Source organism: Klebsiella sp. Q2 (assembly GCF_009900705.1).
Taxonomy (GTDB): Bacteria; Pseudomonadota; Gammaproteobacteria; order Enterobacterales; family Enterobacteriaceae; genus Klebsiella; species Klebsiella quasipneumoniae.
In genome coordinates, this window is the sequence record NZ_JAAABE010000007.1 from 229,469 (window position 1) to 287,139 (window position 57,671).

The 57,671-nt window shown below is 56.8% G+C and carries 50 protein-coding genes and 1 pseudogene (2 of these 51 running past the window's edge); 16 read left to right on the forward strand and 35 right to left on the reverse strand.

Annotated elements, in window-relative coordinates; all coding sequences use genetic code 11:
- The 3 genes from acs to actP all read left to right on the forward strand — a co-directional run.
- Positions 1-1,901, forward strand: the 3' portion of a protein-coding gene (gene acs / locus GT756_RS23355) for an acetate--CoA ligase (RefSeq protein ID WP_160125099.1). The gene continues 58 nt to the left of window position 1, outside the view; only the last 1,901 of its 1,959 coding nucleotides appear in the window; its start codon lies beyond the left edge, outside the window; the stop codon is at positions 1,899-1,901.
- A gap of 184 nt (positions 1,902-2,085) precedes the next feature.
- Entirely contained in the window at positions 2,086-2,397 is a 312-nt protein-coding gene (locus GT756_RS23360; RefSeq protein WP_004206350.1) for a DUF485 domain-containing protein, read from the forward strand.
- Complete coding sequence (gene actP, locus GT756_RS23365) at positions 2,397-4,049, forward strand: cation/acetate symporter ActP (RefSeq protein WP_032429245.1); 1,653 nt, start codon at positions 2,397-2,399, stop codon at positions 4,047-4,049. The genes GT756_RS23360 and actP overlap by 1 nt, the downstream gene beginning before the upstream one ends.
- Before the next feature lie 52 nt (positions 4,050-4,101).
- On the opposite strand, the gene GT756_RS23370 is transcribed toward actP, so the two are convergent.
- The 7 genes from GT756_RS23370 to GT756_RS23405 all read right to left on the reverse strand — a co-directional run bounded on the left by GT756_RS23370 (position 4,102) and on the right by GT756_RS23405 (position 11,261).
- Positions 4,102-5,199 carry a type 1 fimbrial protein gene (locus GT756_RS23370; protein ID WP_004206347.1) on the reverse strand — a complete coding sequence of 366 codons (1,098 nt, stop codon included), beginning with the start codon at positions 5,197-5,199 and terminating at the stop codon, positions 4,102-4,104.
- Between the two features lie 20 nt (positions 5,200-5,219).
- Positions 5,220-5,771 (reverse strand): fimbrial protein, encoded by a 552-nt coding sequence (locus GT756_RS23375; protein ID WP_004206345.1) that lies wholly within the window; start codon positions 5,769-5,771, stop codon positions 5,220-5,222.
- 35 nt (positions 5,772-5,806) lie between these two features.
- Positions 5,807-8,398, reverse strand: a complete 2,592-nt coding sequence (locus GT756_RS23380) for a fimbria/pilus outer membrane usher protein (RefSeq protein WP_032426187.1) — start codon at positions 8,396-8,398, stop codon at positions 5,807-5,809.
- A complete protein-coding gene (locus GT756_RS23385) occupies positions 8,352-9,041 on the reverse strand; it encodes a fimbrial assembly chaperone (protein ID WP_032426186.1) in 690 nt (229 codons plus the stop codon). Before GT756_RS23385 ends, GT756_RS23380 begins: the two co-directional genes overlap by 47 nt.
- Before the next feature lie 59 nt (positions 9,042-9,100).
- Entirely contained in the window at positions 9,101-9,658 is a 558-nt protein-coding gene (locus tag GT756_RS23390) for a fimbrial protein (RefSeq protein WP_072096590.1), read from the reverse strand.
- A gap of 509 nt (positions 9,659-10,167) precedes the next feature.
- Entirely contained in the window at positions 10,168-10,857 is a 690-nt protein-coding gene (locus tag GT756_RS23400) for an LrgB family protein (RefSeq protein ID WP_004206338.1), read from the reverse strand.
- Positions 10,854-11,261, reverse strand: coding sequence for a CidA/LrgA family protein (locus tag GT756_RS23405; protein WP_032456851.1), 408 nt, complete (start codon positions 11,259-11,261; stop codon positions 10,854-10,856). The genes GT756_RS23400 and GT756_RS23405 overlap by 4 nt, the downstream gene beginning before the upstream one ends.
- A gap of 105 nt (positions 11,262-11,366) precedes the next feature.
- On the opposite strand from GT756_RS23405, the gene GT756_RS23410 reads away from it, so the two are divergent.
- Positions 11,367-12,248, forward strand: coding sequence for a LysR family transcriptional regulator (locus GT756_RS23410; protein WP_004177821.1), 882 nt, complete (start codon positions 11,367-11,369; stop codon positions 12,246-12,248).
- Positions 12,249-12,402: 154 nt separating this feature from the next.
- Here the strand turns inward: GT756_RS23410 and GT756_RS23415 are convergent, their stop codons facing one another.
- The 4 genes from GT756_RS23415 to soxR all read right to left on the reverse strand — a co-directional run bounded on the left by GT756_RS23415 (position 12,403) and on the right by soxR (position 17,323).
- A complete protein-coding gene (locus GT756_RS23415) occupies positions 12,403-14,049 on the reverse strand; it encodes a Na+/H+ antiporter (protein WP_160125100.1) in 1,647 nt (548 codons plus the stop codon).
- Between the two features lie 147 nt (positions 14,050-14,196).
- A complete protein-coding gene (locus GT756_RS23420; RefSeq protein ID WP_122542255.1) occupies positions 14,197-15,546 on the reverse strand; it encodes an NCS2 family permease in 1,350 nt (449 codons plus the stop codon).
- A 390-nt stretch (positions 15,547-15,936) separates the two neighbouring features.
- Positions 15,937-16,605, reverse strand: coding sequence for a glutathione S-transferase family protein (locus GT756_RS23425; RefSeq protein WP_004206332.1), 669 nt, complete (start codon positions 16,603-16,605; stop codon positions 15,937-15,939).
- A gap of 259 nt (positions 16,606-16,864) precedes the next feature.
- Positions 16,865-17,323, reverse strand: coding sequence for a redox-sensitive transcriptional activator SoxR (soxR, locus tag GT756_RS23430; RefSeq protein ID WP_004206331.1), 459 nt, complete (start codon positions 17,321-17,323; stop codon positions 16,865-16,867).
- 84 nt (positions 17,324-17,407) lie between these two features.
- Between soxR and soxS the strand changes: the two genes are divergently transcribed.
- Positions 17,408-17,737, forward strand: coding sequence for a superoxide response transcriptional regulator SoxS (gene soxS, locus GT756_RS23435; RefSeq protein WP_023291646.1), 330 nt, complete (start codon positions 17,408-17,410; stop codon positions 17,735-17,737).
- On the opposite strand, the gene GT756_RS23440 is transcribed toward soxS, so the two are convergent.
- Positions 17,722-19,326 carry an EAL domain-containing protein gene (locus GT756_RS23440; protein ID WP_017900108.1) on the reverse strand — a complete coding sequence of 535 codons (1,605 nt, stop codon included), beginning with the start codon at positions 19,324-19,326 and terminating at the stop codon, positions 17,722-17,724. The genes soxS and GT756_RS23440 overlap by 16 nt on opposite strands.
- 509 nt (positions 19,327-19,835) lie before the next feature.
- Here GT756_RS23440 and GT756_RS23445 point away from each other — a divergent pair.
- Positions 19,836-20,117, forward strand: a complete 282-nt coding sequence (locus GT756_RS23445) for a YjcB family protein (RefSeq protein ID WP_002885064.1) — start codon at positions 19,836-19,838, stop codon at positions 20,115-20,117.
- A 46-nt stretch (positions 20,118-20,163) separates the two neighbouring features.
- On the opposite strand, the gene GT756_RS23450 is transcribed toward GT756_RS23445, so the two are convergent.
- From GT756_RS23450 to GT756_RS23465, 4 genes are read right to left on the reverse strand one after another with little or no spacing between them, the layout of a single operon-like run.
- Entirely contained in the window at positions 20,164-21,021 is an 858-nt protein-coding gene (locus tag GT756_RS23450; RefSeq protein WP_004206327.1) for an ABC transporter permease, read from the reverse strand.
- Positions 21,021-21,851, reverse strand: coding sequence for an ABC transporter permease (locus tag GT756_RS23455; protein ID WP_060656826.1), 831 nt, complete (start codon positions 21,849-21,851; stop codon positions 21,021-21,023). The genes GT756_RS23450 and GT756_RS23455 overlap by 1 nt, the downstream gene beginning before the upstream one ends.
- 60 nt (positions 21,852-21,911) lie before the next feature.
- Complete coding sequence (locus GT756_RS23460) at positions 21,912-23,051, reverse strand: extracellular solute-binding protein (protein ID WP_004206323.1); 1,140 nt, start codon at positions 23,049-23,051, stop codon at positions 21,912-21,914.
- Positions 23,052-23,080: 29 nt separating this feature from the next.
- Positions 23,081-24,112, reverse strand: a complete 1,032-nt coding sequence (locus GT756_RS23465; protein WP_004206321.1) for an ABC transporter ATP-binding protein — start codon at positions 24,110-24,112, stop codon at positions 23,081-23,083.
- A 162-nt stretch (positions 24,113-24,274) separates the two neighbouring features.
- Between GT756_RS23465 and GT756_RS23470 the strand changes: the two genes are divergently transcribed.
- The 3 genes from GT756_RS23470 to GT756_RS23480 are packed head-to-tail and all read left to right on the forward strand — an operon-like array spanning position 24,275 to position 26,833.
- Positions 24,275-25,045: an MBL fold metallo-hydrolase gene (locus tag GT756_RS23470; RefSeq protein WP_160125101.1), complete on the forward strand. Its 771-nt coding sequence runs from the start codon at positions 24,275-24,277 to the stop codon at positions 25,043-25,045.
- Positions 25,042-26,061: a LacI family DNA-binding transcriptional regulator gene (locus GT756_RS23475; protein ID WP_043519228.1), complete on the forward strand. Its 1,020-nt coding sequence runs from the start codon at positions 25,042-25,044 to the stop codon at positions 26,059-26,061. The genes GT756_RS23470 and GT756_RS23475 overlap by 4 nt, the downstream gene beginning before the upstream one ends.
- Before the next feature lie 10 nt (positions 26,062-26,071).
- Positions 26,072-26,833, forward strand: coding sequence for an inositol monophosphatase (locus GT756_RS23480; protein ID WP_049004460.1), 762 nt, complete (start codon positions 26,072-26,074; stop codon positions 26,831-26,833).
- A 38-nt stretch (positions 26,834-26,871) separates the two neighbouring features.
- Here the strand turns inward: GT756_RS23480 and iraM are convergent, their stop codons facing one another.
- Together iraM and bamA are read right to left on the reverse strand one after the other, a co-directional pair.
- On the reverse strand, positions 26,872-27,225 hold the full coding sequence (gene iraM, locus GT756_RS23485) for an anti-adapter protein IraM (protein WP_004206315.1): 354 nt from the start codon (positions 27,223-27,225) through the stop codon (positions 26,872-26,874).
- A 510-nt stretch (positions 27,226-27,735) separates the two neighbouring features.
- Positions 27,736-30,159: an outer membrane protein assembly factor BamA gene (gene bamA / locus GT756_RS23490; RefSeq protein WP_064151097.1), complete on the reverse strand. Its 2,424-nt coding sequence runs from the start codon at positions 30,157-30,159 to the stop codon at positions 27,736-27,738.
- A 624-nt stretch (positions 30,160-30,783) separates the two neighbouring features.
- On the opposite strand from bamA, the gene GT756_RS23500 reads away from it, so the two are divergent.
- The gene (locus tag GT756_RS23500) at positions 30,784-32,544 is read left to right on the forward strand and encodes a tannase/feruloyl esterase family alpha/beta hydrolase (protein ID WP_160125102.1); all 1,761 of its coding nucleotides are present in this window, start codon (positions 30,784-30,786) and stop codon (positions 32,542-32,544) included.
- 33 nt (positions 32,545-32,577) lie between these two features.
- On the forward strand, positions 32,578-32,946 hold the full coding sequence (locus GT756_RS23505) for a helix-turn-helix transcriptional regulator (RefSeq protein ID WP_017900112.1): 369 nt from the start codon (positions 32,578-32,580) through the stop codon (positions 32,944-32,946).
- Positions 32,947-33,210: 264 nt separating this feature from the next.
- On the opposite strand, the pseudogene GT756_RS23510 reads toward GT756_RS23505, so the two are convergent.
- Positions 33,211-35,469, reverse strand: a pseudogene (locus GT756_RS23510) (TonB-dependent siderophore receptor).
- A 588-nt stretch (positions 35,470-36,057) separates the two neighbouring features.
- Here GT756_RS23510 and GT756_RS23515 point away from each other — a divergent pair.
- A complete protein-coding gene (locus tag GT756_RS23515; protein ID WP_064178429.1) occupies positions 36,058-37,638 on the forward strand; it encodes a lytic transglycosylase F in 1,581 nt (526 codons plus the stop codon).
- Between the two features lie 121 nt (positions 37,639-37,759).
- Here GT756_RS23515 and ssb1 read toward each other — a convergent pair whose 3' ends face one another.
- Complete coding sequence (ssb1, locus tag GT756_RS23520) at positions 37,760-38,284, reverse strand: single-stranded DNA-binding protein SSB1 (RefSeq protein ID WP_004151744.1); 525 nt, start codon at positions 38,282-38,284, stop codon at positions 37,760-37,762.
- A 251-nt stretch (positions 38,285-38,535) separates the two neighbouring features.
- Here ssb1 and uvrA point away from each other — a divergent pair, with 251 nt between their 5' ends.
- Positions 38,536-41,361 (forward strand): excinuclease ABC subunit UvrA, encoded by a 2,826-nt coding sequence (uvrA, locus tag GT756_RS23525; RefSeq protein WP_004206306.1) that lies wholly within the window; start codon positions 38,536-38,538, stop codon positions 41,359-41,361.
- Here the strand turns inward: uvrA and GT756_RS23530 are convergent, their stop codons facing one another.
- From GT756_RS23530 to dnaB, 6 genes are all read right to left on the reverse strand, one after another.
- On the reverse strand, positions 41,362-41,718 hold the full coding sequence (locus tag GT756_RS23530) for an MmcQ/YjbR family DNA-binding protein (RefSeq protein ID WP_004206305.1): 357 nt from the start codon (positions 41,716-41,718) through the stop codon (positions 41,362-41,364).
- Between the two features lie 3 nt (positions 41,719-41,721).
- Entirely contained in the window at positions 41,722-42,138 is a 417-nt protein-coding gene (locus tag GT756_RS23535; RefSeq protein WP_004206303.1) for a secondary thiamine-phosphate synthase enzyme YjbQ, read from the reverse strand.
- Between the two features lie 131 nt (positions 42,139-42,269).
- A complete protein-coding gene (gene aphA / locus GT756_RS23540; RefSeq protein ID WP_004206302.1) occupies positions 42,270-42,983 on the reverse strand; it encodes an acid phosphatase AphA in 714 nt (237 codons plus the stop codon).
- Positions 42,984-43,174: 191 nt separating this feature from the next.
- Positions 43,175-44,368: an aromatic amino acid transaminase gene (gene tyrB, locus GT756_RS23545; RefSeq protein ID WP_043519217.1), complete on the reverse strand. Its 1,194-nt coding sequence runs from the start codon at positions 44,366-44,368 to the stop codon at positions 43,175-43,177.
- 177 nt (positions 44,369-44,545) lie between these two features.
- Complete coding sequence (gene alr / locus GT756_RS23550) at positions 44,546-45,625, reverse strand: alanine racemase (RefSeq protein ID WP_064151094.1); 1,080 nt, start codon at positions 45,623-45,625, stop codon at positions 44,546-44,548.
- 31 nt (positions 45,626-45,656) lie between these two features.
- Positions 45,657-47,072: a replicative DNA helicase gene (dnaB, locus tag GT756_RS23555; protein WP_002884942.1), complete on the reverse strand. Its 1,416-nt coding sequence runs from the start codon at positions 47,070-47,072 to the stop codon at positions 45,657-45,659.
- Positions 47,073-47,241: 169 nt separating this feature from the next.
- Here dnaB and GT756_RS23560 point away from each other — a divergent pair, with 169 nt between their 5' ends.
- The gene (locus GT756_RS23560) at positions 47,242-48,225 is read left to right on the forward strand and encodes a quinone oxidoreductase (RefSeq protein WP_004177848.1); all 984 of its coding nucleotides are present in this window, start codon (positions 47,242-47,244) and stop codon (positions 48,223-48,225) included.
- A gap of 181 nt (positions 48,226-48,406) precedes the next feature.
- Here the strand turns inward: GT756_RS23560 and pspG are convergent, their stop codons facing one another.
- The 3 genes from pspG to GT756_RS23575 all read right to left on the reverse strand — a co-directional run bounded on the left by pspG (position 48,407) and on the right by GT756_RS23575 (position 50,377).
- On the reverse strand, positions 48,407-48,649 hold the full coding sequence (pspG, locus tag GT756_RS23565; RefSeq protein WP_064795156.1) for an envelope stress response protein PspG: 243 nt from the start codon (positions 48,647-48,649) through the stop codon (positions 48,407-48,409).
- A gap of 140 nt (positions 48,650-48,789) precedes the next feature.
- A complete protein-coding gene (dusA, locus tag GT756_RS23570; RefSeq protein ID WP_048322675.1) occupies positions 48,790-49,788 on the reverse strand; it encodes a tRNA dihydrouridine(20/20a) synthase DusA in 999 nt (332 codons plus the stop codon).
- Positions 49,789-49,888: 100 nt separating this feature from the next.
- Positions 49,889-50,377 carry a cupin domain-containing protein gene (locus tag GT756_RS23575; RefSeq protein WP_004206295.1) on the reverse strand — a complete coding sequence of 163 codons (489 nt, stop codon included), beginning with the start codon at positions 50,375-50,377 and terminating at the stop codon, positions 49,889-49,891.
- A gap of 248 nt (positions 50,378-50,625) precedes the next feature.
- Between GT756_RS23575 and zur the strand changes: the two genes are divergently transcribed.
- A complete protein-coding gene (zur, locus tag GT756_RS23580; RefSeq protein ID WP_004206294.1) occupies positions 50,626-51,141 on the forward strand; it encodes a zinc uptake transcriptional repressor Zur in 516 nt (171 codons plus the stop codon).
- A gap of 95 nt (positions 51,142-51,236) precedes the next feature.
- On the opposite strand, the gene GT756_RS23585 is transcribed toward zur, so the two are convergent.
- The 4 genes from GT756_RS23585 to GT756_RS23600 all read right to left on the reverse strand — a co-directional run bounded on the left by GT756_RS23585 (position 51,237) and on the right by GT756_RS23600 (position 54,167).
- Entirely contained in the window at positions 51,237-51,446 is a 210-nt protein-coding gene (locus GT756_RS23585; protein WP_004206293.1) for a CsbD family protein, read from the reverse strand.
- 235 nt (positions 51,447-51,681) lie between these two features.
- On the reverse strand, positions 51,682-52,998 hold the full coding sequence (gene dinF, locus GT756_RS23590; RefSeq protein ID WP_043519212.1) for an MATE family efflux transporter DinF: 1,317 nt from the start codon (positions 52,996-52,998) through the stop codon (positions 51,682-51,684).
- Between the two features lie 69 nt (positions 52,999-53,067).
- The gene (gene lexA, locus GT756_RS23595) at positions 53,068-53,676 is read right to left on the reverse strand and encodes a transcriptional repressor LexA (protein ID WP_004206291.1); all 609 of its coding nucleotides are present in this window, start codon (positions 53,674-53,676) and stop codon (positions 53,068-53,070) included.
- A gap of 122 nt (positions 53,677-53,798) precedes the next feature.
- Positions 53,799-54,167 (reverse strand): diacylglycerol kinase, encoded by a 369-nt coding sequence (locus tag GT756_RS23600; protein ID WP_004206290.1) that lies wholly within the window; start codon positions 54,165-54,167, stop codon positions 53,799-53,801.
- A 129-nt stretch (positions 54,168-54,296) separates the two neighbouring features.
- On the opposite strand from GT756_RS23600, the gene plsB reads away from it, so the two are divergent.
- Positions 54,297-56,720, forward strand: coding sequence for a glycerol-3-phosphate 1-O-acyltransferase PlsB (plsB, locus tag GT756_RS23605; protein WP_108450746.1), 2,424 nt, complete (start codon positions 54,297-54,299; stop codon positions 56,718-56,720).
- A gap of 57 nt (positions 56,721-56,777) precedes the next feature.
- Here plsB and ubiA read toward each other — a convergent pair whose 3' ends face one another.
- Both ubiA and ubiC read right to left on the reverse strand, forming a co-directional pair.
- The gene (gene ubiA, locus GT756_RS23610) at positions 56,778-57,644 is read right to left on the reverse strand and encodes a 4-hydroxybenzoate octaprenyltransferase (protein WP_002884808.1); all 867 of its coding nucleotides are present in this window, start codon (positions 57,642-57,644) and stop codon (positions 56,778-56,780) included.
- Between the two features lie 12 nt (positions 57,645-57,656).
- Positions 57,657-57,671 carry the end of a chorismate lyase gene (gene ubiC / locus GT756_RS23615; RefSeq protein WP_017900123.1) on the reverse strand. 483 nt of this gene lie beyond the right edge of the window, so the window shows 15 of its 498 coding nt (coding positions 484-498); the start codon falls outside the window, past its right edge; the stop codon is at positions 57,657-57,659.

Sequence of the window (57,671 nt, forward strand, 5' to 3'; positions counted from 1 at the left end):
ACCCGGATCAGTACAAGGCGCAGTATCAACAATCCATAACCGACCCTGATACATTCTGGGGCGAGCAGGGGAAAATCCTTGACTGGATGCGCCCCTACACCCGCGTGAAGAATACCTCCTTCGCACCAGGTAACATTTCCATCAAATGGTATGAAGACGGCACCCTGAACCTCGCCGCCAACTGCCTCGACCGCCACCTCGCCGAGTGCGGCGATCAAACCGCCATCATCTGGGAAGGCGACGACGCCAGCCAGAGCAAGCACATCACCTACCGTGAACTGCATGCGGACGTGTGCCGCTTCGCCAATGTGCTGCTCGGCCTCGGGATTAAAAAAGGCGACGTGGTCGCCATCTATATGCCGATGGTGCCGGAAGCCGCGGTGGCGATGCTGGCCTGCGCCCGCATCGGCGCCATCCACTCGGTGATTTTCGGTGGCTTCTCGCCGGAGGCAGTGGCCGGACGCATTATCGACTCCAGCTCGCGCCTGGTGATCACCGCGGATGAAGGGCTGCGCGCCGGTCGCGCCATCCCGCTGAAGAAAAACGTCGATGACGCGCTGAAAAACCCGAACGTAAACAGCATTGAACACGTCGTGGTCCTGAAACGTACCGGCGGTAAAATCGACTGGCAGGAAGGCCGCGATCTGTGGTGGAGCGATCTGATGGCGAACGCCAGCGCCGAACACCGCCCCGTCGAGATGAACGCCGAAGATCCGCTGTTCATCCTCTATACCTCTGGCTCCACCGGTAAACCGAAAGGGGTGTTGCACACCACCGGCGGCTATCTGGTCTACGCGGCCACCACCTTTAAATACGTTTTCGATTACCACCCGGGCGATATTTACTGGTGCACCGCCGATGTCGGCTGGGTCACCGGCCACAGCTATCTGCTGTACGGCCCGCTGGCCTGCGGCGCCACCACTCTGATGTTCGAAGGGGTGCCGAACTGGCCAACCCCGGCGCGTATGTGCCAGGTCGTCGATAAGCATAAGGTCAGCATTCTGTATACCGCTCCGACGGCGATCCGTGCCCTGATGGCGGAAGGCGACAAGGCTATCGAAGGCACAGACCGCTCCTCGCTGCGCATTCTCGGCTCGGTCGGCGAACCCATTAACCCGGAAGCCTGGGAGTGGTACTGGAAGAAGATCGGTAACGAGAAGTGCCCGGTGATGGACACCTGGTGGCAGACCGAAACCGGCGGCTTTATGATCACCCCGCTGCCGGGGGCGATTGAGCTGAAGGCTGGCTCCGCTACCCGCCCGTTCTTCGGCGTTCAGCCGGTGCTGGTGGATAACGAAGGGCTGCCGCTGGATGGCGCCACCGAGGGCAATCTTGCCATCGCCGACTCCTGGCCCGGCCAGGCGCGTACCCTGTTCGGGGATCATGAGCGCTTTGAGCAAACCTACTTCTCCACCTTCAAAAATATGTACTTTAGCGGCGACGGCGCGCGCCGAGATGAAGATGGCTATTACTGGATCACCGGCCGCGTGGATGACGTACTGAACGTCTCCGGCCACCGTCTGGGTACTGCCGAGATCGAATCGGCGCTGGTGTCGCACCCGAAAATCGCCGAAGCGGCAGTGGTCGGTATTCCGCACAACATCAAGGGCCAGGCTATCTACGCCTACGTGACGCTCAATCACGGTGAAGAACCGACGCCGGAGCTGTATGCGGAAGTACGTAACTGGGTGCGTAAAGAGATTGGCCCGCTGGCGACGCCGGATGTTCTGCACTGGACCGATTCGTTGCCAAAAACCCGCTCGGGCAAAATCATGCGCCGCATTCTGCGCAAGATCGCCGCGGGCGACACCAGCAACCTCGGCGATACCTCGACTCTCGCCGATCCTGGCGTAGTGGAAAAACTGCTCGAAGAGAAGCAGGCCATTACCATGCCTTCTTAAGTAAGGACCGATTCCCTACACCCTCTCCCCCACCGGGGAGAGGATAAAAATAAGTCCCTCCCCCAGGATTTCACTCGCAGGAACGCCGTCAGCGAACCGTATCCCGGCCTTTAACGCCGGAGGGGCTGCTGTCGCCAGCGTCCGCTGCGTGGATGACGAAAGGGAGACCTCTGGAGACGCTAAGATGAATGAACAACTTTGTCAGCGGATAGAAAATAGTGCGCATTTCAGGGAGCTGGTAGCATCACGGCAACGGTTTGCCGCCATTCTGTCAGTGATTATGTTAGTGATCTATGTGGGCTTTATTCTGCTTATCGCCTTCGCGCCAGGCTGGCTCGGCACGCCGCTGCACGCCGGGACCAGCGTCACCCGCGGGATCCCGCTGGGCATCGGGGTGATCGTCATTTCGTTTGTTCTCACCGGTATTTATGTCTGGCGGGCCAACGGTGAATTTGACCGTTTGACCAAGAGCGTTCTCAACGAGGTAAAAGCATGATCAAGAGAGTCCTGACGGCGCTCGCCGCCACGCTGCTGCCCCTCGGCGTTCAGGCCGCAGACGCCATTACCGGCGCGGTACAGCGCCAGCCGACCAACTGGCAAGCGATTGTCATGTTCCTGATTTTCGTCGCCCTGACCCTGTACATCACTTACTGGGCGTCAAAACGGGTGCGTTCGCGCAGCGATTACTACACCGCCGGCGGCAATATCACCGGTTTCCAGAACGGGCTGGCGATTGCCGGCGACTTTATGTCGGCAGCGTCGTTCCTTGGTATCTCCGCGCTGGTGTATACCTCCGGTTACGACGGTCTGATCTACTCGCTGGGCTTCCTTGTCGGCTGGCCGATTATCCTGTTTCTGATTGCCGAACGTCTGCGCAACCTTGGCCGCTACACCTTTGCCGACGTGGCGTCCTATCGTCTCAAACAGGGACCGATCCGCACCCTCTCCGCCTGCGGCTCGCTGGTGGTGGTGGCCCTCTATCTGATCGCCCAAATGGTTGGCGCCGGCAAGCTGATCCAGCTGCTGTTCGGCCTTAACTATCACGTTGCGGTGGTGCTGGTGGGCGTCCTGATGGTGCTCTATGTCCTGTTCGGCGGCATGCTGGCGACCACCTGGGTGCAGATTATCAAAGCGGTTCTGCTGCTGTTCGGCGCCAGCTTTATGGCCTTTATGGTGATGAAGCACGTCGGCTTCAGCTTCAATAATCTGTTTACCGAAGCGATGGCCGTCCACCCGAAAGGCGCGGCGATTATGAGCCCAGGTGGGCTGGTGAAAGATCCGATATCCGCGCTCTCCCTTGGCCTCGGTCTGATGTTTGGTACCGCCGGCCTGCCGCATATCCTGATGCGTTTCTTTACCGTGAGCGACGCCAAAGAAGCGCGTAAAAGCGTGTTCTACGCCACCGGTTTTATGGGCTACTTCTATATTCTGACCTTTATCATCGGCTTCGGCGCCATCATGCTGGTCGGCGCGAACCCAGTGTTCAAAGACGCGGCCGGGCAGCTTATCGGCGGCAATAATATGGCGGCGGTGCATCTGGCGGATGCGGTGGGCGGCAACCTGTTCCTCGGCTTTATCTCCGCGGTCGCCTTCGCCACTATTCTGGCGGTGGTCGCTGGCTTGACGCTGGCGGGCGCCTCGGCGGTGTCGCACGACCTGTACGCCAACGTCTTCCGTAAAGGGGCGACCGAGCGTCAGGAGCTGAAGGTCTCCAAGATCACCGTGCTGATCCTTGGGGTGGTGGCCATTCTGCTGGGTATTCTGTTTGAAAATCAGAATATTGCTTTCATGGTCGGCCTGGCCTTCTCCATCGCCGCCAGCTGTAACTTCCCGATTATCCTGCTGTCGATGTACTGGTCGAAGCTGACCACCCGCGGGGCGATGATCGGCGGCTGGCTGGGTCTGCTGACGGCGGTGATTCTGATGATCCTCGGCCCGACCATTTGGGTGCAGATCCTCGGTCATGAGAAAGCGCTGTTCCCGTATGAATACCCAGCGCTGTTCTCCATCGCGATCGCCTTTATCGGCATCTGGCTCTTCTCCGCGACCGATAACTCACCGGAAGGGATGCGCGAGCGCGAGCAGTTCCGCGCCCAGTTTATCCGTTCACAAACCGGCATCGGTATCGAACGCGGCCAGGCGCATTAAGCTTCTCCCCCTTCCCCGGCATCGTCCGGGGAAGGGGCTTATTCTGCCCCCGTCAGTTGTAGGTGAAGGTGATCACCCCTGCTGCGTTTGCTGAACCTGCTGTCACTATATTTCCCGTCTTATAATAGTTTGTGGAAAAAGCGAGCGACTGCTGAGCGGCTGCCCCGCCAGGACTGTCGGGATGGGTGAAATAGCTATAGCTGGCATCTGCGCCGTCGTTCGTTACCGTCGTACGGCTCGAGGTATAGAGGCTGATGTCGGTATTCAGCGGCAGCGCTTCGCCATCCAGATTCAACTGGACCCCCACCCCGGTGGCAACATTCTCTTCTGCCGTTAAGGCCATTACGGTGTTATCAGGATTATTCCCACTCGCTTCCGCCGCCACCACCCGCATCGAAACATTGGTTCCCGGCTCGCAAAAGAGATTCATGGACTGCCGCGCTGATCCTACCTTCGTCGCGCTATTAAACTCGCCGGTATTGATGCTGCCCATGGCAAAACTAAGATTATTGCTACTGACATCGCACCCCATCGGGATCATCTGGATGCTGGTGGTTCCGCTGATATGCAGTTGGGAAATCGCTACCGAGCCTGACTTATCCTTTGCCGATACCGTCGCCACCGGGTCGTTAAAGGATAATGTACTATTGCTGGCAATCGCGCCGCCAGTCGCTACCAGCTGCAGCTGATACGCCGGGGTGTAATGTGTGGAAGCGAAGTAATCTAAAAAGCCATTAGGCTCACCGAGTTTAAAGTTGGCATCGCCGATATAATGCACCTGCGAGTCGGGAGTGAAATCATTTGTATCGTTCTCATATTCACCACTGATATTAAGCCACACTTTAACGCGTATCCCGATCCCCTGCACCGAGGTGGTATAGATGTTATCGCCGACCAACGCCCCGGCATTGCTCGAAGACCAGGCAAACACCGCGTAAATTTGCCCCTGGCAATTGAGCATAAACGTTTGCGCGTGATTCATTTTCCCGGAATCGTACAGCACCGTACCCGCGGTATAATTTCCGGCGTTGATCAGTATTTTTTCCGGCAGGTTAGTCATCGAGATATCGCCATAATTTTTCCCCTCACATAACGCCCAGCTGTAGGAGGGGATCAGCACCACAATGAAAAATAAAATAAGCTTTTTCATAAACTTCCCTGTCGAAATCATTATTTATAAGCCACATCAAACGTGGCGGTAAAACCGACAATGCCGGGACTCACCTGGCCATAAGGTGAGTACATCCGTGCCGCCATGGTGAACGTGTGGATGTCCGCTTCGCTATCAAAGGTGAAGAGATACTGGTTATCGGGGCCCAGCGGCTGCTGGTCGGCCATGCTGAGCAGTTGCAAACCAACGCCGGTGGCCCCGCTATTGCCTGTCATATAGTTTTTATAGATCGAAGTATGGGTTTCATCGAAACCAGCCCCACTGAATGTGATCGTCACTGCCGACGCATAGGCGGAACAGTTGGAAAAGAGCAGCTTAACCGGCACGCTGGCGCTGCTCGATCCCGCTTTTCCGGAGAACGTCTGATAGGGAACGGTGCCTAAATCAATACGATTCGACGGCTCCACGGCCACCTCACAGGAGGGCGCTTCGATCGTGCCCGTAACCTTAAAATTGACCGTGCTGTTGCTCTCGTAAGCCAACCCGGGAGCGGAGAGCAGTAAAAGGCTAGCCAGTACACAGCCCCCTGCTCCGCAGTCTTTAATGCTCATATCAGCCCTTTTTTCCTGTTGCGAACGTACGGCCATTATCGGCAGATGGCCTGATAAAACTGAATATTGTCGCTCAGCGTGGTGCTGGAGAAATCATAATGAGCGGTGCACTGCTCACTGCTTTTGTCCCCCCAGCGTGCTAGCAGCTGGCCTTTTTTCTGCAACCCCGTCAGGTAAACCTGCCCCTCATCGCCAACGATATTGCTGCGCGAGACGCTGGTGTTAGGCCGGGCGTTATCGAGGGTCACCAGCGCGCCGAAGGGCACCACCCCGCTGCGGGTGCGCAGTGTGAGCATCGCCTTATAGCCAATTCGCGTGTCATACTGCACTTTGACGATCGCGTTGCGCGTCGGTACCACCGTTCTGGCAACGTTATCCACTTCAGCGCCGGGGATTTCCTGTTCATCCAGCGCCAGGCTATTACGATGGTATGGACGGACGTAGGGCACCACGGCATATCCGGTGGCATCCGTCGTCACGTTTGTCTGGCCGCGCACCGTCACATCGCTGACGCCGGGGGTCTCGACCAGCGCCGAACTCTCCCCCAGAAAGCGTGACAGCGTGAGCCCACCTGAATGGGCGACCATGCCGCCGCGCAGCGAATAGTTGTAGTGATTGCTGTAGCGGTCGTAGCCATAGCCGCCCGCCACGTCGCCTTTTGCCCCCTGGTAGTTGACGCTGAGGTTGCCGGAAGTGCTCTTATCCTGGGTGTTGTACCCTTCCAGCACGCTCCAGTTCAGGGAGCGATCCTCGAACGCTGAACCGTTAAGTCCCACGCTGTGCGTGGTGTCGTTATGGCGGCCATGGTTCATGGTGTAATTCGCGGAGAGTGAGTCTCCCAGCGGAATGCTTAACGTCAGGGAGACGACCGTATCGCTGGCCGGCCGGTTATGACCGCTGTCATCGGTGTTCTGCACGTTGCGGTTATAGGAATAGTTAATAAAGTAGGAGGCTTTGCCGATTGCTCCGCTATAGCCCACCCCGACCGACGCCATGCGCGAGTTGTCCCAGTAGGTTTCATTGATCAGCGACAGCGAAAGTGAGCCATAGCCAAACAGCGTCTGTGACACCGAGGCGTCAAAACGGCCTTTCGTTCTGCCGTTGCTGGTACAGCAGTCATACTGAGTGGAAGCGTTATCGACAAAATCCTGAAACGAATAGTATCCCGCGGTGGAATAGCGATAACCGGCCACGGAAAAGTTGGTCCCGGTCTGGAGAAAACTTTTGCTAAAGCGGACGCGATAAGATTGCCCCTGTTCTTTACTGGTCGATGTGGCCGCGGCGTTGGCGTTGACATCAGCCCATGACTGAGAACCATCAAATGAGAGGGCGCCGATAGTCCCAAGATTAAAACCGGCGCCTAACAGCAAGTTGGTGTATTTATCTTCCGCCTGCTGAAAGCCGCTATAAAGAGTAACGTTGCTGGTCACGCCATAAACCAGAGAGGACTGAATAAAGTTATATTCTTTATCGTCGGAGCTACCTGAGCGCGTTCTGCCACTGCTCAGCGCATAGTCCAGCTGGCCCTCGCGCTGCAGGATCGCCAGCGAGGCGAATGGCACCACAAAGTTTTGCTCGCTGCCGTCAGACTCTTTAATGCTGACGTACAGATCGCCGGCGCTGCCGGTGGCGTAAAGATCTTTTATTTCAAAGGCGCCGGGTGCAACGGTGGTTTTATAAATGCTATAGCCATTCTGATAGACCGAGACCTCAGCGGTGGTACGCGCAATACCCTTGATCGTCGGCGCAAACCCGTGAAGGCTATCCGGCAGCATCTCTTTATCTGAGCTGAGCTGTAGGCCGGTAAAGCTCATGCTGTCGAAGATGCCCGACGACGTATAGGTGTTGCCCACCACCAGTTGACTGCGCAGGGTTTGGATATCGCGGGTGATATAGGAGTATACCGACTCCCAGCGACTGCTATTGTCGCTGTGGCTATAGGTGCTGTAGTTGCGCAGGCGCCACGGCCCCAGGTTCACGCCAGGCTGCAGGCTGATAAACTGGCTGTCGATAGTCGCGCCGTTATGTCGCGGGGTATTGCGCTGCCCGGAAATGCTGTAGTTGAGAATACCGGCGTTAATCCCCTGCTGCCACTGGCTCTCCGGCACATAGTCCCTGGGGCGGTTCAGCATGGCGGCTTGTGGGACGGTAAAATCTATCCGCTGTTGGGCAAGTGAAACCGTAAACGTCACGCCCGGGATCGCCGACAGCTGAGCACAGGTTTTTCCTGCCTCGAACAGCTTCGGATAGGCGGCGGTATTGATGAGCCATGAATGAAGAAACTCCGTAGAAAGACAGGGAGTCACCGTTGCGTTTGCACCAGCGTCAGGGTTATTTACCTGAAACAGGAGCGATTCAGAACCGACATACTTATCATTGATGAAAACATCCAGGTAATAAGTACCCGGCGGTACGCCATCTTGCGAAAAATAAGACAGATCAACTGAAGTCGCACTATTAGCGGTGACTTCGAGTAGGTTTGGGTTGAAATATTCGCCGGCCTCAGCGCAAGTAGGTAGGGTACTCAGGCACAGAAAAATAGCGACGCAGAGACTTTTAGTTGGAAATAGCGGCTCAATGCTACTGAATAAGAGCGGTATATTTCTTCCCTGACATACCATAATCATTAATCACGCTCCATGTGATTTCTTTTTTTCCTGCCGAGGACAGGTTACTCCTGACGGGTATTTTTAAAGTCGAAAACGGGGCTGCAAACCATGCACCAGAAATATTTTTACCGTTAAGACTAACCTGCGAGAAATTCATATACACTGGTGAACTATTTTTTACCGTTAGGGTCGCTCCTTCTTTACCCCATTGTAATTTGTCGGCATAGCTTTCTGGTGTATTACCTTTTAACGCGGCAGGCCGGTAAATTAATTTTATTTTCGAGTTGATAGCAAACTGCACGACATTTTTATCAGGAATATATTCCGTCGCCGGGATCCCTTTAATATTTAGCCAAAACATGGATTCGCGGTCGTCTGGTAACATCTTTCCTGAACGGACAATACGCACAAATCCTTTTTCTCTGGCTTTAAGACGAAATAGCGGTGGTGTAATAATAAATGCATCTTTTGCTGGTGAAGCAGCATCAACCACAGAGAGCCAGGACTGCACGATATTGCTGTTCTGATCTTTATTCTCAACGCTAATAACGGCGTTATTCTTCGTACCATCAAAGACAAGGCGCGTACCGCCAACCACCACGCTGGCTTGCGCGATAGAAGACGACAGCACTAAACCAACCACAAAAAAAGGATATCTCATACGCTTAAATAAGGGGAATAACAGACGATCCCCCTTTCTCCCTTCAATAAAATGCAGAATTAATGATAGGTCACGTTATAAGTTACCGTTGTCTGAACGGCACCCTTTGTCGGTTCACCAGAGCCCGATTTCACCATCTTAACGGTGAACGGAATCGTTGCGGCACCGGAAGAGATATCGACATCGGAACCTTCTTCGTTATTTTTCATCAGGCTACCGGCTTCGTCATACAGCGCCACAGCGACGCCCGTTGCTGCGTCTTCCGTAGCCTGGTTTTTAAAGTAATCGCTATTCGCGGTATCGGAAACCCCGCCGAAAGTCACGCGGGCGGAGTTATTTCCCCCCTCTTCCACCGTCGGGCAATCCGCTAAGCTAAAGGAGAAATTTTTGGCTGCGCCGAAGGTATACGCTTTCAGGTCCGCCACCGAGGTGGTACCCATATCAATGGCAGTCACACCGCCATCGATGGTCGCCGTACAGGTAGTATCTGAAACAATGCCATTAAAGGTAATGGTGTTATCAGCCTGGGCAACGGTAGACAGCGCGCTGCAGGCAGAGAAAATCAGGGCACCTGCCAGAAATTTTTTACTCATCTTCATATTTATTCCCATATCCATTATAAACGACAATCAGTCCGTCAATTGCTTTATGCAGCGATATTAGAGAATGAAATTCAATCAGCGCGGCGTCATGCCGGCATTTACATGCTATCGGCTTGATGACAGGCACTATTATGCAGAAATAAACGACCCACTATGAATCCATTCAATAATACAAGCTCGCGTAAAAAGAATAACTAACACATGGTAAAAATTCAATTATCAACAGATATGCTATTTTTTATACAACGCGTATTAAAAGATTATCGGCGCGACATAAAAAACCTTAAAAATCACTTGGATAAGCAGTTATATAATTCGTGAAAATAATAAAAACACTGAATTATATTTAGATTGCAATTAAATAGCCGACGCCATTGAAATATTTTCTTACAAATTCAGGAGAAACATAAGAATCGACTTAATCTTTTATGATGAGTAATAACGGGTATAAACAAAAACAGGGGAAAATAGTCCACAACTATTCTCCCCCTCAATATTTCATAATATCCGGTTACGGGACCATGTTAAAACAGCAGCCAGCGCACGACCGGCGCAGCCAGCACGACGACCACCCCTGAGAGCATCATCACCAGGCTGGCCACTACGCCCTCCTGCTGGCCCAGCTCATAGGAGCGCGCGGTTCCGGCACCGTGGGAAGCCGCCCCGAACCCGGCCCCTTTCGCCATCCCTTCCCGGATAGCAAGCCGTAAAAACAGCATGTCCCCCACCGCCATACCAAAGACGCCGGTGATCACCACAAACAACGCCACCAGATCGGGTTGACCGCCGAGCGGTTTCGCCGCCGCCAGGGCAAAAGGCGTGGTCACCGAACGCACCGCCAGGCTACGCTGTATTTCGTCAGACAACATCAATCCGCGCGCCAGCCACACGGAACTGGTCACCGCTACCACCACCGCCGTCACCACCCCTGCGCTGAGAGACATCCAGTGGCGTTTGATCACCGCGATATTTTCATAGACCGGGACGGCAAAGGCGATGGTCGCCGGGCCCAGCAGCCAGAGCAGCCAGTGGGTCTCTCCCATATAGCTCTGATAAGAGATATGGCCTGCCACCAGGATCAGCACCAGCAGGATCGGCGTAAATACCAGCGGCATCAACGGCAGTTTATGAAAACGGCGATACAGTTTTTTATTAGCGTAATAGAGGCCCAGCGTCGCCGCCAGACACAGGATGCTTAGCGTGGCATCGCTCATTTATTTATCCTGCTCACTTCGTAACGATAGACCTTGTCAACGACCCAGGCGGTGGCGCCCAGCACCATCAGCGTGCTTAACGCAATCACCAGAAAAATCCGCCAGCCGTCGACCATCAGCAGTTGAGCATAATTGACCACCGCCACCACCGCCGGGACAAAAAACAGCAGCATTTCCGCCAGCAACCAGCGGGCGCCGGCGCGAACCCAGTTCAGGGGGATCACCCGGCAGACGATCAGCAGCAGGAGCATCACCATGCCGACCAGGTTGGCCGGCAGCGGCACCTGCCAGGTGTTCACCAGATATTGCGCGAAGATAAATAACCCGACGTAGAGAAGTACCTGCACCGGGATCTGAAGACGTTGCGCCACGACGGGGACAACGCGAGCTGGCGCGAAGGCCATGAGCGATATTCCTGGAAAAAAGAAGTCAGGGGTGCAGTATAGAGAGCCGCCGACGCGGACAGAAATGAATTAAAATCATCGCAGGTATAGTCTCAGGGAATAATTATGGATATCCGAACGCTGCGCTATTTCGTTGAAGTGGTTCGTCAGCAGAGTTTTACTCGCGCGGCGGAAAAGCTGTTTGTCACACAGCCCACCATCAGCAAGATGCTCAAGAATCTCGAAGATGAGCTGAACTGCACGCTGTTGATCCGCGACGGCCGCAAACTACTGCTCACCGATACCGGGCGCGTCGTTTTTGAACGCGGCCAGGCGATCTTGGGCGAGTTCAGCCAGCTGGAGTCAGAGCTGAGCGATATCAACCACCTGCATAAAGGGGTGCTGCGGCTTGGCATTCCGCCGATGGTCGGGATGCTGATGGCCGAGCCGATCAGTCGCTTCCGCCAGCGCTATCCGGGCGTCGAGCTGAAGATCGCCGAGTTTGGCGGCCTGACGGTCCAGCAGGCGGTCAGCAATGGCGAACTTGATATGGCGATGACCGCCCTGCCTGTCGAGGAGGATAGCAGCCTCACCATTCTGCCGTTGTTCAATCACCCGCTGTGCGTCCTGACGCCAAGAACCGCGGAGTGGGAAGGTAAAACCTCGCTCTCGCCGGCCGAGCTGGCGTCGCATCCGCTGGTTATCTACAACGAGGAATTTGCCCTTAGCCAGCAGCTGATGCGGCTGTTTGCCGAGCATGACGTGAAGCCACGTATCGCGGTGCGCAGCGGCCAGTGGGATTTTCTCGCCGCCATGGTGCAGGCGGGCATTGGCGTAGCGATCCTGCCGGAACCGATTTGCCAGCGTCTCGACCGGCAGAATTTTTGCTGGATCCCGTTGCAAAGCGAGCTGCGCTGGGAGCTGGGGATGATTTGGCGGGAAGGCGTATATATGTCGCGCAGCGCTGAGGCCTGGCTGGCGTGCAGCAAAGCGTTCTGGCTGGAATAATTCCCTGGTGACAACGCGTTCCGCAAGGGAAGGGGTAGCCCGGGTCAGGCGCTTGCGCCGCTGCCCGGGTTTCCCCCGGTCGCGCTAACGCTTACCGGGGCTACACATTTACTGCAGTCTCGCCAGTTAAGCGTCGCGCTATCCGGATTACAGGTTATTGATCTTCGATTAACAGCGCTTCCAGCAGGTCGAGATCGTGGAGCAGCTTCTGCAGCGTATCGTTACTGATCTGCCGGGTGGCGCGCAGATGGTACAGCTCGCCGCGCTCAGAGCGCAGCGCCGCCAGGCGGAAGCGGCGTTCCAGACTCTCTTCGAGCATAGAGGTTTCCACGTCGTTACGCCCATCGGCGCGCCGGCGCAGGTTACCGATCACCCGCGAACTGACTTCGGTCAGCAGCTGGTTATCGATATTCTCTTTGGTATCCGCCGCCAGCCGCTCTTCCATCTTCTGGATCGCCACAATCGCCACGTCCGCCGTCGCCGCCCGCGCCAGACGCTCCTCTTTCCGCTGCTGCACATTATCGCTCGATTCAATGTGACGTAGCAGGATCGGCAGCGCAATCACCCCGACAAACAGCGAGAACAGGATCACCCCGGCGGCGAGGAAAATCAGCTCATAGCGCGCCGGAAAGACATTCCCGTCCGGCAGCAGCAGAGGAATGGAGAGCACACCGGCGAGGGTAATCGCCCCGCGCACCCCGGCAACGGAGGAGATCAGCAGCTCGCGCGTGGTCCAGGAGCCAAACTCCATCGGCTTCTTCTTCAGGAAGCGCTGACTGAGCTTACGCATCGACCACAGCCAGCCAAAACGCACCAGCATCAGCGCGGCATAGATCAGGATAATGTCGGTAAACAGCATCCAGGTCTCAACGTTGGGGTCGGCCTCCGCCGCTACCAGCGAACTGGAGAGGATATCCGGCAGCTGCAGGCCCAACAACAGGAAGACCATGCCGTTGAAGACAAACTCCAACATTGCCCAGGTGCTGTTGGCGCGCAGGCGCATGGCCAAGGGCGCGGTGCGCATCACGCCGGAACGGGTGATGGTCATCCCCGCCGCTACCGCCGCCAGGATGCCGGAGACACCGATATGTTCGGCAATCAGATAGGAGGCAAACGGCAGCAGGAACAGCAGGACAATCTGCGTGGCGGGTTCATCCCCGCCCCAGCGGCTGAGGAAGCGCATCGAGCGGCCATACGACCAGCTCACCACAAACCCTGCCAGCACGCCGCCAATCGCCACTTTCAGAAACTCGACGGTGGCGCCGCCGACGGTAAAGACCATGGTGCCCATCGCCACCGCGACGGCAAACTTGAGCGAGACCAGGCCGGAGGCGTCGTTCATTAGCGCCTCCCCCTGCAGAATGCCCATGATTTTCTTCGGTATCCGCCCTTCCCCGACGATACCCGAGAGCGCCACGGCATCAGTCGGCGACAGTACGGCCGCCAGCGCGAACGCCGGGATAAGCGGAATGCCCGGCACAATCCAGTAGATCAGAAAGCCGATGCCGACCACCGTCACGACCACCAGCGCCAGCGCCAGGCCAAGGATCTCGCGCCCGTGCTCAATGAATTCGCGGGTCGGCGTTTTCCAGCCGTCGGCGAACAGCAGCGGCGGGATAAACAGGACCAGAAACAGCTCTGGATCAAATTCAACGTGCAAACCAAAGGTCGGCCACGCCAGAAGCGCGCCAATGGCGATTTGCATCAGTGGGAGTGGAACCTGAAAGGGCAGTACGCGCGTCACTACCCCGGAGAGTGAGACCACAAGGGTCATGATGAGGATGGTAAAGAATATTTCCATGTGTTCCCTGTTTGCTGCGTTTTCTTTTATACCTGTGAGGCGTCTTGCCTGTGAATCATACGCTACCCAGATTAACGCAAATGGAAACAGGATGTGGCTTAAAAATAAAACGGGCGGCCTGAGCCGCCCGTGAGGAGCACAAAGGGTTTAAATCGCCCACCCGCCGGCGTAGAAGACCACCAGCGCCACCGCGATAATCACCGTGCCGAGGTTCAGCTTACGCCACTCGCCGGAGACCAGGCGGCCGATCACCAGGGTCGCGAAACCGATCATAATGCCGGTCACGATGTTACAGGTCAGCACGATAAACACCGCGGTGATCAGGCCAGCCATCGCGTCGACGAAGTCGTTGAAATCGATTTTCGCCACGTTGCTCAGCATCAGCAGGCCGACGTACATCAGCGCCGGTGCCGTCGCGTAAGGTGGTACCAGATACGAGAGCGGAGAGAGGAACAGGATCAGCAGGAACAGGACACCGACCGTCACCGCGGTCAGCCCGGTTTTACCGCCGGCCGCGGTACCCGCCGCCGATTCGATATACACCGCCGCTGGCGCCGCCCCGACTAAACCGGAGAAGACGCTGCTCAGGGAGTCGGTGGTCAGCGCTTTACCGCCGTTAATGATCTGCCCATCTTTGTCCAGCAGGTTTGCCTGGCCGGCCACCGCGCGGATAGTACCGGTGGCGTCAAAGACCGCCGTCATCACCAGCGCCAGCACGCTGGGCAGCACGACCGGGTTCAGCGCGCCGATGATGTCGAGGCTGCCGATCAGCGAGTTGCCTTTATCATCGCTCAGGGATGGCATGGCGAAAATCCCGGAGAAATGGACGTTCGGATCGAAAATCAGGCCGACAATCGACACGCCGATAATGGTCAGCAGAATACCGCCCGGTACCTTCATTTTTTCCAGACCGATGATCACCGCGAGGCCAATCAGCGACATCACCACCGGGAAGCTGGCAAATTTGCCCAGCGCCACCGGCAGACCATCCAGCGGGTTTTTGATCACCAGACCAACGCCGTTGGCAGCGATCAGCAGCAGAAACAGGCCAATCCCGATCCCGGTACCGTGTGCCACACCCTGCGGCAGGTTGCGCAAGATCCAGCTGCGGATGCCGGTTGCCGAAATCACCGTAAACAGGACACCCATCAGGAATACTGCGCCGAGCGCCACCGGAATACTGATGTGCTGCCCCAGCACCAGGCTGAAGGCGGTGAAAGCGGTCAACGAGATAGCGCAGCCGATGGCCATCGGCAGGTTTGCCCATAATCCCATCGCCAGCGAGCCAACGCCCGCCACCAGACAGGTAGAAACAAACACCGCGGCCGGCGGGAAGCCCGCTTTTCCGAGCATGCCCGGCACCACGATGACGGAGTACACCATTGCCAGAAAGGTAGTAAGACCTGCAACAATCTCCTGACGCACGGTGCTGCCGCGCGCCGAAATTTTAAACCAGGCGTCTAATGAACCGCCGGTACGCGCTGAAGGCGTAGACATAGAAAACTTCCCCTGAAAATTTTTATTGTTCGTTGATATGCGTGGTGGACCTTCCACTGCCAGTTAAACGCGATCTCCTTGTACCGAATCGCAGCGCCAGGGGGCTGCAAAAAAGCAAACGTTTAACTCCACGCATACACTACGGTGTGTCAACCTTGTCTCCTCCCCCTGGATAAGCAGATAAAAGAGGGAGCAAAACAGAAAGGCAAACGATTATCCGGCCTTTAGATAACCCTTTTCAACCGATGTTTATCGTATTTCGCTAAATTTCGCTTATGACGAACAGAAAATAACCAGCTTATGCGCAAACGTTATCGTCCATGCGCAATCCGCTAACAATTTTTTAGTCAGTTGCTTTCATTTAGCCGCATCATCGGATCCGCTGATACCTCAGGCGCCGGGTAAGGTGAAGGGGCCGCCGCGCTCGATGGCCCGCTGCCAGGCCGGGCGCTGTTCCACCCGCTGTCGCCAGGCCTCGATATGGCGAAGATCATGCATGCCGCCGCGGGCCAGCAGCGCCATCACCGGGAAGCTCATCTGGATATCGGCCATGCTCAGCTGCTCGCCGGCAAACCATGGCCGCGTGGCCAGATGGTCGTCAATGAACCGCGCATGGGTGGCCAGTTGGGGATCGAGCCACGCTTTCTGGATACCTTTGCCCAGCAGCGAGCCCAGCGAGCGGACGCCAAAGGGCACCGGAGGTCTGCCGAGGCTGGCGAACACCAGCTTCATTAACAGCAGCGGCATCAGCGAACCTTCGGCATAGTGCAGCCAGAAGCGGTACTGCAGTTTGTCATCTGTGCCCTGCGGCTTCAGCAGCCCATCGCTGTCCCAGCGCTCCTGCAAATACTCAAGGATCGCGCCGGACTCCGCCAGCACATAGCCGTTGTCTTCCAGTACTGGCGATTTCCCCAGCGGGTGGATTTTCTTCAATGCCGCTGGCGCCAGCATCGACTTTTCCCGCTGATAGCGGACTATCTGATAAGGCAGCTGTAGCTCCTCCAGCGCCCACAGTACGCGTTGCGATCGTGACTGATTAAGATGATGTACCGTCAGCATGGGCCTCTCCCGTGGTTTGTTCAAATTAACTATAGGAACAGGCGCTGATTGCCGGGAAAATTTCGGCAAAATAGTGAGGAAAAAACGGCGGCGGATGCCATAGTTAAAGTGTCGACGCAAACCGGAACCTCCATCAACAGATTGCGCAATACTGAGGGGCGTCGACGTCGGGGGAAACCCTCTCGTGAACCAACGAGATAATGCGAAAGACCAAGACCGGAAAACAACTAAAGCGCCCAGTTGTGGCGCTTTAGTTTTATCACTCCTCCTCCAGCAGCCGGGCGCCGGTCCCCTCTTCCCCCAGTTTATCGCCCGGGTTGCGTAGCGGGCAGTCGCGCCGCGATAAACAGCCGCAGCCGATGCAGCCGTCGAGCTGGTCGCGCAGCGCCGTCAGGGTGTGGATACGCCGGTCCAGCTCCTCGCGCCACTGGGATGACAGCATTTTCCACTCTTTTGCGCTGAGATTGTGCCCTTCCGGCAGCACGCCAAACGCGTCGCCGATGGTGGCCAGCGGGATGCCGATACGTTGCGCAATTTTGATAATCGCCACCGCGCGCAGGACATCGCGCCGGTAGCGCCGCTGATTGCCGGCATTCCGCTGGCTGTGGATCAGCCCTTTACTCTCATAAAAATGGAGGGCCGAGACCGCCACGCCGGTTCGTTTTGCCACTTCCCCGGGCGTCAGCAGCATTTTGATGCGGGGTGATTTCTTTTCCATAAAGCGCTTTACCTCAAGTTAACTTGAGGAATTATACTCACCCGCAGACAAAACGACGAATCGAGAATTGAGAGAGGCCGCTTTATGTCCCATCAGGATATTATTCAAACACTGATTGAATGGATTGATGAACATATCGATCAACCACTTAACATTGATGTAGTCGCCAGAAAGTCAGGATACTCGAAGTGGTACCTGCAGCGGATGTTCCGCACCGTGATGCATCAGACGCTGGGGGATTATATTCGTCAGCGCCGCCTGCTGCTGGCGGCGGAGGCGTTGCGAACCACCCAGCGGCCGATCTTTGATATCGCTATGGATCTGGGCTATGTCTCGCAGCAAACCTTCTCGCGGGTATTCCGCCGGGAGTTTGACCGCACCCCCAGCGACTACCGCCATCAGATCTCCGCGTGACGCGGCGGCTGAGGCACGTTCACGGGCGCGGGCGCATTGGCTAACCACTGCATAAATTCCCGCGCCGGCATCGCTTTCGCAAACAGCCAGCCCTGGCAATACTGCACGCCGCGCTTGTAGAGCCAGCTTACCTGCTCCGGCGTCTCCACGCCTTCCGCGATAGTCTTTAAACGCAACCCGCGCGCCATCTCGATGATGTGCTCGGCAATGAGGTGGCTGGTGTTGTTGGTGGTCAGCGTATCAACGAAGGTTTTATCGATTTTAAGGATATCGACGTTCAGGGCGTGCAGATTATGCAGATTCGAGTAGCCAGTGCCGAAATCATCGATGGCAATTTCATAGCCCGCTTCGCGAAACGCCTGGATCACCGGCGTGGTCTTCGGCACGTCGATAAACCCCCGCTCGGTAACTTCGATTTTGATCTGTCCGATACAGACCGCATAGCTGCGCGCTTTCTCACTGATCTGTGAAATCAGCCGCGCCGAGTGGAAATCCGACGCAGAGAGATTGATCGCCACGTACAGCTGCGGATGGCTGGCAAGAAACTCGCCCATTTCGTAAAACAGCTCATCCACCACGTAGTCCGTCACCTGGGCAATCATGCCTTCATTTTCCGCCAGCGGAATAAACTCCGCCGGGTTCATCACCGGGCCGTCAAACCCTGGCCAGCGCAGCAGCGCTTCCGCTCCGACGCAGCGGTTATTTTTAATATCGATAATCGGCTGGTAGTGCAGGCGCAGCTGGCGGCAGCTCAGAGCCCGCTGCAGCATATTGCGCGGCGAGTGATACTGCCGGCGGGTGCGCGACCACACCAGCACCAGTAAAATACTGCAAATGATCCCCAGCGGCAGCGTCAGGCTGGCCTGGTCACAAAAGTTGTGATAATAGCTGGCCCGCGAGGTGGACATAATGACGGCGATCGGCCGGATAGCGGAGCGGGCTATCGTATACACCCGGCCATTCTGATTAAAAAAGGTATCGCCTTCGCGAATCAACGCATGAAGTTCCGCGGGCTCGACATTGTTACTGACCGAGAAAAAGAGGTTGGTTTTGGTATCAAATACGCCATAGGCTAAATCGCGATCGCTGGCGATTACCGAGCTGTACGAGAAGGGATTGACCACCACCACATAGGGCCCCTTCTGCATATAATTCATGGCAAAGCCCGGATAAAACGGCGTGTCCCGGTAATAGTAAATCGCGACATCCGGCTTTTTGGTGTAATTGGCCGCCGGCATCCGCCAGCCGGTTTGCTGATGAACGGACGTTGAACAGATAAAGCGCTGGCCGTTAGCGTAGATCAGATCTTCCACATACAGCAGGCCACGAACGATATGCAATAAATAACGCTGATGGTCCGCTGAGCACAGCTCCCCGCGATACTGGCTGGCTTTCGCCCGGGCCTGATCCGCTTCGCGGATGACCATTTCCGTTTTTTGCAGCGCCAGCTGCGAAAATGAGTGTAATTGATCAATGGTTTCGGCTTTCGCCCGCAGCTGGGCAAACCACAATGCCAGTACCACTGGCAATAAAATAACCAAACCCGTTCCGATGAGCCTTAGCGCCTTATGCGGCGCACTGTCACCCATTTACGCTTACATCCATGCGATATGCCTTAATTAAGGTAGACCAAACACGTTAGCAATCGCGACTGCGATAGACATCAGCAGATTTTCTGCCAGCCCTCACGGGCGTCAGCTTTACCCCTGATGGTGAAGAATAATACTTATTTATCAGATATTCGGAAGATATTCCGCCAAGATTAAGAATAGACGCGTATCTGACTCGGTTTCTCCGTGTAATAAACAAGAACAGGTAATAAAACCCGCAGAATAATAATCATTAGCAAGGCAATGAAAATAAGATCAGCGGGGGTTGCTCACTAATATCCACACAAATAACATTGCTATTAAACGCAGCGAAAGCTCATTTTTTGACTGGTGAAGAAAGCGCCAAGTGTGATATAGTTCACACAAGTTGATGAAACAGAAATGGCGTTTCATCACTCTCTAGTACGCCAGTTGAGACCAGAGCGCTATGCCATCGTCAGTCGCGCCAGGTCGTCCATGGCTCCCCGACTTTCTTTGAGGATAGGTTAATGGCTTCCATTACTACCAGTGTCGTGTTGTTGCGCTGGCCCCTGGTGAGCGCAGTACTCATGTTTCTCGCCAGCTCACTGAATATTCAGCTTCGCAAAAGCGATTACGCCGGTCTGGCGGTGATCTGCAGCTGCCTCGGCCTTGCCGCCGCCTGCTGGTTCGCCACCGGTTTGCTCGGCATCACCCTGCTCGATATTGCCAAAATCTGGGGCAATATCAAAGATGTGATGATTGAAGTCATGAGTCAGACGCCGCCAGAATGGCCAATGATGATGACCTGAGGTTAAAAAGCTTCCCGACGGGAAGCTTTTTCGTTTTCTGCAGCTCTTATTTCCCCAATTTCGCCATCATCTCCGGACGCATAAATTTATGGATCACCACCATAAAGAGCAGCGATGGCACCAGCAAAATCAGCGCGGTAATCGACGAGACCTGATAGTTACCCGACATGCTGGCGTTATAGAGCAGCAGCGGCAGCGTAGTGATATCCGGCGCCCCGACGAAGAAGGTGCCGGTAAACTCATCCAACGACTCCAGAAAAACAAAGATGCAGGCGGCAACGATCCCTGGCGCCGCCTGCGGCAGCACGATGTGCCAGAAGGTATACACCGGTCCGGCGCCCAGGTTACGCGATGCCCGCGCCAGCAGCGGGTCGATGGCTGAAAACGCGGCCACACAGATCCACACCGAGTACATCAGACCATGGACGCTATGCACCAGCACCACCCCCGCGATAGTTCCGTTCAAGCCCCACTGGTAAAACAGACGAGCAATATTCATGTATACCGTCAGGTTGGGAAAGGCCTGCGGGAGGAGAAACAGCAGCATAAACAGCACCCGCAGCGGCATTTTCCGCCGGGAAAGCGCATAGCCGGCGGGAACGGAAATCAGCAAACAGACCCCCACCGACAGCAGGGCGATCAGTATGCTGGTTAACAGCGAGCTGGAGACATCGCTGTACGGATTGAAAACCTGATACCAGTACTTCAGGCCCCACTGGCTGGGCAGCGAATGGGGAAAATACCAGCTTTCCGCTACGGTCCAGATCAACAGGTTCAGAAGCGGGCCAAACATCGCCAGCAGCATAAACAGCAGCAGCAGGGTCTGCAGCACCGGGCTGGCGTTCACTTTACGGCGTCCTCTTACCCACCATGACGGAGAGGAAGCAAGGTTCAGCGCTTTCATCATTCACCGCCTTTTTGCTGCAGGCTATGGCGCAGGTAAAACCACGACAGCGCGCCGCAGATCGCCAGCGACACCACGCCAAGCGCATTCGCCACCGCGTAATCACCATAGGAATTGACGCGAAACGCCATATCCACGGTCAGCATCGTCGGCGTCCCCACGCCGATCATCAGCGGTACCGACAGCACCGACATCATGGTTACCGTCGACAGCACCAGCGCCACGCCGATGGTCGGCAGGACCTGCGGCAGCATAATATCGAACAGCAGCCGCGGCCGGGAGGCGCCAAGGTTACGTGCGGCGAGGATCTGCGACGACTCCAGCGCCGCCATCGCTCCGCAGATCAACAGCGTAGCAAAGGCCAGCTGCTTCCAGACAAAGGTAATGACAATTCCCTTCCATCCCAACCAGGAGAGGGTCTCCAGCGGCCTGACCAGATCGGCCGCCACCAGCGCATTGTTCATCAGGCCATTTTTGGCGAGAAAAGTGCGCATCATCTGAGCGACGACGATAAAAGGAATAAACAGCGGCAGGCGATACAAAAAACCCAGCAGGCGTACAACGGGCCGGCAAGGCGACAGCGCAATCACTGCCGACAGGGTAATGGCGATCAGCGCTAACAACGCCACCGAGATCAGCACGATAAGCAGCGAAAAGAGCACATCGTTGGCGTAAAGCGCGTAGACCTTGCGAAAATGATCGAGGGTGAACGGCTGTCCCGGCGCGGTAAACGCCGAGACCAGCGAAAACCCCAGCGGATACAAAAACAGGATCGCGACCATCAGCGCGGCCGGGGCAACCAGCAGCAAATATTTTAATGAACTGGACATAAAGAACCTGGCGTTGGCACAAGCAAGCGCCCGGGTCGGCGACCCGGGCTGGAAAAAGGGTTAATTGGCCACCTGGCTTTCGTAACCCTCTTTGATATCGTCAAAGTAGGGAGCGATCGGGAAGCTTTTGCCATACTTCGCCAACGCTTCTGGCGAGATTTCGGCAAACAGCTTTTGCCAGGTCGCTGCATCCAGCTTCGGCTTCACCTGCCCGGCGTCGATGCCCGGATACCAGTTGAACTGCTTAACGATCCCCTGCGCCTGCACTTCCGGGCTGGTGGCCAGCGCGATAAAGTCGCGCGCCAGCTGCGGATTCGCCGCTTTCGCCGGAATGACGTAATACATCGGCTGACCCGGCATGCCCGGGGCCAGTAAAGCGAGCTTAATCGATGGCGGCAGCTTGCCCTGATCTTTCCAGCTATAGAACATGTCGACCCATACCGGGCCCATGGCAATCTCTCCCCGACTTAGCATGTCGAGCGTTCCAGCGTTGCCCGGAGTGAAAGTGACATTTTTATTGAACGCCTTCAGTTTCTCATAGGCTTGCTGCCAGCCCTTTTCGACGCTTTTATCATAAGGCGCGGAGGAGAGGCGCTCGGCGTCGGTCCCGTAGGCGTAGATCCAGCCCACCACAAAGCTAACGCCGGACATGCCGTTCTTGATGCCGTTATAGCCAAAAGCCTGAGGATGTTTCTGCGTCCAGGCCACCAGCTCGTCATACGACGCCGGTGGCGTATTGACGAGATCGCTGTTCCAGGCGATAGCGGTCTGGCTTAAGAACATCGGCATGACGTATCCGTCGACGTTAACGCCCAGCGCCTGGGTGGCGCTCGGCGAGCTCACCATGCCGCCGGTCTGAATATCCTGGCGATATTTTTGCAGCAATCCCTTTTCCACCTGCTCCCCGCCCGCCTTCTGATGCACCACGGCGACGTCGATATCCCATTGCTGCGCGCCGCTCTCCTGCTGGGCGCTCAGCTTCTCGCTAATTTTATTCGACCCGGCGTCGCCTGGGCCGGTACCGATCACCCGCACCTTGACGCCGGGATGAGCGGCTTCAAATTTTGGCCCCAGCCAGGTTTTCACGTAATCCACCATATTCTGATCGCCCGCGGTGGCGACGTTAAGAAAGGTGTCGGCCTGGGCGCTAACGCTCAGGCAGAGGGTCGTTAAGATCGCTGCTTTCGTCTTAGTAAACATGGATTGTCCCCAGAATGAACACGCTGATATCACTGTGATAGTGGTAAAGGAAAAATATGGAGGGCCGGCATGGGCACATGGAGCCTGACGCGGCTTTTCGTCGGCCAGCACTGAGCGGAGTCGGCCTGCAGCAGGCGGTCATGACAGCGCACGCTGTGGCGATACAGATTGCCCAGAAACGCGCTCTGCTCCACCATCCCCTCCAGGGCGAGCCCTTCCTGCGGCGCGGGCTGCGTTAATTCAGCGAGCGTGGCATCGGCGCTGCGAAAATAAATGACTTTTTCACCCTGCTGAGCAGCGGATAAACCGGATATTGCGGCAGCGGATATTTCATCAGAGGTTATTTTATTATCGGCGCCCATAAAATCAGCGACGAAGGGTGTCGCGGGTCGCTGATATATTTGTTCCGGCGTGCCGGTTTGCTCAATTCGCCCCTGGTTTAATACCGCAATTCGGTCCGCCATCACTAATGCCTCCTGCTGATCGTGGGTGACAATTAATGACGTAAAGCCGAGTTTCTTTTGCAGAGATTTAATTTCATGGCGCACATTGAGCCGCACTTTGGCATCCAGATTAGATAACGGCTCATCCAGCACCAGCACCTGAGGCTCTATCGCCAGCGCCCTCGCCAGCGCCACCCGCTGCCGCTGGCCGCCCGAGAGTTCGGTCACCTTCACGTCAGCCAGCCCGTCGAGATTGACGATCCGTAGCAGCTCCGCCACTCGCCGTGTGATATCCGCCCCGCGCCATTTGCGCAGCTTCAGGCCATAGCCAATATTGCGCGCCACCGTCAGGTGCGGCCACAGGGCGTAGCTTTGAAACACCATGGTGATATTGCGCTGCTCCGGCGCCTGATGGGTGATCGATCGGCTGGCGATGGCGATCTCCCCGCTTTCCACCGGAATAAAACCGCAGAGGGCATTCAGCAGGGTGGTTTTTCCACATCCCGAAGGGCCGAGCAGGGCGATCATCTCCCCCTGCTCGACCGCCAGATCGATATTATGTAAAACCACTTTATCGCCATAACTAATTTTAAGGCCAGAGATCTTTAAATAACTCATATTCGCTACCTGAAAGCGCTGTTGCGGGCATTTTTTATTGGTATGAACACGTGTTCATTTAGCTGTAAAAAAAATGCAACGTTGACTCGACATGATGTGAGCCTACTTTGTCGGGTATTTATGACAATTTAATTAAGCGGCAAAAATTTTTGGCGAGGGTAAATGAAAATAGATGTGCTTGGCTGCGGGAGCGCCTTTTCCTGCACGCAAAATACTTCCGCGTTGCGGGTAATCGACGCGGACAACAAACAGTGGTTAATCGACTGCGGCCCCACCGTTCCCCGCGCGCTCTGGCAGCGCGGCGGCGGGGTCAACGATATCGACGCGATCTACTTCACCCACGTTCATCCGGACCACTGCACCGGTCTGACGGCGCTGCTGAATTACTGGAAAAGCGGCTCCCGCCAGAAGCCGTTGATTATCTACTGCCAGCCGGCGCAGCAGCCGGTGCTCAAGCAGCTGGCCGCGCTGGCGAACTGGCCGCAGGCGGAGCTTGGCTTCACCCTCGACTGGCAAGCGTGTCGCGACGCCTGGACGTGGCAGGACTGGCAGATCTGCACTGCCCCCACCCAGCATGAGCTGAGTAATCGCGCCATCCGTATCACCATTGCCGGGCAGACGCTGTTTTACAGCGGCGATGGCCGGCCGACCGCCGACTCGATGGCCCTGATGGCCGGCGCCGGGCTGGCGTTTCAGGAGTGTGCCTCGGTGGCGGCTCTGGACGATGACGCCTCTCATGGCGATTTCCCCTCTTGCCTGATGCTGTTCAGAACGCTGCAGCTCCCGGCGCTGGGGCTCTATCACTGCGAGGATGCTTCCCTGCCGGCGCTGAAGCAGGCCTGCCAGCCGTGGCCGGGTTTATTCGTTTCCCGGGATGGGCTCGCCTTAACGTTGCCGCGTCCCACGTTTAACGACGAGGCGCATATCCTATGAGCCCTGCACCCCGTAAACCCAGCGTCACTGCCCAGGACGTTGCCCGGCGAGCGGGCGTCTCCCGGGCGGTGGTGTCCCGGGCGTTGAGCAGCAACGGCAGCATCTCTCCCGATGCCCGGGCGCGGGTGTTGCGCGCCGCCGAAGAGCTGGGGTATCAGGTTAATTTCCTCGCCCAGGGGCTGAACCGCCAGCGCAGCCACTTAATCGGCGTGATCGTCTCGCGCATCAGCGATCCTTTTCGCAGCGCCCTGCTTGATGCCCTGCTCAACGAGATCCAACGCCAGGGCTTTCAGGCGCTGGTGAGCGAGATCCATAGCGAGCAGGATCTGGCGCACACCCTGCGCCGTTTCGCTCAGTTTCGCGTCTCCGGAGTTATCGTTACCTCCGGCCAGCCGCCGGAAGCGCTGGTGAACGAGTGCGTTCACCAGCATATTCCGGTGGTGGGCATTAACCGTCAACCGACGATCCCCGGGGTGGATTATGTCTGCTCTGATAACGCCGCTGGCGCCGAGCTGGCCGCCGACCAGCTGTTGCGCAGCGGCTGTCGGCGCTTCGGCTGGCTCAATACTCACCCTTCCACCTGGGCCGGACGCATGCGCGGGGAAGCGTTCAGCCGGGCGCTACAGACGCGCGGAGTGAACATCGAACGCGACCTGGCGCACCTCGCCTGTCCGGAAGAGGGCTACGTCGGCGGTGAGCAGGCCGCGGCGCTCGCTGGCGAGGTGCCTGAGGGGATCTTTTGCGCCAATGCCCAGCTTGCCTGTGGCTTTCTCGATGGAATGCGCCAGCGCGGCAAACAGGCGCCTGAGGATTACCAGCTGATTGGTTTTGATAACACGCCGCCGACCGCGCAATATAGCTACCAGCTCACCACCCTACATCAGGATGTGGCGGCGATTTCCCGCCAGGCGCTTACCCGGCTGCAGGAGCGCGCCGCCGACCCTTTACAACCTTCACGCACCACCTGGGTGGAGGTGACGTTAATTCACCGGCGCACGTCGCCCTTTGTTATCTGAGAGCAGGACTATGACGGAAGCACAACGAGAATCATTATGCGACTTGATTCGCCAGGCTGGCGCCCACGCCCAGGCGCTGCGCGATGCGGGATTACAGGTCGATAAAAAATCGCGCCAGGACTTTGTGTCGCAGGCGGATCTCGCGGTAGAACAACAGATTAAAGGCTGGCTGCAGGCCCATTTTCCCCAGGAGGGTTTCCTCGGCGAGGAGAGCGGTTTTGCTGGCGATGAACAGACCGTCTGGGTGCTCGACCCTGTCGATGGCACCACCAACTTTATCCTCGGTATGGATTACTGGTGTATCTCGCTGGCGCGAGTATGCCAGGGCGAGCTGACGCTTGGCATTATCTACGCTCCCGATCGCGATGAGTTTTTCTTCGCTGGCCGCGGCGAAGGCGCGTATCTCAACGACCAGCGTCTGACGCTACGCGAACCGGATCCGGATGCGGTGGTGGTGGGTATGGGCCGTTCCAGCCGCGCCCCGGCCAGCGACTACGCCCAGGCCATCGCGACCCTGCTCGACGCCGGCCTGGAATATCGCCGCTTCGGCGCGGGGGCCCTGATGCTGGCGCATGTCGCCGCCGGCCAGCTCCATGCCTATTATGAAGCGCATATGAACAGCTGGGACGCGCTGGCAGGCATGCTGTTGATTGAGGAGGCGGGTGGAAAGTGCAATGCGTTTCTCGCCAATGAGGGTCTGCGGAGAGGCAACCTCGTGCTGGCGGGCTGCGCAAGCGTCCAGCCGCGGCTGGCGGCCCTGCTGGCGAAATAACGCCACGCCGCCGGCGGCTGGCCGGCGGCGTGGACTAACTACCGCCAGGGTTCGCTGCGGGGAATATTATTCGGACAGCGCTTAATTGCGCAAAAGGACTGGTAAAAACAGGAGTCAGACCGCTCGCCGCCGGCATGGTATGGGCAAGATGGCCGCTCACGTAATTTTTCCCATTGCGCCTCATCGTACACCGTAATATTGTAGATTTTTAATGAATGATACTGGTCATTAATTAAAACTCTCGAGGAATAGAGCTTCATCGACTCGCCGGGCAGCAGGATCACATCGGCCTCGTACCACATGATAAATTTTAAGAAACGCAGACTGGATATTGCCGAAAAGGCGATGCCGGATTGCGGGCAGATCAGAGTATTAAGAATAGTCCATTTCATATTCCTTCCTTATACAGATGCTACAAATTGTTACCGTATATAGTGATAGCATTCATTATTATAAACCGCAAGCGTCCCTGACAATTATGTGACTTAAGACAATTCCTAACAACACAACCCATTATTAGTAACGTTTCATTTCCCTCTCGAAATTTATGATTAGGCTTGATAAAAAACAGCCAAATTAACCTTAAAAAAGAAAATATAATAAAAAATAAGATAATATAAACTTAATTGACAATACGTCTTAGTCCCTCTGGATGAGGCCTCAGTCATTGGTATTAGATGATGCAGCACTGAGCATTACCCGCGGTTGGCAAGAAAAGAGGACCGTAGCAGGCAGCTATTTATTGCGCGGTTACCTCGTCGTACGTCACCAGGTCCGCGAGGCCCTCAGACCGCGCTCGGGTAAATGTCGCGGGAGTCCCGCCAGATCGCATTCCTTAGCGCTATGTCGGAAGACAGTCCACAGAATATTGCCACGCCGGTTTAACAAGCCCCGCTGAGGCCCTACCAGGTTTTGCCGATATTAAACTGAAACTGTTCTGCTTTATCACCATCGTACTTTTTAAACGGCTCTGCCCAGGAGAAGACCAGTGGACCAAGGGGAGACATCCACTGCACGGCAATCCCCGCGGAGAGACGAATATGACTCGGATCGCCGTAGTCAGGGATACCTGCCGCCAGCGTCTGCGTGGTGTTGTGCCAGGAGGTGCTCCAGACCGTCCCCGCGTCAACAAACAGCGAGGTTCGCAGACTATCGGCGTATTTGTCATTCACAAAGGGGGTTGGAATGATAAATTCGCTGTTCAGCACCGCCATGGCATTCCCGCCGACCGCATCAGACGAGGCGTCCAGCGGGCAGGCGCTATAGCTGCTTTCGCTACCATTGCAGCGGTAATAGGCCGCTTTAGGCCCAATGGTGTTAGAAGAGAAGCCGCGCACCGACGACGAACCGCCAGCGTAAAAGTTATCGTAGAACGGCACACTTTTGCCGTCTAACCCGCCAGCATAGCCTGCGCGCAGGCGTTCCATCCAGACCCAGCGCTTGTTTTCGCTCAGCGGCAGATACTGGGCGGTGTCAAAAGAGAGTTTGTAGTAGCTATTATCCGAACCAGGGAGCGTCACTTTACCGCTCAGGCTGCTCTTGTTTCCCGCACGCGGGAAGAAGCCGCGATCGAGATCGTTGTAGCCCCATCCAAGACTCAAAAAATAATCGTTGGCGCTATATTTTGCGCCACTGTCGCCATCTTTCGTCACCACGCTGGGCTCGATTCCCCGAGAGCTGAGGTAGCGCCAGGTCGTCAGCTCCGGATCCATATTGGTCAGGCGATTATGGACATAATCCAGCCCCAGGTTCAGGGAGTTATTTTCGCTAATGGGAAACCCTAGCGTACTGCCTAAGCCATAGCTCTGCTGGTTATAGCTCCCGGCATCCGCATCGGAAGCATCATAGCTGTTATAAAAAATCTTTCCGCCCAGGCTGATGCCATCAACGGTAAACCACGGGTTCGTCGCCCCCAGTTCAAGATAAGACTGATAGCTGTTGCGCGTCCCATTGAAGCTCACGCTATTGCCCGTACCCAGCCAGTTATCCTGCGTCACGCCAAGCTGATAGCTCACGCCGCTATCCGTACCAAATCCCAGGCCCACGTTGAATGAGCCGGTGTTGCGCTCCTTCACCTTGTAGACCACATCGACCTGATCCGCCGTTCCATTGACCGGAACGATCTGCTGTTCAACGTTCTCAAAAAAACCCGTTCGATCAAGACGTACTTTCCCTTGCTCGACTTTTTCGTTGTTGAGCCACGCCCCTTCCATTTGGCGCATTTCACGACGTAACACCGCGTCCCGGGAGGTGTCGTTACCGGAAAAGCGGATCTGGCGTACCGAGTAACGGCGGCCGGCGTTGACCTGAATATGCAGCGTCACACGATGATGCGCGTCATCGATTTCCGGCGTGGTCGTCACCTGCGGCCAGGCATAACCATACTTACCAAAACGCTTTTTGATCTCATTTTCAACCGTGGTGACTTGCGCCCCGCTATACCATGCCCCCGCCAGCGGCTGGGCAAGGGCCTCGATCTCCGGTCCATGCTGCGCCAGGTCGCCTGTCACCTGAGTTCGGTCGACCCGATAACGTTCGCCTTCATTGAGGGTGATGGTGATATACAGGGATTTTTTATCTGGTGTCATACTGACCTGCGTGGACTGGATCGCAAAGCGCGCATAGCCGCGATCGAGATAAAAACTGCGCAGCGTTTCCAGATCGGCTTCCAGCTTCTGTTTCTGATATTTTTTATCCGCTACCACATTCCACCACGGCACATTATCGCGTAGCTGAAGCTGGTCCAGGAGCGTCTCTTCCCGAAACGCCTGATTACCGATAATGTTTATTTGTGCGATTTTCGCCGATACGCCTTCCTGAAAGACGAACGTTAAGTCAACGCGATTACGCGGTAACGGTGTCACCACAGCGTGAACCTGCGCGCTGTATTTCCCCGCGCTGTAATAGAAATCCTGCAACCCCTTTTCTATTTCGCTAAGCGAATTTCGATCCAGTGCGCTACCTGCTGAAATACCTGTCGCGGTGAGATTTTCCTTTAACGCATCATCCTTCACCGACTTATTCCCGGAAAAACTGATGCTGGCAATAGTGGGCCTCTCCTTAACCTGCACCACCAGCGTTTTCCCATCGCGCAGGATCTGCACATTCTCGAAATTGCCGCTCGCATACAGCGCGCGCACTGCCTCGCTGACTTCCTCTGCCGTCACCGCTTCTCCCGCGTGCAACGGCATACTTAATAGCGCCGCCCCGACGGTCACGCGCTGCAGCCCTTCAAAACGGATATCATCAACTTGATATGAGGTTGCGGCGTACAACGTTAAAGGGGTAATCAATAATCCGCTGATGATATGAGTCTTTTTTAACATGAATGTGTCGTCTACGAGATAATGAGCAATAGCAGTTATCTGCTGGCGTTGAGCTTATTTGTTCAGGATGCGTATCTAAGATATGCGACAGAAATAACCTGAGCGAGGCGCAGAATTACATGCAATTATGGCGACAAAATGGAGAAAAAAAGGATGTTAAATCATGTTTAAAAATATATTTAATGATGGAACTTTTCCTGAACGCCGTGGTTCTAATGGCCAACACCAGAGCTATATTTAGATTTTCCTGAACGGTCTTTATTGAAAAAGCCCCCTTTCTTGCTAATGGAAAGGGGGAAGGATCTCGTTAGGAATGTTGTTCTCTGGAATCACCAGGAACAGGCACAATCATATTCTTAAAGCCAGCAGATATAATGAAGAGAAATTGAATAAATTATGCAATCGACATCACAACATTCTATCTTGTATTCACCGCCAGACGCCGATGGCGAACATCTCCATATTTTCCTCAAAATAGCAGAATACAGTAGGGACGCCTTATCAAGGCATCAAGGAAAATCTATCGTTGTCTACAATAGCCAAGCAGTGGCGCCTCGCCAGGGAAGGTGAGGCATAGGCTTCACCATCCTGCCGCCTCCCATCATCAATCACAGGGAATCGCGTATGACACGCTTACTTAAAACGATGTTACCTATCATTCTCTGCACCCTCGTTGGGTTATCGTTCGCTTCACCCACGCAGGCGGCCTCCAGTCTGCCGATTGTTCTCCCCGCGCTAACATGCGATGCGCTAAGCGCTACCGACTTCAGCGCCGCCGTTGGCGCAAAGGTCACTATCAACCACACTGAAATGCAGACCTCCGCGCAGGGAAGCTGGTGCAAGGTGAGCGCCACTATCGCCCCCCAGATTGGCGTGCAGATTGCCCTGCCGACCCAGCGCTGGAGTCAACGTTTCTTGCAGGTCGGCTGCGGCGGACTGTGCGGGAGTATTAACCTGAGTCTGTCGAATGCCAGCGACTGCCTGCCGGCAATGAACGGCGAGTTTGTGGTGGCAGCAACCGATATGGGGCACCATGGCAGTATGATGGATGCGTCATGGGCCGAAGATCCGCAAAAGCGCATCGATTTTGCCTGGCGCGCCAACCACCTGACCGCAGTGCTGGCTAAAGCGGTGATGCAGACGCTTTACCGCCAGCTGCCAAAGTACGCGTACTTTATGGGCTGCTCAGACGGCGGTCGCGAAGCATTGATGGAAGCGCAGCGCTTTCCGCAGGATTTTGACGGTATCAGCGCTGGCGCGCCAGCGGCCTTTTTCCAGTTTCAGAACTCCTTCTTCCACGGCTGGAATGTGGCCGCCAATCAGCGTCCGGACGGTACCGCTATCTTGTTGAAAGATCGCTTACCTTTGATTCACCAGGCCATACTGGCTCACTGCCCGACGCTTTCCGGCGTGCAGGACGGCATCCTGCAAAACCCCTATGCCTGTCAGTTCTCTGAGACTTGGCTTCCCCGCTGTCCTGCCAACGCTCAGGACCGTTCCGCCTGCCTGACACAGGAAGAGATTGAGGTAGTGAAAAAGCTCTACCGCGGCGCTTACGACAGCCACGGCGCCCAGTTCGTCGCTGGCGGTCTTCCGCTGGGCTCCGAGCTACGCTGGCCGGTGCCGGAGACGCCGACCGGCCACTCAATGTCGGAAATGATGGTACTACCGGCTCTGCAATCCGTGCTCCTGCCGGGAGGAAAACAGAAGATCCAATCGATGCGGGATTTCCCACTTAATCAGCAGAATTTTGACGCCGTCGCTCAACTGGCACCGCTCTATAATGCGGCAAATACCAATCTTCATGCCTATCAGCAGCGCGGCGGCAAGCTTATCCTCTGGCACGGTCTGGCCGATGACTCCGTCAGCCCAGCCTTTTCTATCGCCTATTACCGCGGCGTAGAAGCAGAGATGGGCCATGCCGCAACGGATTCCTTCCTGCGGTTATTCCTGCTGCCTGGGGTAGCACATTGCGGTAATGGCGAAGGTTACGATCAAATTGATCTCCTTACCCCGCTGATGCGCTGGACCGAGGAAGGCATCGCGCCGCAGGAGATTATGGCCGGCAAACGGGCGCCAGCCGCCGCCAGGCTGCCGCCGATGACAGAAAAACCAGATGCCCAAACGCAGTTTCACGGCGTGCAGAAAGTCAGTCAGCCTTACGCTGACGCCGCTCCAGCCGTTATCGCAACGCGTCCGGTGTATCCCTTCCCGGCCATTGCCCGTTATAACGGGCACGGCAACGTGAATGACGGCGAAAATTATCATGCAGAGCAATCAACCGCGTTTGGTCATCTGCAGGTGGCAAAACCCGCCAGCGACTTTATTGGCCCTGATAACCAAAAAAATTATCAGGTTCGCCACGGCGAGCTCACCGTTCAATAAATCCAGGGCTCCTAATTGAGGAGCCCTTCGTTTTTGGGATTGGCCTCAATCATGCATAGCAAAACGCTCCAGCAATCGGTATTAAGCGACCTGCTCTTGTGGATCGATAATAATCTGGATAAGAAACTGACCGTCGACGATCTGAGCGATATCTCTGGTTATTCCCCCTGGCATTTGTTTCGGCTCTTCCGTCATTATTTTGATCGATCGCCGATGGAATATATCCGCCAGCAGCGCATGTCGCTCTGTCGCCGTTTATTGCTGACGACGCCTGGTTACCGTATTGTCGATATTTGTATTATGGTTGGTTATGACGATCTCAGTGCGTTTAATCGTACCTTCAAAAAATATCATGCGCTCACACCCACTCAATATCGTCATCAGGTCACCCGGCAAAAATAAGGAAGGTCCCCCTCCTCCGCATCGCTGCGGTTGGGAATGGAAGGGGGACAGGGGGTATTGCAGAAGGGAAATAGCAGGGTGCTATTATCGAGCCCGATCGGGATCAACGACCTTGCGCGACGGAAATCAGTATAAAAAGATATTTTGAGCTAATAATGTAGAGGGCGTGAAGATTTTGTCACCATTTATAATTGTCTCCACCGCTCTCATCTGAAATAAAAAAACCGGGCCGCGCTGCACCCGGTTTCATTCTCACCAGCACCATCAGAAGTGAGTATTTACGCTCACAAAGAAGGTCCGCCCCGATTCGTTATAGGTCTCGGCACCCGCGCCATACAGATAAGCTCCCGTCGTCGCGTTGCCGGTCGTTTGCGCATTCCCTGCCCGATAGTGGCGGATATCAAACAGGTTATCTATCCCGCTGGTGAAGCTCAGGTTTTTGTTCACATCCCAGGTCGCACTGAGACCAACAATACTGTATGGGCTGACTTCGTTTAATTCGCTGCCGCTGACCGCCTCGCCCTTATAATTAAAGCGTTTTGGTTTCTGTCGGCCATACCAGGTAAAGGTGCTCTGCAGAGAGAGATCTTCACGGACCTGCCAGCTCAAAGTCGAGTTCAGGGTAAACTGCGGGATCACTGACAGTCGGTCGCCTGTCGTCTTATTCTTGCTCTGCAGCATCCATGTCAGGTTATTGCTCCAGTTAACCGTCTCCCCCATCGGAAGATTCAACGTTCCTTCCAGGCCTTCCACTAACGCCTTTGGTACGTTTTCCCACTGATAGATATTGGTGGTGCCGTTGCTGGCAGTGCCCACCGCCGCGTACCCTGACTCAATCTTGTTGTGATAGTCGTTACGGAACCAGGTGATTCCCGCCTGATAGCCCTCATGCTTATACTCAAGACCAATCTCTTTATTAACGCTGGTCTCCGCTTTCAGGTCGCTATTCCCCATCAGATAGCAGGCGGAACTACTGGCGTAACAGCCTTGACCGTTGCTGTAGAGAATATAGTTCGGGTTCAACTGGTAGAGGTTAGGCGCCTTGTAAGAGCGGGCAATGCCCAGCTTCAGCGTCCAGTCGTCCGTCAGCTCCTGGGACAGGATCAGCGAGGGGCTCCAGTTATTGCCGACGATGCTGTGGTGGTCGAAGCGCAGAGCGGGTGTCAGCATGGTGCTGTCCGTTAGCGCCATATTATCTTCGGTAAACAGCGAGAAGATCTCGGCGCTGGAGTACGGGCTACGACCAGTAGCCGATACGCCATCGATAGTTCCGTAAGAGAGCGCCTGGGTTGTCGATACGCCATCTTTCATCCGCTGCTGATTCCATTCTGTCCCCAGCGTCAGATTCTGATCGACCCCCAGCGTAAACGGAATATTCACTTCGCTATGTAGCAGAACATCGGCCAGATCGATATCTGAAAACTCGCTACTGGAGAAGATCCCTTCCGTCCCCCCCGCCAGCCCTTCATTCATTCGCGAGTTGCGGGTGTGTTCGTACTGGGCATAGCTGTTGCTGGTCACGCCATTATCCCAGCCGCCGGTCCATGTCACGCCATAAGTTTGCCGGTAGAGACGGTTAGTCTCTTTCCCGTACATGCTCTTCACCAGCGTACTGGTATTGGTGTTTTGTGTGTCGCCGGCATAGAGGTTGCCCTGTCGGCTGTAGCCGGCCTCAAACTCCAGGGCCTGCATCGGGGCGAACTCCCAGCGCAGCTTACTGTGAATATCTTTGTTCACCACCCCTTCACGTCCGGCGGGATAAGAGCCCGCGTAGGAGCCTGTACGCTCGGCTTCATGCCCGGCGTTAATGTCCTGAGCATCGGCCTGGGTTTTACTCAGATTACCCCAGAGATTGAAGCTGACACTGTCTGACAGCGGACCATTGAGGCTAAAGTTGGTACGTTTCGTCGACCCTTCTTTACGATGCTGCGGAGCATTCATATAGGTATTCCACGACCCATGCCATTCAGGCGTGGTCGGTTTGGTCACGATGTTGACGACCCCGCCCATCGCGCCATTACCATAGCGCGCCGCCGCCGGGCCGCGGATCACATCGATATGATCGATCATCTCTGCCGGCACCCAGTTGGTATCGCCACGGGAATCACGATCGCCGCGCCAGCCATACCGCACCTAGTTACGGCTGGTGACCGGTTTTCCATCGACCAGCACCAGAGTGTTCTCTGGCCCCATCCCACGGATATCAATTTGTCGGTTGTTGCCTCGCTGACCGCTGGTGGAGTTACCGGTCAGATTGACCCCGGGTTGCGTACGAATTAACTCCGACACATCGCGGGCGGGGGGATGTTTGCGAATCTCGTCCGCAGTAATGGTCGACACGCCCGGCGCCTGCAGGTTCTGCCTGGCGGCAGTCACCACCATCGTTTCCTCGTGATTTTCAGCAGTGGGGGTGCTCTCGTCAGACGTCGATGGTTCGATAACGCTCTCTGTCGCCTGCAGCGGCACGCTACAGGCAAACAGAGGAATGGCGATCCCCAGCGGGAAGAGAGACGTGTATTTCATAGAATATGCCCTGTTTTCTGTTGCTGTCGGGCATAACGCCTTCCCCAATTGAAAAAACAATGGGATAAAATATTTGTCTCAGCGCCTCGCCAGATTTTGGCGCAGGTCAGCGCCTTCCCAGCATTAATGGGAATAAGAAGACAGCGTGAGGCATAATAAAATTAAGTGCCCTGTTTCATCATTAGAGAAAAAGCGCTGCGCGCTATTCTTTGATAGCGTAATCCAGACAGCGTGTCATTAGAGTAATGTGCCGTGTTACGGTAATAAAAATGAGATTCATTATCAAGATGATAATAATCAATATCAGAGAAAAATAAAATAACATTTACCAATCAGCTGGTTACCAAAAAACAAACGAAAGAGAATAAAGTAAAAATAAAATCATCAATTTCTATTCATCATTAAAAAAACATATTTTTATCATATTATCTCCATAGTTAAATTAAAGACAAAAGCACATTAATAGTAAGTAATACTATTTGCGAAAGACTCTTTGTCGGTATCGTTACACCTTTTCCCCCATGTCCTACCCAGCTAACGGCGGCCGTTCTGCTAAAATAAACACATCCCCCTGCGGAGTGCTCCTCCATGAACGCCAATTCGCTATCACGCCTGTTTATCGCCTGGCTTACCTGCCTCGCGACGCTGTTATTCGCCCCTTTTCTGCCGGCGGCGGAGGCGGAAATCGCGCCGCCGGTGGCAACCGAAGACAATACGCTGTCGATCCATATCGACGACATGCTGCAGCCGTGGAAAGGCGATCTGCCTGGCATGCTCGATCGGCGCACCATCCGGGTATTAACCACCTACAGCAAGACCTTCTTTTTTATTGATAAAGGCACCCAGCGCGGGGCAACGCACGACATTTTTATCGCGCTGGAAAACGATCTGAATAAACAGCTGGCGAAAGATAAAAAGCTAAAACAGCGCCACCTGAAGCTGCACATCGTTTTTGTGCCGGTCAGTCGGGATAAACTCTTTACCGCGCTTAATGAAGGTAAAGGGGATATCGCCGCCGCCAACCTGACTATCACGCCCTCGCGGGAAGCCCAGGTCGATTTCGCTCAACCGCTCTACAGCAACGTGAAAGAATTACTGATCTCCGGCCCGGCATCGCCGAAGGTCGACAGTCTGGAGCAGCTCTCCGGTCAAACGGTCTTTGTTCGCCGCTCCTCCAGCTATTACGAAAGTCTGCAAGCGCTGAACGCCCGATTTGCCAGCGAGTCACGACCGCCGGTTACCCTGGAAGCGGCGCCGGAAGCGCTGGAGGATGAAGATCTGCTGGAAATGCTCAACGCCGGGCTGGTGCCGTTGATCGTCGTCGATCAGCATAAAGCGGTTTTCTGGAAACAGGTATTTCCGAAAATCCAGGTCCATGACAACGTGGTGCTGCGCGACGGCGGCAACATTGCGTGGGCGGTACGCCAGGACAGCCCGCAGCTGCTGGCGCTGCTGAACAACTTCGTGAAAAAGAATCGTCAGGGCACCACGCTGGGTAATACCCTGCTGCTGCGTTACCTGAAAAATGCCCAATATGTTAAAAATGCCGCAGCGAGTAAGGAACGGCGCAAGTTCCTCGCCATGGTGGACGTCTTCCGTAAATATGGCGATCGCTATGATGTCGACTGGCTGCTGATGGCGGCCCAGGGATACCAGGAGTCGCGGCTGAACCAGTCGGTTCGAAGCCACGTTGGCGCCGTCGGAGTGATGCAGGTGATGCCCCGCACCGGAAAAGAGCTGAAGGTGGGCGATATTAAACAGCTCGATCCCAATATTCATGCTGGCGTGAAATATATGCGCTGGATGATAGATCGTTACTATGCTGATGAGCCCATGACCCGGCTGGATAAAGCGCTATTTGCCTTTGCCTCCTACAACGCCGGTCCGGCGCGTATCGCCCGCCTGCGCACCATGACCAAACAGCGCGGGTTTGATCCAAACGTCTGGTTCGGTAACGTCGAAAATCTGGCGGCAGAAAAAATCGGCGCGGAAACGGTGACCTACGTCAGCAATATCTATAAGTATTACATCGCCTATCGGCTGATCGTCGATGACATGGCCCGCAAACAGAAAGCGACGGCGGCACCGCGGCAGGAGCCGGTGGCGCCGCCAGCCAAACCGCAGCCCAGCGTGGCGATGCCCGCGACCGCTCAGGTGCCCGCGGCCTGAAGCGCTTGCGGCCAGCGGTCAAAACCACTTCTGAGGCGGTGGTGAAATAATCATAAAAAAAGCCCCGGCGAAACCGGGGCTTTCTGTGTTAACTACGCGGATATCGCGTTTAAGGCAGGCCTTAGAACGGGATATCGTCGTCGAAGTCCATCGGCGGTTCGTTGGAAGGCGCTGCCGGAGCCTGCTGCTGCGGACGGGACTGCGCGCCGCCGCTGAACTGGTTGCCGCCCTGCGGCTGCTGAGGCTGACCCCAACCGCCCTGCTGCTGTCCGCCGCCTGCCGGTGCGCCGCCGCCCTGACGGCCGCCCAGCATCTGCATGGTGCCGCCAACGTTTACCACCACTTCAGTGGTGTATTTGTCCTGACCGGATTGATCGGTCCACTTGCGGGTACGCAGTTGGCCTTCAATGTACACCTGAGAGCCTTTACGCAGATACTCACCAGCGACTTCAGCCAGTTTGCCGAACAGCACAACGCGGTGCCATTCAGTCTGCTCTTTCATTTCGCCGGTCTGCTTGTCACGCCAGGATTCGGAAGTTGCCAGCGTGAAGTTGGCGACTGCGCCGCCACTTGGCATGTAGCGTACTTCCGGGTCCTGCCCCAGATTACCGACGAGAATCACCTTGTTTACGCCTCTGCTGGCCATGTTCGTGTCTCCTGAATACGTTTCTTAATAGTGTAAACGCGCGAGTGTACCATTTCCACGTAGCATTTTAATAGCTGCGAGGCTGATTCCAGAGATAGTACCCGGCTACGACATTGTTGCACACTCGACCTGAATTTGCATTCCGATACTGTATATTCATTCAGGTTAAATTGTGTCATAATTAGCCGTTTCTGCCGTTTGTCCTTCAAGCAAACCAGGCAATCCGTGTATCTACCTACCGGGAAAGGTGAATGGATAAGATCGAAGTTCGGGGCGCCCGCACCCATAATCTCAAAAACATCAACCTCGTTATCCCGCGCGACAAACTCATTGTCGTCACCGGGCTTTCCGGGTCTGGCAAATCTTCACTCGCTTTCGACACCCTGTATGCCGAAGGCCAGCGTCGCTACGTCGAATCGCTCTCCGCCTATGCTCGACAGTTCCTGTCGCTGATGGAGAAGCCGGACGTCGACCATATCGAAGGGCTGTCGCCGGCGATTTCCATCGAACAGAAATCAACCTCTCACAACCCCCGCTCGACGGTGGGTACGATTACCGAAATTCACGACTACCTGCGTCTGCTGTACGCCCGCGTCGGCGAACCGCGCTGTCCGGACCACGACGTGCCGCTGGCGGCGCAGACCGTCAGCCAGATGGTCGATAATGTGCTCTCTCAGCCGGAAGGTCAGCGCCTGATGCTGCTCGCGCCCATCATTAAAGAGCGTAAAGGCGAGCACACCAAAACGCTGGAAAACCTCGCCAGCCAGGGCTATATCCGCGCACGGATCGACGGCGAAGTCTGCGATCTCTCGGATCCGCCGAAGCTGGAGCTGCAGAAGAAGCACACCATCGAGGTGGTCATCGACCGCTTCAAGGTGCGCGACGATCTGGCGCAACGTCTGGCCGAGTCGTTTGAAACCGCGCTGGAGCTCTCCGGCGGGACCGCCATCGTGGCCAATATGGATGATGAGAAAGCGGAAGAGCTGCTGTTTTCCGCCAACTTCGCCTGCCCGATCTGCGGCTACAGCATGCGCGAGCTGGAGCCGCGCCTGTTCTCCTTCAACAACCCGGCGGGCGCCTGCCCGACCTGCGACGGTCTCGGCGTGCAGCAATATTTCGACCCCGATCGCGTGGTGCAAAATCCGGAGCTGTCGCTGGCGGGCGGCGCCATCCGCGGCTGGGATCGGCGTAACTTCTACTACTTCCAGATGCTGAAGTCGCTGGCGGAGCACTATAAGTTTGACGTTGAAGCGCCGTGGGGCACCCTCAGCGCCAGCGTGCAGAAAGTGGTCCTGTACGGTTCCGGTAAAGAGAATATTGAATTCAAATACATGAACGACCGCGGCGACACCTCGGTGCGCCGCCATCCGTTCGAAGGCGTGCTGCATAACATGGAGCGCCGCTACAAAGAGACGGAATCCAGCGCGGTGCGCGAAGAGCTGGCGAAGTTCATCAGCAATCGCCCGTGCGCCAGCTGCGACGGTACGCGTCTGCGCCGTGAGGCGCGCCACGTGTTTGTGGAAAACACCCCGCTGCCGACCATTTCCGATATGAGCATCGGCCACGCGATGGACTTCTTTAACAATCTGAAGCTCTCCGGCCAGCGGGCAAAAATCGCCGAAAAAGTGCTGAAAGAGATTGGCGATCGCCTGAAGTTCCTCGTCAACGTCGGCCTCAACTACCTGACGCTCTCCCGCTCGGCGGAAACGCTCTCCGGCGGCGAGGCCCAGCGTATCCGTCTGGCGAGCCAGATTGGCGCCGGACTGGTTGGCGTGATGTACGTCCTGGATGAGCCCTCCATCGGCCTGCACCAGCGCGATAACGAGCGCCTGCTCGGGACCCTGATCCACCTGCGTAATTTAGGCAACACGGTGATCGTCGTTGAGCATGACGAAGACGCCATTCGCGCCGCCGACCATGTGATCGATATCGGCCCCGGGGCCGGGGTCCACGGCGGCCAGGTGGTGGCGGAAGGACCGCTGGAGGCCATTATGGCGGTACCAGAATCCCTGACCGGCCAGTTTATGAGCGGCAAGCGCAAAATTGAAGTGCCGAAGCAGCGCGTGCCCGCCGATCCGGAGAAAGTCCTCAAGCTAACCGGCGCGCGCGGCAACAACCTGAAAGACGTGACGCTGACCCTGCCGGTGGGCCTGTTTACCTGCATCACCGGCGTCTCCGGCTCGGGTAAATCCACGCTGATCAACGACACCCTGTTCCCCATTGCCCAGCGTCAGCTTAACGGCGCGACCATCGCCGAACCGGCGCCGTATCGCGATATTCAGGGGCTGGAGCACTTCGATAAAGTCATCGATATCGACCAGAGCCCGATCGGCCGCACGCCGCGCTCCAACCCCGCGACCTATACCGGGGTGTTTACGCCGGTGCGCGAGCTGTTCGCCGGGGTGCCGGAATCACGTTCCCGCGGCTATACGCCGGGCCGTTTCAGTTTTAACGTCCGCGGCGGTCGCTGCGAAGCCTGCCAGGGCGACGGGGTGATCAAGGTCGAAATGCACTTCCTGCCGGATATCTACGTACCGTGCGACCAGTGCAAAGGTAAGCGCTATAACCGCGAAACGCTGGAGATTAAGTACAAAGGCAAAACCATCCACGAAGTGCTGGATATGACTATCGAAGAAGCGCGCGAGTTCTTTGATGCCGTACCGGCGCTGGCGCGTAAACTGCAAACCCTGATGGACGTGGGTCTGACCTATATCCGTCTCGGCCAGTCGGCGACGACCCTATCCGGCGGCGAGGCGCAGCGCGTCAAGCTGGCGCGCGAGCTGTCCAAGCGCGGTACCGGCCAGACGCTGTATATCCTCGATGAGCCGACCACCGGTCTGCACTTCGCCGATATCCAGCAGCTGCTGGAAGTGCTGCACCAGCTGCGCGATCAGGGCAATACCATCGTGGTGATTGAGCACAATCTCGACGTGATAAAAACGGCCGACTGGATTGTCGATCTCGGCCCGGAAGGCGGCAGCGGCGGCGGCGAAATTCTGGTTTCCGGTACCCCGGAAACCGTCGCCGAGTGCGAAGCCTCGCACACCGCGCGCTTCCTGAAGCCGATGCTAAAATAATTAGCGAGAAAGCTGCTGCCGGACCGGCTCCGGCAGCATTTTTACCGCCTGCTGATAAGACGCATCGACCAGGTAGTAGATTTGCGAATCCGGCAGCGAGCCATCCAGAAAGACGGTGCTCCAGTGCGCTTTATTGAGATGCTGGCTGGGCCGGACGTCGCGATGCTGCTGCCGTAGCAGCTCCGCCAGCTCCGGGCTCGCCTTCAGCGCAACCGCCGGCCGCTGGTCTTCGACCTCCTTCACCATGGCAAACAGCACGTCCGAGACCTTAATCTGCGTGGCTTTCCAGTCGCTGTGGACGCTCTGCTCTGCTCCCGGCTTCGCCATGCAGTACTGCAATAACTCCGAAATTGTCATCTTTTATTCCCCCATGAGCGTCGCAACGATGTGCCGCGAACCGCCGTGTATCCGATGCTCCCCCAGCCAGATGCCCTGCCAGGTCCCCAGCCTGACGCGTCCGTCCTCAACCGGCAGCATCAGCGACACGCCAAGCATCGATGATTTGATGTGCGACGGCATATCGTCAGGGCCTTCATAATCATGTTCGTACGGCGCATTGTCCGGCACGGCGTTAAGAAAATACTGCTCCATGTCATACCGGACGGTGGGATCGCAGTTTTCGTTGAGCGTCAGGGAAGCGGAAGTATGCTGGAGCAGGAGGTGTAGCAGGCCGACCTTCACCCCGGACAGCCCGCGGATCTGGCCGAGGATTTCGTCGGTGACCAGATGAAAACCACGGGATTTAGGCCCAAGCGTCAGGGTTTGCTGATACCACATCATCGACTCCTTTTTGCGAATGAATCCCTCTAAGTGTGCAGCAATACGTGAAAAGGTAAAACCTTCCACCCCGGATTTTGCATAAAAAAACGGCAGCGTCACCGCTGCCGTTTATCACGTTCTGACGCCTGTCAGTATTCGGAATTGACGATCACTTCTTCGCCCAGCGCGCCGGCCATCGGCAGCGGCTTATAGGAGGAGTTGGCGGCACGCAGCACGCGGATCCCGCGGGCGCCCGCCTCGCGGGCGGCGGTAATATCGTTATCCGAGTCGCCATAGAAAACCTTTATCTGCTTCGTCTGCAGCCACTGGGTCTTGGTATTCTGACCCGGCTTATCGCCAGCGAAAATCACTGGGTTCATATTGGCGGCGGGGATAAGAAAATCATCCTGCAGGGTTTTAGAAACGGTTTCTGTTTTGGTCTGGCTGCGGCCGGTGACGAACCAGATGCTGTCGCCACGCTTCACATGCATGGCAATCAGCTGGCGCGCCACCTCTTTTGGCATGCTGAATTCGTCCCAGCCGTTGTTCATTTTTTCCCAGAACTGCGGGTTTTTCAGGTAATCCTCACTGCCGGGAGAGAAGGTTTTTTGCCCGCGCCAGAAACCAGGACTGGAGAAGAGAACGGTGTCATCGATATCAAAGCCGACGGCCATCGGCGGACGCCCCAGCAGGCTGTTCTCAATTTGCGCCACCGAAACCCAGTGGATCGGCGCCTGCTCGGCCAACTGGGCCACGTTGGTGCCGACCCACAGCGGCTGTGGCGTGGAGGCGCGCGCTACTACGGCGCTGTTCAGCGTGAACAGGAGAGAAGCCGCCGCAAGGGCGAGAGTAAGTTTGCGCATATTTATCCCTAAATCTATCAATCATTATTGTTTTCAATAATGTGCATGCTTAGTAACGCCCCGACCTTACCCGCAGGCGACAGGGATGAAAAGCCTTTTTCGCGTAGATGTCATAGAAAAAGAGGATGATCACAATCAGAGGGGGTTGCCCCTGCCCGTTGACCGGCAGAGACAACCTGCTGGAGAGCGGCTTACATTACCGCGGCAAAGGCTTTCGCGACCTGCTGAACATTACGTGAGTTTAACCCCGCCACGCACATGCGTCCGCTGGCAATCAGGTAGACGCCAAACTCGTCGCGCAGGCGATCCACCTGCGCCGCACTGAAGCCGGTGTAGCTGAACATCCCGCGCTGCTTGAGCAGGTAATCCACATCGCTGCCCGGGGCAACCTGCTGCAGCGCGTCGACCAGCGCCTGACGCATAGTCAGGATATGCGCGCGCATGGCGTCCACTTCCGCCTGCCAGGTGGATTTCAGCCCGGCATCGTTCAGCACCGTCGCCACCACCTGCGCGCCAAAGCTCGGCGGGCTGGAGTAGTTGCGGCGCACGGTGGCCTTCAGTTGGCCAAGCACGCGGCCTGCGGTTTCACTGTCTTCACAGACCACCGACAGGCCGCCGACGCGCTCCCCGTACAGGGAGAAAATTTTGGAGAACGAGTTGCTGACCAGCATCGGCATCCCGGCGCTGGCGATGGCGCGAATGGCGTAGGCATCCTCTTCCAGCCCTGCGCCAAAGCCCTGGTAGGCGATGTCGAGGAACGGGATCAGCTGACGCGCTTTCAGGATCTCCACCACACGATCCCACTGTTCCGGCGTCAGGTCGGCGCCGGTCGGGTTGTGGCAGCAGGGGTGCAGCAGCACAATGTCGCGCGCCGGCAGCGTTTGCAGCGTCGCCAGCAGCGCTTCAAAGCGCACGCCGTTGGTGGCTTTATCAAACCATGGGTAAGTACTTACTTCGAAGCCAGCCCCTTCAAATATGGCAATGTGGTTTTCCCAGGTCGGGTCGCTGACCCAGACATGAGACTCAGGAAAGTAGCGTTTGAGGAAGTCGGCCCCGACCTTCAGCGCGCCCGAACCGCCGACCGTCTGAATGGAGGCGATGCGGTTTTGCTTAAGCGCGCTATGCTCCGCGCCAAACAGCAGCGGCGCAATTGCCTGGCGGTAGCCGCTCAGCCCTTCCATCGGCAGATACAGCGAGGCGCCGTGCGGCTCGGCGTTCAGGCGCGCTTCCGCTTCCGCCACCGCCTGCAGCTGCGGGATAATGCCGTCATCGTTGTAATACAGCCCGATACTCAGGTTGACTTTGTCGCTTCGCGGGTCTTCTTTGAAGCGTTCCATCAGAGAAAGAATAGGGTCGCCGGCGTAGGCGTCAACTTTTTGAAACACGCGATGTATCTCCAGGTTTACATGGGGCAGGTTCTTACACAATAAACCGGATATGACGGCAGGTCGAGAGGATGTTGAGGGGAAAGTGACCGCGCAGCGGTATAAACCGCTTTTTTGTCCGCGGCTATACCGATAGCGTACCGGATAAGCGTCTGAGCTATCCGGTACGAACAAGGCTTAGTCGAGGTATTTCATGGCGACGCGGGAGGTCAGTCGCGTAATAAGTTCGTAAGCACTCACTTTCGTGATCTCGGCGATGCGCTCTACCGGGAGTCCCTCTCCCCACAGCACCACCGCGTCGCCGGCTTTATCCTGGGCCTGCGGGCCGAGGTCAACGCAGATCATATCCATCGCCACCCGGCCGACAATCGGCACTTCGCGGCCATTGACCAGCACCGGGGTGCCCGACGGCGCGGCGCGCGGATAACCGTCGCCATAGCCCATCGCGACCACGCCGAGACGCGTGTCGCGTTCGCTGATCCAGGTGCCGCCGTAGCCGACGGACTCCCCTGCTTTATGCTCGCGCACGGCAATCAGGCTGGACGTCAGGGTCATCACCGGCTGACAGCCAAAATCTTTCCCGGTGGAGCGATCGTCCAGCGGCGACACGCCATACAGGATAATGCCCGGACGCACCCAGTCATAATGCGACTGCGGCCACAGCAGGATACCGCCCGAGGCGGCGATCGAGCGCAATCCCGGCTTGCCTTCGGTAAAGGTGGTGAAGATATCCAGCTGGCGTTCGGTTGCGCCGCAGGTCGGCTCATCGGCGCGGGCGAAGTGGCTCACCACGTTAACCGGCTGGCGGACGTTTTTGCACTGGCTCAGACGCTGATAAAACGCCTCGGCTTCCTCCGGACGCACCCCTAAGCGATGCATGCCGGTATCCAGCTTCATCCACACGGTCACCGGCTCGGGGAGATCGGCTTGCTCCAGGGCCGCCAGCTGTTCGGGGCTATGCACCGCGGTATGCAGACGCTGAGCGGCGATCACCGCCAGGTCTTCCGCCGCAAAAAAGCCTTCCAGCAGGAGGATCGGCTGCGCGATCCCCCCCGCTCGCAGGCGCAGCGCCTCTTCCAGGCGGGCGACGCCAAAAGCGTCGGCGTCGGTCAGCGTTCGCGCGGTCTCAAGAAGACCGTGTCCGTAGGCGTTCGCTTTCACCACCGCAACCAGTTTGCTGGCAGGCGCCAGTTCACGCAGACGTTGCAGGTTGTGTCGCAGAGCGCGGCGGTTGATAACTACAGTTGCCGCTTGCATTTGAATTCCTTAATAAAAGAAGGAGGAAGGGTTACTCATCATCATACTGAGGACCGGCATAATTATCGAAACGCGACCACTGACCGTTGAAGGTCAGTCGCACGGTGCCGATCGGGCCGTTACGTTGTTTACCAATGATAATTTCCGCGATGCCCTTAAGATCGCTGTTCTCGTGATAGACCTCATCACGGTAAATGAACATGATTAAGTCGGCATCCTGTTCGATAGAGCCGGACTCACGCAGGTCGGAGTTGACCGGACGTTTATCGGCACGTTGTTCCAGTGAGCGGTTCAGCTGCGACAGCGCCACCACCGGCACCTGTAGCTCTTTGGCCAGCGCCTTCAGCGAGCGGGAGATTTCGGCGATCTCCAGGGTACGGTTGTCAGAGAGCGACGGCACGCGCATCAGCTGCAGGTAGTCGATCATAATCAGCCCGATGCCGCCATGCTCGCGAGCGATACGCCGCGCGCGGGAACGCACTTCCGTCGGCGTCAGGCCGGAGGAATCATCGATATAGATGTTACGTTTTTCCAGCAGGATGCCCATGGTGCCGGAGATCCGCGCCCAGTCTTCATCGTCCAGCTGACCGGTACGAATGCGGGTCTGATCGACGCGCGACAGCGAGGCCAGAGAACGCATCATGATCTGCTCGGAGGGCATCTCGAGACTGAAGATGAGTACCGGTTTGTCCTGCAGCATCGCTGCGTTTTCCACGAGGTTCATCGCGAAGGTCGTTTTACCCATCGACGGACGGGCGGCGACGATAATCAGATCCGACGGCTGCAGGCCGGCGGTCTTTTTGTTGAGGTCGTCGTAGCCGGTGTTGACCCCGGTAACGCCGTCATGCGGCTGCTGGAACAGCTGTTCGATACGGGCGACAGTGGCGTCGAGGACATCGGCGATGTTTTTCGGCCCTTCGTCTTTATTGGCCCGGCTTTCAGCGATTTTAAAGACGCGGGACTCGGCGAGATCGAGCAGATCTTCGCTGGTTCGCCCCTGCGGGTCGAAGCCGGCCTCGGCGATCTCATTGGCCACCGAGATCATCTCGCGCACGACCGCGCGTTCGCGCACGATGTCGGCATAGGCGCTGATGTTCGCCGCGCTGGGGGTATTTTTGGACAGTTCCGCCAGATAGGCAAAGCCGCCCACGCTGTCCAGCTGTCCCTGACGCTCCAGCGACTCCGCAAGGGTGATCAGGTCAATCGGGCTGCCCGACTCCTGCAGGCGCGCCATCTCGGTAAAAATATGACGATGCGGACGGGTATAAAAGTCGTCGGCAACGACGCGTTCGGCAACGTCGTCCCAGCGCTCGTTATCCAGCATTAAACCGCCCAACACCGACTGCTCCGCTTCAATCGAGTGCGGCGGGACTTTCAGCCCGGCGAGCTGCGGATCGCGTTCGCGGGTTTCTGTCTGTGGTTTGTTGAAGGGTTTATTTCCTGCCATAGCCTAACATTTCACCGATACGGAAAAGAGCGTGACAGTATAGCGAGAAAGCCATTGCCGCTAAAGAACCCATTAAGCGTGGCTGGCCTGAGGCGGGTAAGAAAATCCGTCGCTGCCGCCGCAGGCTGTTAAGCTTACTGGATAATCTCAGAACAACACAGGAGCGAACATGGCAACACGCATCGAATTTTCAAAACACGGGGGGCCGGAGGTGCTTCAGGCGGTTGAGTTTACCCCTCGCGATCCTGCGGAGCATGAAATTCAGGTCGAAAACAAAGCTATCGGCATCAATTATATCGACACCTATGTTCGCAGCGGCCTCTATCCGCCGCCGTCGCTGCCGAGCGGTCTGGGCACCGAGGCGGCCGGCATCGTCAGTAAAGTCGGCCATGGGGTGACGCACATTAAGGCAGGCGATCGGGTGGTGTACGCCCAGTCGGCGCTCGGCGCCTACAGCACGGTGCACAATGTGCTGGCCGATAAAGCGGCGGTCTTGCCGGACGCCATCTCTTTCGAACAGGCCGCCGCGTCGTTCCTCAAAGGATTAACGGTCTGGTATCTGTTGCGTAAAACTTACGAAATTAAGCCTGATGAGATGTTCCTGTTTCATGCCGCCGCCGGCGGCGTGGGGCTGATTGCCTGTCAGTGGGCGAAAGCGCTGGGGGCGAAACTTATCGGCACCGTCGGCAGCGCGCAGAAGGCGCAGCGCGCCAAAGCGGCGGGCGCCTGGCAGGTGATTAACTATCGCGAAGAACCTATCGCGGAGCGGCTCAAAGCGCTCACCGACGGTAAGAAAGTCGCCGTAGTCTATGACTCGGTAGGGAAAGATACCTGGGAAGCCTCTCTGGACTGTCTGCAGCGCCGCGGCCTGATGGTCAGCTTTGGCAACTCCTCCGGCCCGGTGACCGGCGTTAATCTGGGGATCCTGAATCAGAAAGGTTCTCTGTACGTCACCCGCCCATCGCTGCAGGGCTATATCACCAACCGGGAAGAGCTGGCTGAAGCCTGCAGTGAGCTGTTTTCGCTGATCGCCAGTGGAGTAATCAAAGTGGACGTGCCGGAGAGTCAGACCTATCCGCTGACCGAAGCGCGAAGGGCGCATGAAGTTCTGGAGAGCCGGGTGACACAGGGGTCGAGTCTGCTGCTGCCGTAAGCGGACAAAAGGACAAAAGTTTAGGGCTTCCACCTGGGAAGCCCTTACTTTTTTTTAGTTCGGCTGTATGTAGGGTACAGCGCGATGAATTCGTTAACGCGCTAATAGTGACAGATTTGCGTAGCGATGCCTACGCGGTTCTGTGCAAAATTGTTCAGGTTGTGACACACCCCTCAATACCTTAGTAACGCCAACGGTTATTGTCGCGAAAAGCGTTTCCGTCCGGGGTTTTCAGCGCCCGAATAACCCACACTACCACCACCGCCAACAGCAGCCACGGCAGCAATTTGAGCATTAAAGCAAACAAACCGCCGACGAACATCAGCGCCGTAGCCACCACGATGGCGGCGATAATCCCCAACAGCGATACGCCGGTGACCAGCAGCATGACAAAAAATCCGATGACAAATAACAGTTCCAGCATGGCTCTCTCCCCACAGTCATTAATATGTCGCTCTGCAGGTATTACAAAAAACATGCCAACAATAACAAACTGAATTTAAAAGAAAACGCCCCGCAATAGTGTGCGAGGCGTGGTCAATTTCACCAGGTTTTGGTGAGAAACTAACGCTTATCGGCCACCAGCTTTAGGGCCTGCTCCAGCACCGCAATGTCGGCGCCGGCTTTATGCGCATTTTCGCTCAGGTAGCGACGCCACTGGCGGGCGCCTGGGATACCCTGAAACAGTCCCAGCATATGACGGGTGATATGGCCCAGATAGGTGCCCTTGCTGAGCTCGCGCTCAATATACGGGTACATGGCCCGCACGACGGCCACCGGATCGGCATCCGCGCCGGCGACGCCGAAAATCTCCCGGTCGACCGAAGCCAGAATACCCGGATTCTGATAGGCCTCACGCCCGACCATCACCCCATCCATATGCTCAAGCTGCATTCTGGCTTCATCCAGCGATTTGATACCGCCGTTAATCGCCATCGTCAGGTGGGGGAAGTCACGCTTCAGCTGCCAGACGCGGGGGTAATCCAGCGGCGGGATCTCGCGGTTCTCTTTCGGGCTCAGACCGGAGAGCCAGGCTTTGCGGGCGTGAATAATAAACATCTCACATTCGCCCTTGCCGGAGACCGTCTCAATGAAATCACAGAGGAATTCATAGCTATCCTGGTCGTCGATGCCGATACGGGTCTTCACCGTGACCGGGATCGACACCACATCGCGCATCGCTTTGATACAGTCGGCCACCAGCGGCGCGTTACCCATCAGGCAGGCGCCAAACATCCCGTTCTGCACGCGATCGGAGGGGCAGCCGACGTTGAGATTGATCTCGTCATAGCCGCGCGCCTCGGCCAGCTTCGCGCACTGCGCCAGGGCCTGCGGGTCGCTGCCGCCGAGCTGCAGAGCGACCGGGTGCTCTTCTTCGCTATACGCCAGGTAGTCGCCTTTGCCATGAATAATCGCCCCGGTGGTCACCATTTCGGTATACAGCAGCGTATGCCGCGACAGCAGCCGCAGGAAGTAGCGGCAATGTCGGTCAGTCCAGTCGAGCATCGGCGCGATGGAGAAGCGATGAGCAGGGAAAACAGGTGACGTTGATTCAGGCATCATGGCGAATAAATAAGCATCCGGGTAAAAAGGGGCGCTACTATAGCATAAAGATAAATCACAGGCGCGTAGTGCGCCGCGCTTCGCCCCTTCCCGGTGTCGATTACTTTATCCGCGGTTTGCCGTCATGTGGGCCAAAGAACTGCGGCGGATGGTCAACCCAGCGATCCTGGCGCGTCGCGGCATAGCCAGGATTGAGCGGGTAGTAAATTCGGTTGTACTTTTTGTTGGCCTCACCCACCACCAACAGACGAACCTCCTGCTCGGTGTTATTGAGAAAAGTGTGGCAGATGCCGGTACCAGCGGGAAAACCCACGCTGTCCCCCGGCTCCAGTTTCCAGAGATAGCCGTTTATCCACACTTCCGGATAGCCCTCCAGCACATAGATGAACTCTTCCTCATCGCTCTCCGCGTGCGGGTAAGAGGTGCGCCGCCCGGGCGGCAGTCTCTCGTGGTGGATCCCCAGCCGGTTGAGGCGTAAACCGCGCCCCAGCGGCGCGCCAATGGAAAAACGCTCCGGGCTGTCGGGATAAGTGGCATCGTCGGGCCCTTCCAGTTCGCGCCAGTGGCGAATGCAATCAGGTCGTTTCATCGTTTTCTCCCGAAAATGAGACACTTCAGATATAGCATACCTGGGTCAGGCGTGTTGCGATTAAATCGGGCATGACGGTTTTAGCAGCCGGCTAAGGCGCAGCCTCCACGAGCGTCAGCGGCCAGCCCCCGGAACTGGCGCAGGCACCGACAATCTGAAGTATGACCCGCATCACCCGTCGGGTCTCGGCGTTTTCCGTGGAACGTGATAAAGTAACAGATTCAATTTCACGCAACCTGAGGATGCTCATGGATAAGACCCCTTCGCAAGAGATGTTAGCGCATGCTGAAAAGCTGTGTGCGCAACGCGGCGTACGCCTGACCCCACAGCGTCTGGAAGTGTTGCGCCTGATGAGCCTGCAGCAAGGGGCAATCAGCGCCTACGACCTGCTGGATCTGCTGCGCGAGAAAGAGCCGCAGGCGAAGCCGCCGACGGTCTACCGCGCGCTGGAGTTCTTACTCGAGCAGGGTTTTGTCCACAAGGTGGAATCGACCAACAGCTATGTGCTGTGTCATCTCTTTGACCAGCCGACCCACAGCTCGGCCATGTTTATCTGTGACCGCTGCGGCGTGGTGAAGGAAGAGGCGGCTGAAGGGGTGGAAGATATCATGCATACGCTGGCGGCCAGAATGGGCTTCGCCCTGCGCCACAACGTGATTGAAGCCCACGGCCTCTGCGCGAGCTGCGTGGAAGTAGAAGCCTGCAGCACGCCGGGACACTGCCACCACGATCATACTATTCAGCTCAAAAAGAAAGCCCGCTGAGCGGCAGCCGCAGCGGGAAAAAGGGTTAACGGCGCGTCCCTGCGCCATTCAGACAGGCACTAACACAAATGCTTCTTTCTTCGGATCAAGGAACGCTACCAGCGATAGTCGTTCTTATGCTCCCAGTCTGAGACTTCTTTCTCAGCCTGATCTTTCGCATAGCCGTAACGCTCCTGAATTTTGCCGACCAGCTGGTCGCGCTTCCCTTCGATTACGGTCATATCATCATCGGTAAGTTTGCCCCACTGTTCCTTGGCTTTACCTTTCAACTGTTTCCAGTTACCGCCGATTTCGTCTTTATTCATGATAACGTCCTCATCATTCGGTGGGTTTACAGCCCGTTTTGTGCCGGACATGGTATTAACTATAGATGAGAATGCTGGCGCCGATTCGTTATTCGGAATTTTTAACCACCATACCGATGGATAAGGCTGAGGAGATTTCCCCGGCTTGCGCTACGCTGAGCCGGGCTACTGAGTTGCCCCGGTAAGCGGTGCGCAACCTCGGGAATTCATGGATAGCCGTTATGAACGGCAATAACTAGCTAAACCAGGTGCCGCGTCGCCAGTGGCGGCGCCAGATCAGCGCCAGCGACAGGCCGCGCAGGGCGAGAAACACCGCTAGCGCCAGCCACAGGCCGTGATTGCCGAGCACCGGGACCGTAAGCAGCGTCACGGCGAAGCCGGCCGCGGCGACCGCCATGCTGTTCCGCATCTCCGCGCCGCGCGTCGCGCCGATAAACATGCCGTCCAGCAGATAGCACCAGACCCCGACCACCGGCAGGATCGTCTGCCAGATCAGATAGCGATCGGCCAGTTGCTGCAGGGAAGGCAGCGAGGTTAACAGCGCGATGATGTGCCCCCCCGCCAGGCTGTAAACCAGGGCAAACGCCAGCGCCACCATACCGGACTGCCGGCAGGCCGCCCGCCACACCTCCAGCAGCTGGCTGCCGTCGCGCGCGCCGTAGGCCTGGCCGGAGTGGGCCTCCACGGCATAGGCAAAGCCATCCAGCGCGTAGGCGGTAAAAGTCAGCATGGTCATCAGTACGGCGTTGACCGCCACGATATCGCTGCCCAGCCGGGCGCCGAAGACGGTCAGCGCGCCAAAGCACAGCTGCAGCAGCAGGGAGCGCAGCATGATGTCGCGATTCAACGCCAGCAGACGGCGCATGTCTCCGCGCCAGGCGTTTTTCAGCATCGCCAGCGACACGCCGCGCAGCGTTAGCACCCGCTTCGCCATCATCAGGCCGATAATCAGGGTCGCGTACTCCGCGGTGACCGTGGCCAGCGCCGCCCCCTGGACGTTCATCCGCAGGCCCATCACCAGCCACAGGTCGAGCACAATATTCAACAGATTACCGACCACCAGCAAAATCACCGGCGCCCGGGCGTACTGGACCCCCAGCAGCCAGCCGAGCAGCACCAGGTTGGCCAGCGAGGCGGGCGCGCTGAGCCAGCGGATTTCGAGAAACCGTCTCGCCTGCTCGAGAACCGCCTCGCTGCCGCCGACGATATGCAGGGCGAGGTTAATCAGCGGCAGGCGAAACAGGATAATTAACACCCCGGCGCCCAGCGCCAGGACCAGCGGCTGCACCAGCGCCCGCGCCAGTCGCAGCGGATCTTTGGCCCCCCAGGCCTGAGCGGTCAGCCCGGTGGTGCTCATGCGCAGAAACAGCAGCAGCATAAACAGGAAACTGGTGGCCGTTGCTCCGACCGCGACGCCGCCGAGGTATACCGGGCTGTCAAGGTGGCCGATCACTGCGGTATCCACCAGCCCCAGCAGCGGGACGGTGATATTGGAGAAAATCATGGGGAGTGCAAGGCGCCACAGCGCTTTATCGGCAGCGTTGAGCAGCATGTTCGGAGACCTGATAGAGGACAAACGTCGCAGCGTCATGCATCAGATGACGCTGCGCAGGGGCAGGCGTTACAGCCATTCTCCATTACGGATCACGCCAACGGCCAGACCCTCAATGGTAAAACTCTGCTGACGCAGATCGACAACGATAGGGGTAAACTCGCTGTTTTCCGGCAGCAGTTCGACGACGTTGCCCTGCTTTTTCAGGCGCTTGACCGTCACTTCATCGTCAATGCGCGCTACCACCACCTGGCCATTGCGCACATCCTGGGTTTTGTGGACCGCCAGCAGATCGCCATCCAGAATACCGATGTCTTTCATCGACATCCCGCTGACGCGCAGCAGAAAATCGGCGTTGGGCTTGAACATCGACGGGTCGACCTGATAGTGGCCTTCAATATGCTGCTGCGCCAGCAGCGGCTCACCGGCGGCGACGCGGCCGATCAGCGGCAGGCCGTGCTCTTCTTCCGTCAGCAGGCGGATACCGCGCGAGGCGCCGGAGACGATCTCGATCGCGCCTTTACGCGCCAGCGCTTTCAGGTGTTCTTCCGCCGCGTTTGGGGAACGGAACCCCAAGCGCTGAGCAATCTCCGCACGCGTCGGCGGCATGCCCGTCTGGCTGATATGATCCCGAATGAGATCAAACACCTCTTGCTGCCTGGTCGTTAACGCTTTCATTCCGCCCCCTGGGTGTATATACAGTTATGCTGTGAGTATATACAGCTAACGGTGATTTTGGAACCACATGGCACACAAAAATCGGCAGATTGTTTATATTTTGCGAGGGTTAGCGAAGAACGTTAGTGATAATGGCTCCACAGCAGCGTTCCCCAGGTGATCAGCGCGATGATAATCGCCAGCAGGACCGCCGCCGACCCCATGTCTTTGGCGCGCCCTGAAAGCTCATGATAATCCGAGCCAATACGGTCCACGACCGCCTCAATCGCGCTGTTGAGAATTTCGACTATCATCACTAGCAGGACCGAGCCAATCAGCAATACGCGGGTGATGGCGTCGACGTCCAGCCAGCAGGCTATTGCGACGGCCACAATGGCGGCGACGCCTTCCTGACGAAACGCGGCCTCGTTGATCCACGCCGCGCGAAATCCTTTCCAGGAGTAACCTGCCGCCTTAATGATTCGGGTTAACCCGGTGGTATTATTGGCCATCACAAAACCTTTTTTATGTAAATGACGTCGATGAGTGTACGCGTTTGCCGCGCGGTAACGGAAATTTTGCCCGCTTTCTGTTATTCTTGCCGCGCATTTGCATGATTAACCAGAGGCTTCACATCGTTTATGTCCGGCTGGCAACGAATTTACTATAAATTACTGAATTTACCATTACGGGTGCTGGTAAAAAGCAAGTCTATTCCTGCAGAGCCTGCTCAGGAATTAGGACTCGATACCTCGCGTCCGGTCATGTACGTCCTGCCCTATAACTCCAAGGCGGACCTGCTGACGCTGCGCGCCCAATGCCTGGCGCATGATTTACCTGACCCGCTAGAACCGCTGGAAATCGACGGCGCCCTGCTGCCGCGCTACGTATTCATCCACGGCGGGCCGCGCGTATTCACCTATTACACGCCAAAAGAAGAGTCCATCAAGCTGTTCCACGACTACCTCGATCTGCACCGCAACCATCCGGATCTCGATGTGCAAATGGTGCCGGTGTCGGTGATGTTCGGCCGCTCGCCGGGTCGTGAGAAAGGGGAAGTCAATCCGCCGCTGCGGATGCTTAACGGCATTCAGAAATTTTTCGCCGTCTCCTGGCTCGGCCGCGACAGCTTCGTGCGCTTCTCGCCTTCCGTATCGCTGCGTCGCATGGCCGATGAGCACGGTACTGATAAGATCATCGCCCAGAAACTGGCTCGCGTCGCGCGGATGCATTTTGCCCGCCAGCGCCTGGCCGCCGTCGGCCCGCGTCTGCCGGCCCGCCAGGATCTGTTTAACAAGCTGCTGGCGTCGAAGGCCATTGCCCGTGCGGTGGAAGACGAAGCACGCAGCAAGAAAATTTCCCACGAGAAGGCCCAGCAGAACGCGATTGCACTGATGGAAGAGATTGCCGCGAACTTCTCTTACGAGATGATCCGCCTGACCGACCGCATTCTCGGCTTCACCTGGAACCGCCTGTATCAGGGCATCAACGTGCATAACGCCGAGCGCGTACGCCAGCTGGCGCACGACGGCCATGAGATTGTCTATGTCCCCTGCCACCGCAGCCACATGGACTATCTGCTGCTCTCTTACGTCCTGTATCACCAGGGGCTGGTGCCACCGCACATCGCGGCGGGTATCAACCTTAACTTCTGGCCGGCCGGGCCAATCTTCCGCCGCCTCGGCGCGTTCTTTATTCGCCGCACCTTTAAGGGCAACAAGCTCTACTCCACGGTGTTCCGCGAGTACCTTGGTGAACTGTTCAGCCGCGGCTATTCCGTGGAGTATTTCGTCGAAGGCGGCCGCTCCCGTACCGGCCGTCTGCTCGATCCGAAGACCGGTACGCTGTCGATGACCATCCAGGCGATGCTGCGCGGCGGCACCCGGCCGATCACTCTGGTGCCGATCTATATCGGCTACGAGCACGTGATGGAGGTGGGGACCTATGCCAAAGAGCTGCGCGGCGCCACCAAAGAGAAAGAGAGTCTGCCGCAGATGCTGCGCGGCTTAAGCAAGCTGCGCAACCTTGGCCAGGGCTACGTTAACTTCGGCGAACCGCTGCCGCTGATGACCTACCTGAACCACCATGTGCCAGAGTGGCGGGAAGCAATTGACCCAATCGAAGCGGTCCGCCCCTCCTGGCTGACGCCGACGGTGAATAACATCGCCGCTGACCTGATGGTACGCATCAACAACGCCGGCGCGGCCAACGCCATGAACCTGTGCTGTACGGCGCTGCTGGCCTCCCGCCAGCGTTCGCTGACCCGTGAGCAGCTCACCCAGCAGCTGGAGTGTTACCTCGCGCTGCTGCGCAATGTGCCCTATTCGCCGGATGCCACCGCGCCGTCCGCTTCGGCCAGCGAGCTCATCGATCATGCACTGCAGATGAATAAGTTCGAAGTTGAAAAGGACACCATTGGCGACATCATCATTCTGCCGCGCGAGCAGGCGGTGCTGATGACCTACTATCGCAACAACATCGCCCATATGCTGGTGATGCCGTCGCTGTTAGCCGCCCTGGTGACTCAGCATCGTCATCTCAGCCGCGCCGAAGTGCTGCGCCATGTGGAAACGCTCTACCCGTTCCTCAAAGCCGAGCTGTTCCTGCGCTGGGAGAAAGCGGAGCTGGCCGGAGTAATGAATGCGCTGATTGCCGAGATGCTGCGTCAGGAGCTGATCGTCATCGATGGCGATGTGATGAGCCTTAACCCGTCGCACTCTCGCTCCCTGCAGCTGTTGGCCGCAGGCGCCCGCGAGACGCTGCAGCGCTACGCCATCACCTTCTGGCTGCTGAGCGCTAACCCGTCGATCAACCGCAGCTCGCTGGAGAAAGAGAGCCGTACCGTGGCGCAGCGCCTGTCGGTGCTGCATGGCATCAACGCGCCGGAGTTCTTCGACAAAGCAGTGTTCAGTACCCTGGTGTTGACCCTGCGCGATGAAGGCTATATCAGCGATACGGGCGATGCCGAGCCGGAAGAGACCCTGAAGGTCTACCGGATGCTGGCGGATTTGATTACATCGGATGTACGTCTGACGATCGAAAGCGTCACGCAGGACGACGCGTAACGCGGCGTTTGCCGTCCTCACCGCCCCCCGGTAAACCGGGGGGATGGGGACAGGGTTTTACAGGTAGCTCATCGCCAGGCCGAGGAACAGCACCAGCCCGACGTAGTTATTGTTCATAAACGCTTTAAAGCAGTTATCGCGGTCGCGATTGAAGATAAGCTTCTGCTGCCAGCCAAACAGACCCGCCGCCACGAACAGCGACCAGTAGTATTCCCAGCCCAGCCCATTCAGCCAGCCCACCGCGCCCATCAGCGCCAGCACGGCCACCTGCAGGATACCGATAATCAGACGATCGTTTTCGCCGAACAGGATCGCCGTCGATTTAATGCCGATCTTGACGTCGTCATCGCGATCCACCATCGCATACTGGGTATCGTAGGCCACCGCCCACAGAATGTTGGCGAGGAACATCAGCCAGCAGCTCAGCGGCAGCGATTCACTGACGGCCGAGAAGGCCATCGGGATCGACCAGCCAAAGGCCGCCCCCAGCACCACCTGCGGCAGATGGGTGTAGCGCTTCATAAACGGATAGACCCACGCCAGCGCCAGCGCCGCCACCGACAGCAAAATCGTCATGGTGTTGAGGGTAAGCACCAGCAGGAAGGAGAGCAGCACCAGAACGATAAACAGCGTTCGCGCCTCTTTCTCGGTGACGTCGCCGCTCGGCAGCGGACGGCGGGCGGTACGCTTTACGTGACCATCAAATTTTCGATCGGCATAGTCATTCACCACGCAGCCGGCGGCACGCATCAGCCAGACGCCGGCGACAAAGACCGCCAGGATCCACAGCGGCGGGACGCCCGGCGAGGCCACCCATAGCGCCCACAGCGTCGGCCACAGCAGCAGCAAGGCGCCGATCGGTTTGTCAGTGCGCATCAGGCGATGAAACGCCAACAGCTTATTCTGCGACAGACTCCACTCCATTTTTTCTTCCTCTTAGTACAACGGCGA

What these genes read in the sequence shown, in the direction of transcription:
- GT756_RS23380 (WP_032426187.1), bottom strand. Translation starts at nt 8,398, where the DNA reads ATGATTATGGTATGTCAGGGAAGAAATATACCGCTCTTATTCAGTAGC.
- GT756_RS23400 (WP_004206338.1), bottom strand. Translation starts at nt 10,857, where the DNA reads ATGAGCGATGCCACGCTAAGCATCCTGTGTCTGGCGGCGACGCTGGGC.
- GT756_RS23560 (WP_004177848.1), top strand. Translation starts at nt 47,242, where the DNA reads ATGGCAACACGCATCGAATTTTCAAAACACGGGGGGCCGGAGGTGCTT.
- dnaB (WP_002884942.1), bottom strand. Translation starts at nt 47,072, where the DNA reads ATGGCAGGAAATAAACCCTTCAACAAACCACAGACAGAAACCCGCGAA.
- plsB (WP_108450746.1), top strand. Translation starts at nt 54,297, where the DNA reads ATGTCCGGCTGGCAACGAATTTACTATAAATTACTGAATTTACCATTA.
- zur (WP_004206294.1), top strand. Translation starts at nt 50,626, where the DNA reads ATGGATAAGACCCCTTCGCAAGAGATGTTAGCGCATGCTGAAAAGCTG.
- bamA (WP_064151097.1), bottom strand. Translation starts at nt 30,159, where the DNA reads ATGTTAAAAAAGACTCATATCATCAGCGGATTATTGATTACCCCTTTA.
- GT756_RS23515 (WP_064178429.1), top strand. Translation starts at nt 36,058, where the DNA reads ATGAACGCCAATTCGCTATCACGCCTGTTTATCGCCTGGCTTACCTGC.
- GT756_RS23470 (WP_160125101.1), top strand. Translation starts at nt 24,275, where the DNA reads ATGAAAATAGATGTGCTTGGCTGCGGGAGCGCCTTTTCCTGCACGCAA.
- GT756_RS23575 (WP_004206295.1), bottom strand. Translation starts at nt 50,377, where the DNA reads ATGAAACGACCTGATTGCATTCGCCACTGGCGCGAACTGGAAGGGCCC.
- GT756_RS23480 (WP_049004460.1), top strand. Translation starts at nt 26,072, where the DNA reads ATGACGGAAGCACAACGAGAATCATTATGCGACTTGATTCGCCAGGCT.
- GT756_RS23415 (WP_160125100.1), bottom strand. Translation starts at nt 14,049, where the DNA reads ATGGAAATATTCTTTACCATCCTCATCATGACCCTTGTGGTCTCACTC.
- pspG (WP_064795156.1), bottom strand. Translation starts at nt 48,649, where the DNA reads ATGCTGGAACTGTTATTTGTCATCGGATTTTTTGTCATGCTGCTGGTC.
- ubiA (WP_002884808.1), bottom strand. Translation starts at nt 57,644, where the DNA reads ATGGAGTGGAGTCTGTCGCAGAATAAGCTGTTGGCGTTTCATCGCCTG.
- GT756_RS23450 (WP_004206327.1), bottom strand. Translation starts at nt 21,021, where the DNA reads ATGAAAGCGCTGAACCTTGCTTCCTCTCCGTCATGGTGGGTAAGAGGA.
- GT756_RS23535 (WP_004206303.1), bottom strand. Translation starts at nt 42,138, where the DNA reads ATGTGGTATCAGCAAACCCTGACGCTTGGGCCTAAATCCCGTGGTTTT.
- GT756_RS23445 (WP_002885064.1), top strand. Translation starts at nt 19,836, where the DNA reads ATGGCTTCCATTACTACCAGTGTCGTGTTGTTGCGCTGGCCCCTGGTG.
- aphA (WP_004206302.1), bottom strand. Translation starts at nt 42,983, where the DNA reads ATGCGCAAACTTACTCTCGCCCTTGCGGCGGCTTCTCTCCTGTTCACG.
- GT756_RS23460 (WP_004206323.1), bottom strand. Translation starts at nt 23,051, where the DNA reads ATGTTTACTAAGACGAAAGCAGCGATCTTAACGACCCTCTGCCTGAGC.
- soxS (WP_023291646.1), top strand. Translation starts at nt 17,408, where the DNA reads ATGTCCCATCAGGATATTATTCAAACACTGATTGAATGGATTGATGAA.
- GT756_RS23440 (WP_017900108.1), bottom strand. Translation starts at nt 19,326, where the DNA reads ATGGGTGACAGTGCGCCGCATAAGGCGCTAAGGCTCATCGGAACGGGT.
- alr (WP_064151094.1), bottom strand. Translation starts at nt 45,625, where the DNA reads ATGCAAGCGGCAACTGTAGTTATCAACCGCCGCGCTCTGCGACACAAC.
- dusA (WP_048322675.1), bottom strand. Translation starts at nt 49,788, where the DNA reads ATGATGCCTGAATCAACGTCACCTGTTTTCCCTGCTCATCGCTTCTCC.
- GT756_RS23410 (WP_004177821.1), top strand. Translation starts at nt 11,367, where the DNA reads ATGGATATCCGAACGCTGCGCTATTTCGTTGAAGTGGTTCGTCAGCAG.
- GT756_RS23500 (WP_160125102.1), top strand. Translation starts at nt 30,784, where the DNA reads ATGACACGCTTACTTAAAACGATGTTACCTATCATTCTCTGCACCCTC.
- soxR (WP_004206331.1), bottom strand. Translation starts at nt 17,323, where the DNA reads ATGGAAAAGAAATCACCCCGCATCAAAATGCTGCTGACGCCCGGGGAA.
- GT756_RS23390 (WP_072096590.1), bottom strand. Translation starts at nt 9,658, where the DNA reads ATGGATATGGGAATAAATATGAAGATGAGTAAAAAATTTCTGGCAGGT.
- GT756_RS23530 (WP_004206305.1), bottom strand. Translation starts at nt 41,718, where the DNA reads ATGACAATTTCGGAGTTATTGCAGTACTGCATGGCGAAGCCGGGAGCA.
- uvrA (WP_004206306.1), top strand. Translation starts at nt 38,536, where the DNA reads ATGGATAAGATCGAAGTTCGGGGCGCCCGCACCCATAATCTCAAAAAC.
- GT756_RS23585 (WP_004206293.1), bottom strand. Translation starts at nt 51,446, where the DNA reads ATGAATAAAGACGAAATCGGCGGTAACTGGAAACAGTTGAAAGGTAAA.
- GT756_RS23405 (WP_032456851.1), bottom strand. Translation starts at nt 11,261, where the DNA reads ATGGCCTTCGCGCCAGCTCGCGTTGTCCCCGTCGTGGCGCAACGTCTT.
- GT756_RS23600 (WP_004206290.1), bottom strand. Translation starts at nt 54,167, where the DNA reads ATGGCCAATAATACCACCGGGTTAACCCGAATCATTAAGGCGGCAGGT.
- GT756_RS23385 (WP_032426186.1), bottom strand. Translation starts at nt 9,041, where the DNA reads ATGAGATATCCTTTTTTTGTGGTTGGTTTAGTGCTGTCGTCTTCTATC.
- dinF (WP_043519212.1), bottom strand. Translation starts at nt 52,998, where the DNA reads ATGCTGCTCAACGCTGCCGATAAAGCGCTGTGGCGCCTTGCACTCCCC.
- GT756_RS23475 (WP_043519228.1), top strand. Translation starts at nt 25,042, where the DNA reads ATGAGCCCTGCACCCCGTAAACCCAGCGTCACTGCCCAGGACGTTGCC.
- GT756_RS23420 (WP_122542255.1), bottom strand. Translation starts at nt 15,546, where the DNA reads ATGTCTACGCCTTCAGCGCGTACCGGCGGTTCATTAGACGCCTGGTTT.
- GT756_RS23465 (WP_004206321.1), bottom strand. Translation starts at nt 24,112, where the DNA reads ATGAGTTATTTAAAGATCTCTGGCCTTAAAATTAGTTATGGCGATAAA.
- lexA (WP_004206291.1), bottom strand. Translation starts at nt 53,676, where the DNA reads ATGAAAGCGTTAACGACCAGGCAGCAAGAGGTGTTTGATCTCATTCGG.
- GT756_RS23360 (WP_004206350.1), top strand. Translation starts at nt 2,086, where the DNA reads ATGAATGAACAACTTTGTCAGCGGATAGAAAATAGTGCGCATTTCAGG.
- GT756_RS23455 (WP_060656826.1), bottom strand. Translation starts at nt 21,851, where the DNA reads ATGTCCAGTTCATTAAAATATTTGCTGCTGGTTGCCCCGGCCGCGCTG.
- GT756_RS23425 (WP_004206332.1), bottom strand. Translation starts at nt 16,605, where the DNA reads ATGCTGACGGTACATCATCTTAATCAGTCACGATCGCAACGCGTACTG.
- ssb1 (WP_004151744.1), bottom strand. Translation starts at nt 38,284, where the DNA reads ATGGCCAGCAGAGGCGTAAACAAGGTGATTCTCGTCGGTAATCTGGGG.
- GT756_RS23375 (WP_004206345.1), bottom strand. Translation starts at nt 5,771, where the DNA reads ATGAGCATTAAAGACTGCGGAGCAGGGGGCTGTGTACTGGCTAGCCTT.
- iraM (WP_004206315.1), bottom strand. Translation starts at nt 27,225, where the DNA reads ATGAAATGGACTATTCTTAATACTCTGATCTGCCCGCAATCCGGCATC.
- GT756_RS23370 (WP_004206347.1), bottom strand. Translation starts at nt 5,199, where the DNA reads ATGAAAAAGCTTATTTTATTTTTCATTGTGGTGCTGATCCCCTCCTAC.